This window comes from Bradyrhizobium sp. YCK136 (genome assembly GCF_044570075.1).
In the GTDB taxonomy this organism is placed as follows: Bacteria; Pseudomonadota; Alphaproteobacteria; order Rhizobiales; family Xanthobacteraceae; genus Bradyrhizobium; species Bradyrhizobium diazoefficiens.
The window spans coordinates 7,243,493-7,300,588 of record NZ_CP172424.1 but is presented as its reverse complement, the minus strand read 5'-3'; the positions used below and the strand labels follow the sequence as shown (position 1 = coordinate 7,300,588).

Annotated in this window: 48 protein-coding genes and 2 pseudogenes (1 of these 50 running past the window's edge); 23 read left to right on the top strand and 27 right to left on the bottom strand. The window is 65.8% G+C overall.

Going from position 1 to position 57,096, the window contains the following annotated elements; all coding sequences use genetic code 11:
- From ACFLEY_RS35285 to ACFLEY_RS35260, 6 genes are all read right to left on the bottom strand, one after another.
- Positions 1-704 carry the 5' portion of an IS630-like element ISRj1 family transposase gene (locus ACFLEY_RS35285; RefSeq protein WP_082756073.1) on the bottom strand. 373 nt of this gene lie to the left of the window's left edge, so 704 of the gene's 1,077 nt are visible here — the first part of the coding sequence; its start codon is at positions 702-704; its stop codon lies off the left edge, out of view.
- 357 nt (positions 705-1,061) lie between these two features.
- Entirely contained in the window at positions 1,062-1,808 is a 747-nt protein-coding gene (locus ACFLEY_RS35280; protein WP_082756074.1) for an HAD family hydrolase, read from the bottom strand.
- Positions 1,799-2,686 (bottom strand): oxygen-dependent coproporphyrinogen oxidase, encoded by an 888-nt coding sequence (gene hemF, locus ACFLEY_RS35275; RefSeq protein ID WP_060910837.1) that lies wholly within the window; start codon positions 2,684-2,686, stop codon positions 1,799-1,801. The genes ACFLEY_RS35280 and hemF overlap by 10 nt, the downstream gene beginning before the upstream one ends.
- Before the next feature lie 117 nt (positions 2,687-2,803).
- The gene (locus ACFLEY_RS35270; protein ID WP_060912954.1) at positions 2,804-3,169 is read right to left on the bottom strand and encodes a 6-carboxytetrahydropterin synthase; all 366 of its coding nucleotides are present in this window, start codon (positions 3,167-3,169) and stop codon (positions 2,804-2,806) included.
- 17 nt (positions 3,170-3,186) lie between these two features.
- Complete coding sequence (queE, locus tag ACFLEY_RS35265; RefSeq protein WP_011085270.1) at positions 3,187-3,819, bottom strand: 7-carboxy-7-deazaguanine synthase; 633 nt, start codon at positions 3,817-3,819, stop codon at positions 3,187-3,189.
- 18 nt (positions 3,820-3,837) lie between these two features.
- Positions 3,838-4,296: a tRNA (cytidine(34)-2'-O)-methyltransferase gene (locus tag ACFLEY_RS35260; RefSeq protein ID WP_011085271.1), complete on the bottom strand. Its 459-nt coding sequence runs from the start codon at positions 4,294-4,296 to the stop codon at positions 3,838-3,840.
- 279 nt (positions 4,297-4,575) lie between these two features.
- Between ACFLEY_RS35260 and petA the strand changes: the two genes are divergently transcribed.
- From petA to ACFLEY_RS35230, 6 genes are all read left to right on the top strand, one after another.
- Positions 4,576-5,106 (top strand): ubiquinol-cytochrome c reductase iron-sulfur subunit, encoded by a 531-nt coding sequence (gene petA, locus ACFLEY_RS35255; RefSeq protein WP_011085272.1) that lies wholly within the window; start codon positions 4,576-4,578, stop codon positions 5,104-5,106.
- Between the two features lie 62 nt (positions 5,107-5,168).
- On the top strand, positions 5,169-7,232 hold the full coding sequence (gene fbcH, locus ACFLEY_RS35250) for a cytochrome b/c1 (protein ID WP_011085273.1): 2,064 nt from the start codon (positions 5,169-5,171) through the stop codon (positions 7,230-7,232).
- 221 nt (positions 7,233-7,453) lie between these two features.
- A complete protein-coding gene (locus tag ACFLEY_RS35245) occupies positions 7,454-8,128 on the top strand; it encodes a dienelactone hydrolase family protein (RefSeq protein WP_060912955.1) in 675 nt (224 codons plus the stop codon).
- Positions 8,129-8,248: 120 nt separating this feature from the next.
- Positions 8,249-9,451, top strand: a complete 1,203-nt coding sequence (locus tag ACFLEY_RS35240; RefSeq protein WP_249163244.1) for a DUF4375 domain-containing protein — start codon at positions 8,249-8,251, stop codon at positions 9,449-9,451.
- Positions 9,452-9,700: 249 nt separating this feature from the next.
- Positions 9,701-11,866: an anthranilate synthase component I gene (locus ACFLEY_RS35235; RefSeq protein ID WP_211433974.1), complete on the top strand. Its 2,166-nt coding sequence runs from the start codon at positions 9,701-9,703 to the stop codon at positions 11,864-11,866.
- Positions 11,867-11,875: 9 nt separating this feature from the next.
- The gene (locus ACFLEY_RS35230; protein WP_011085277.1) at positions 11,876-12,415 is read left to right on the top strand and encodes an adenine phosphoribosyltransferase; all 540 of its coding nucleotides are present in this window, start codon (positions 11,876-11,878) and stop codon (positions 12,413-12,415) included.
- A 114-nt stretch (positions 12,416-12,529) separates the two neighbouring features.
- Here the strand turns inward: ACFLEY_RS35230 and ACFLEY_RS35225 are convergent, their stop codons facing one another.
- The 8 genes and pseudogenes from ACFLEY_RS35225 to ACFLEY_RS35190 form a co-directional block, all read right to left on the bottom strand.
- Positions 12,530-13,198, bottom strand: a complete 669-nt coding sequence (locus tag ACFLEY_RS35225; RefSeq protein WP_060910840.1) for a hypothetical protein — start codon at positions 13,196-13,198, stop codon at positions 12,530-12,532.
- Positions 13,199-13,260: 62 nt separating this feature from the next.
- Positions 13,261-14,013, bottom strand: a complete 753-nt coding sequence (locus ACFLEY_RS35220) for a hypothetical protein (RefSeq protein ID WP_011085279.1) — start codon at positions 14,011-14,013, stop codon at positions 13,261-13,263.
- Positions 14,014-14,198: 185 nt separating this feature from the next.
- Positions 14,199-15,409: pseudogene (locus ACFLEY_RS35215) on the bottom strand (M48 family metallopeptidase).
- 145 nt (positions 15,410-15,554) lie between these two features.
- Positions 15,555-16,115, bottom strand: a complete 561-nt coding sequence (locus ACFLEY_RS35210; RefSeq protein WP_011085281.1) for a LemA family protein — start codon at positions 16,113-16,115, stop codon at positions 15,555-15,557.
- 138 nt (positions 16,116-16,253) lie between these two features.
- Entirely contained in the window at positions 16,254-17,231 is a 978-nt protein-coding gene (locus ACFLEY_RS35205; RefSeq protein WP_060910842.1) for a small ribosomal subunit Rsm22 family protein, read from the bottom strand.
- A 113-nt stretch (positions 17,232-17,344) separates the two neighbouring features.
- Complete coding sequence (smc, locus tag ACFLEY_RS35200; RefSeq protein ID WP_060910843.1) at positions 17,345-20,809, bottom strand: chromosome segregation protein SMC; 3,465 nt, start codon at positions 20,807-20,809, stop codon at positions 17,345-17,347.
- Positions 20,810-21,027: 218 nt separating this feature from the next.
- Positions 21,028-21,699, bottom strand: coding sequence for a DsbA family protein (locus ACFLEY_RS35195; RefSeq protein ID WP_060912956.1), 672 nt, complete (start codon positions 21,697-21,699; stop codon positions 21,028-21,030).
- 127 nt (positions 21,700-21,826) lie between these two features.
- Entirely contained in the window at positions 21,827-22,318 is a 492-nt protein-coding gene (locus tag ACFLEY_RS35190) for a DUF721 domain-containing protein (RefSeq protein ID WP_011085285.1), read from the bottom strand.
- A 159-nt stretch (positions 22,319-22,477) separates the two neighbouring features.
- On the opposite strand from ACFLEY_RS35190, the gene mutY reads away from it, so the two are divergent.
- From mutY to ACFLEY_RS35175, 3 genes are all read left to right on the top strand, one after another.
- Positions 22,478-23,596, top strand: a complete 1,119-nt coding sequence (mutY, locus tag ACFLEY_RS35185; RefSeq protein ID WP_211433975.1) for an A/G-specific adenine glycosylase — start codon at positions 22,478-22,480, stop codon at positions 23,594-23,596.
- 53 nt (positions 23,597-23,649) lie between these two features.
- Positions 23,650-24,069: a PaaI family thioesterase gene (locus ACFLEY_RS35180; RefSeq protein ID WP_011085287.1), complete on the top strand. Its 420-nt coding sequence runs from the start codon at positions 23,650-23,652 to the stop codon at positions 24,067-24,069.
- 385 nt (positions 24,070-24,454) lie between these two features.
- Positions 24,455-24,892 (top strand): cupin domain-containing protein, encoded by a 438-nt coding sequence (locus ACFLEY_RS35175; RefSeq protein ID WP_060910844.1) that lies wholly within the window; start codon positions 24,455-24,457, stop codon positions 24,890-24,892.
- Positions 24,893-24,933: 41 nt separating this feature from the next.
- On the opposite strand, the gene ACFLEY_RS35170 is transcribed toward ACFLEY_RS35175, so the two are convergent.
- Positions 24,934-26,220, bottom strand: coding sequence for a flavin-dependent oxidoreductase (locus ACFLEY_RS35170; protein ID WP_060910845.1), 1,287 nt, complete (start codon positions 26,218-26,220; stop codon positions 24,934-24,936).
- A 128-nt stretch (positions 26,221-26,348) separates the two neighbouring features.
- On the opposite strand from ACFLEY_RS35170, the gene ACFLEY_RS35165 reads away from it, so the two are divergent.
- Positions 26,349-26,969, top strand: a complete 621-nt coding sequence (locus tag ACFLEY_RS35165) for a glutathione S-transferase family protein (RefSeq protein WP_011085290.1) — start codon at positions 26,349-26,351, stop codon at positions 26,967-26,969.
- Between the two features lie 92 nt (positions 26,970-27,061).
- Here the strand turns inward: ACFLEY_RS35165 and ACFLEY_RS35160 are convergent.
- Positions 27,062-27,978, bottom strand: a pseudogene (locus ACFLEY_RS35160) (LysR family transcriptional regulator).
- A 91-nt stretch (positions 27,979-28,069) separates the two neighbouring features.
- Between ACFLEY_RS35160 and ACFLEY_RS35155 the strand changes: the two are divergent.
- From ACFLEY_RS35155 to ACFLEY_RS35140, 4 genes are all read left to right on the top strand, one after another.
- Complete coding sequence (locus ACFLEY_RS35155; protein ID WP_028175016.1) at positions 28,070-28,513, top strand: nuclear transport factor 2 family protein; 444 nt, start codon at positions 28,070-28,072, stop codon at positions 28,511-28,513.
- Between the two features lie 53 nt (positions 28,514-28,566).
- Complete coding sequence (locus ACFLEY_RS35150) at positions 28,567-28,734, top strand: DUF1127 domain-containing protein (protein WP_082757218.1); 168 nt, start codon at positions 28,567-28,569, stop codon at positions 28,732-28,734.
- Between the two features lie 348 nt (positions 28,735-29,082).
- Positions 29,083-31,092, top strand: coding sequence for a methyl-accepting chemotaxis protein (locus ACFLEY_RS35145; RefSeq protein WP_396604344.1), 2,010 nt, complete (start codon positions 29,083-29,085; stop codon positions 31,090-31,092).
- 426 nt (positions 31,093-31,518) lie between these two features.
- Positions 31,519-33,528, top strand: coding sequence for a methyl-accepting chemotaxis protein (locus tag ACFLEY_RS35140; protein WP_060912957.1), 2,010 nt, complete (start codon positions 31,519-31,521; stop codon positions 33,526-33,528).
- A 70-nt stretch (positions 33,529-33,598) separates the two neighbouring features.
- On the opposite strand, the gene ACFLEY_RS35135 is transcribed toward ACFLEY_RS35140, so the two are convergent.
- The 3 genes from ACFLEY_RS35135 to ACFLEY_RS35125 form a co-directional block, all read right to left on the bottom strand.
- A complete protein-coding gene (locus ACFLEY_RS35135) occupies positions 33,599-34,285 on the bottom strand; it encodes a glutathione S-transferase family protein (protein ID WP_060910849.1) in 687 nt (228 codons plus the stop codon).
- Between the two features lie 132 nt (positions 34,286-34,417).
- Positions 34,418-34,744 (bottom strand): hypothetical protein, encoded by a 327-nt coding sequence (locus ACFLEY_RS35130; RefSeq protein WP_060910850.1) that lies wholly within the window; start codon positions 34,742-34,744, stop codon positions 34,418-34,420.
- Positions 34,745-34,956: 212 nt separating this feature from the next.
- Positions 34,957-36,087, bottom strand: coding sequence for a site-specific DNA-methyltransferase (locus ACFLEY_RS35125; protein WP_011085296.1), 1,131 nt, complete (start codon positions 36,085-36,087; stop codon positions 34,957-34,959).
- Between the two features lie 392 nt (positions 36,088-36,479).
- Between ACFLEY_RS35125 and ACFLEY_RS35120 the strand changes: the two genes are divergently transcribed.
- Positions 36,480-37,421, top strand: a complete 942-nt coding sequence (locus tag ACFLEY_RS35120; protein WP_011085297.1) for a neutral zinc metallopeptidase — start codon at positions 36,480-36,482, stop codon at positions 37,419-37,421.
- 258 nt (positions 37,422-37,679) lie between these two features.
- Positions 37,680-38,243 (top strand): molybdenum cofactor biosynthesis protein B, encoded by a 564-nt coding sequence (moaB, locus tag ACFLEY_RS35115; RefSeq protein WP_060910851.1) that lies wholly within the window; start codon positions 37,680-37,682, stop codon positions 38,241-38,243.
- 210 nt (positions 38,244-38,453) lie between these two features.
- Here moaB and ACFLEY_RS35110 read toward each other — a convergent pair whose 3' ends face one another.
- The 3 genes from ACFLEY_RS35110 to ACFLEY_RS35100 all read right to left on the bottom strand — a co-directional run bounded on the left by ACFLEY_RS35110 (position 38,454) and on the right by ACFLEY_RS35100 (position 40,219).
- Positions 38,454-38,594 (bottom strand): hypothetical protein, encoded by a 141-nt coding sequence (locus tag ACFLEY_RS35110; RefSeq protein ID WP_156149833.1) that lies wholly within the window; start codon positions 38,592-38,594, stop codon positions 38,454-38,456.
- On the bottom strand, positions 38,594-39,568 hold the full coding sequence (locus ACFLEY_RS35105; RefSeq protein ID WP_011085299.1) for a helix-turn-helix domain-containing GNAT family N-acetyltransferase: 975 nt from the start codon (positions 39,566-39,568) through the stop codon (positions 38,594-38,596). Before ACFLEY_RS35105 ends, ACFLEY_RS35110 begins: the two co-directional genes overlap by 1 nt.
- 75 nt (positions 39,569-39,643) lie before the next feature.
- A complete protein-coding gene (locus ACFLEY_RS35100) occupies positions 39,644-40,219 on the bottom strand; it encodes a glycosyl transferase (protein ID WP_011085300.1) in 576 nt (191 codons plus the stop codon).
- Between the two features lie 332 nt (positions 40,220-40,551).
- Here ACFLEY_RS35100 and ACFLEY_RS35095 point away from each other — a divergent pair, with 332 nt between their 5' ends.
- Positions 40,552-41,391 carry an RMD1 family protein gene (locus ACFLEY_RS35095; RefSeq protein WP_060910852.1) on the top strand — a complete coding sequence of 280 codons (840 nt, stop codon included), beginning with the start codon at positions 40,552-40,554 and terminating at the stop codon, positions 41,389-41,391.
- Here ACFLEY_RS35095 and ACFLEY_RS35090 read toward each other — a convergent pair.
- Complete coding sequence (locus ACFLEY_RS35090; protein WP_060910853.1) at positions 41,385-43,001, bottom strand: PEP/pyruvate-binding domain-containing protein; 1,617 nt, start codon at positions 42,999-43,001, stop codon at positions 41,385-41,387. The genes ACFLEY_RS35095 and ACFLEY_RS35090 overlap by 7 nt on opposite strands.
- Before the next feature lie 55 nt (positions 43,002-43,056).
- On the opposite strand from ACFLEY_RS35090, the gene ACFLEY_RS35085 reads away from it, so the two are divergent.
- Entirely contained in the window at positions 43,057-44,121 is a 1,065-nt protein-coding gene (locus ACFLEY_RS35085) for an IS630-like element ISRj1 family transposase (protein WP_026192128.1), read from the top strand.
- Positions 44,122-44,130: 9 nt separating this feature from the next.
- On the opposite strand, the gene ACFLEY_RS35080 is transcribed toward ACFLEY_RS35085, so the two are convergent.
- The 3 genes from ACFLEY_RS35080 to ACFLEY_RS35070 form a co-directional block, all read right to left on the bottom strand.
- The gene (locus ACFLEY_RS35080) at positions 44,131-46,059 is read right to left on the bottom strand and encodes a hypothetical protein (RefSeq protein WP_396604343.1); all 1,929 of its coding nucleotides are present in this window, start codon (positions 46,057-46,059) and stop codon (positions 44,131-44,133) included.
- Between the two features lie 82 nt (positions 46,060-46,141).
- The gene (locus tag ACFLEY_RS35075) at positions 46,142-47,338 is read right to left on the bottom strand and encodes an acetate/propionate family kinase (RefSeq protein WP_060910856.1); all 1,197 of its coding nucleotides are present in this window, start codon (positions 47,336-47,338) and stop codon (positions 46,142-46,144) included.
- Between the two features lie 4 nt (positions 47,339-47,342).
- Positions 47,343-49,730, bottom strand: a complete 2,388-nt coding sequence (locus ACFLEY_RS35070; protein WP_060912958.1) for a phosphoketolase — start codon at positions 49,728-49,730, stop codon at positions 47,343-47,345.
- Positions 49,731-49,940: 210 nt separating this feature from the next.
- Between ACFLEY_RS35070 and ACFLEY_RS35065 the strand changes: the two genes are divergently transcribed.
- The 4 genes from ACFLEY_RS35065 to ACFLEY_RS35050 all read left to right on the top strand — a co-directional run bounded on the left by ACFLEY_RS35065 (position 49,941) and on the right by ACFLEY_RS35050 (position 54,342).
- The gene (locus tag ACFLEY_RS35065; protein ID WP_060912959.1) at positions 49,941-51,104 is read left to right on the top strand and encodes a PA0069 family radical SAM protein; all 1,164 of its coding nucleotides are present in this window, start codon (positions 49,941-49,943) and stop codon (positions 51,102-51,104) included.
- Positions 51,105-51,128: 24 nt separating this feature from the next.
- Complete coding sequence (locus tag ACFLEY_RS35060; protein WP_060910857.1) at positions 51,129-51,581, top strand: VOC family protein; 453 nt, start codon at positions 51,129-51,131, stop codon at positions 51,579-51,581.
- Between the two features lie 76 nt (positions 51,582-51,657).
- Complete coding sequence (locus tag ACFLEY_RS35055) at positions 51,658-52,518, top strand: ribonuclease HII (RefSeq protein WP_060912960.1); 861 nt, start codon at positions 51,658-51,660, stop codon at positions 52,516-52,518.
- A 315-nt stretch (positions 52,519-52,833) separates the two neighbouring features.
- The gene (locus ACFLEY_RS35050; protein ID WP_211433789.1) at positions 52,834-54,342 is read left to right on the top strand and encodes a glycosyltransferase family 39 protein; all 1,509 of its coding nucleotides are present in this window, start codon (positions 52,834-52,836) and stop codon (positions 54,340-54,342) included.
- Positions 54,343-54,459: 117 nt separating this feature from the next.
- Here ACFLEY_RS35050 and ACFLEY_RS35045 read toward each other — a convergent pair whose 3' ends face one another.
- A complete protein-coding gene (locus ACFLEY_RS35045) occupies positions 54,460-55,275 on the bottom strand; it encodes a uracil-DNA glycosylase family protein (protein ID WP_396604342.1) in 816 nt (271 codons plus the stop codon).
- A 135-nt stretch (positions 55,276-55,410) separates the two neighbouring features.
- On the opposite strand from ACFLEY_RS35045, the gene ACFLEY_RS35040 reads away from it, so the two are divergent.
- Positions 55,411-57,072: an electron transfer flavoprotein-ubiquinone oxidoreductase gene (locus ACFLEY_RS35040; protein WP_060910860.1), complete on the top strand. Its 1,662-nt coding sequence runs from the start codon at positions 55,411-55,413 to the stop codon at positions 57,070-57,072.
- Positions 57,073-57,096 lie beyond the last annotated feature (24 nt).

Sequence of the window (57,096 nt, the reverse complement as noted above, 5' to 3'; positions counted from 1 at the left end):
CGCCGGCGTTTTGAATGGGTCGCGATGATCTTTCCGGTGGCGACTTCGAGCGCCGCAAACAATGTTGTGGTGCCATGCCGCTTGTAATCGTGGCTTTGGCCGGTCAAGGCGCGGCCATTGGGCAACTTCAGATAACCCTGCGCTCGCTCCAAAGCCTGGATCGAGGGCTTCTCGTCCACGCACAGCACAATGGCCTTCGCCGGCGGCGCGACATAGAGGCCGACAACATCGGCGGCTTTGGCCGTAAAGTTCGGGTCGTTGCTCTCGCACCAGGACTTGCGAGCCACCAGGTCAATCTTGTGGCTGCGCAGGAACCGCCAGACATATTGGACATCGACATCGCCCAGCGCCTCGGCCAGCAGGGGGCCGGTCCAGCGCGCAAACCCTTGCGGTGGCGGCTTATCCAGCAGCTTCAGAATCCGCTTGTCGGTCGTCTTCGTATAGATCGGCTGCTTGCCAGGCCGCGGCTTGTCTTGCAGCCCTTCAAGGCCATGGTCGGCATAGCGATGCCGCCAAAGGCTGACAATCCGCGGCTGGACCCCAACTTCCTTGGCGATCGACCGGGTGCTGCGCCCATCCGCCGCCAACAGAACTATCCGCGCCCGCTTCAAATCGCGCTGCAACGTCACCGGTGAGCGACAGCACGCCTCAAGCACCTTGCGATCTTTCCTCGAAAGGTGGACTTCTCTTGCTTCGGGTATCATCCCGACCTTGAATCACGACTCACGTTCCAAGAAAAGTGGGTACTAGCAAGCCGGCATGACACGCCGATCACGGACTGCGGGATCAGTGGATGTGCTGCGGCAGCGCGCATCCGCTGCCAAGGCTGCTGAAACGCCGACGACGGAGCTTCAGGCCGGGAGCGGGACCATGACGGAGGCAAGGGCGCCTGCGCGATGGGTTGCGCAGGGGCTTGTCTGTCCCATGCGCCGCGATGAGGCATCATGCGCCTGTTTCGCCCGACGGGTCAAACGGTTTCGTAAAATCCGTAAGCCGTTGATTTTGCTGCAGCCGGCTACTGTGCATGGGGTTGTTTTTCGAGTTTTTGTTTCGCGCCCTGGTTACGACCGGTCCGGCACCAGCTCGGTCAGCGAGCGGATGATGCGATCGGGCTTCACGGCCGAGCCTTCGGGCAGGCCGTCGCCATGCACGTCGATCCAGATCGAATAGATGCCGAGGCGCTGCGGCGTCACGACTTCCCATTCGAGGTTGTCGCCGATCATCCAGGTGTCCTCAGCGGTGACGCCAAGCGCGTCCGTCGCGTGCAGATAGGCGCGCTCCTCCGGCTTGCCGAAGCCGTGCTCGCCCTCGATCTGGATGTGGTGGAAGCGGTGCGCGAGCTCGAAGCGCTCGACCTTGGCGCGCTGGGTGTCGGCGGCGCCGTTGGTCACCAGTGCGAGCTTGATGCCGAGCGCCTTCAACTTGTCGATCGCCTCATGCGCGCCGGGGAAGACGAACATCTCCTCCTCGCGATAGGCGGTGAAGCGGTCGGCGAGGCGGACGGCGAGATCATCTGGCAGGGCGCGATGGCCGGCGGCCGCGAGCGCGGCGAAGCCGCCCTTGACCGTGAGGTGCCGGGCCTCGGCGAGCTTCATCCGCCAGGCGGCTTCCGCATTTGCCCAGAAGTTTCGCGCGAAAGCGAGGACTGCGGTCGCGACCTCTCGCGGCGGCAGCGGCGCAAGCTCCTCGGCGAACTCGTTCGCGATCGTGTTCCAGGCGATCTCGGGCCGGCCATAGGCCGACAGGATGGTGTCGTCCATGTCGATCAGCATGGCGCGGGGGAGGGGCCTCACGATGGTCATGGCCATTTCACCTCCGGCGGCAGCGACGACAGGATCGAATCCACATTGCCGCCGGTCTTGAGCCCGAAGATGGTGCCGCGGTCGTAGAGCAGGTTGAACTCGACATAGCGGCCGCGCCGGATCAGTTGCTCCTCGCGGTCGGCAGCGGTCCAGGCGCTCGCGAAATTGCGCCTGACGATATCAGGGTAGATCTTCAGGAAGGCGCGGCCGACGTCCTGGGTGAAGGCGAGGTCGGCGTCCCAGTCGCCGCTGTCGTGCCAGTCATAGAAGATGCCGCCGATGCCGCGCGCCTCTTTCCGGTGCGGCAGGTAGAAATACTCGTCGCACCATTTCTTGTACTTGTCGTAATCGGCAACGCCGTTCGGCTGCGCGCAGGCCTCTTTCATCGCGGCGTGGAAGGCGATGCTGTCGGCGTCGTCCTGCGTGCGCCGGCGATCCAGCACCGGCGTCAGATCGGCGCCGCCGCCGAACCACGCCTTGGTGGTGACGACGAAGCGCGTGTTCATGTGCACGGCGGGCACGTGCGGGTTGCGCAGATGCGCGATCAGCGAGATGCCGGAGGCCCAGAACCGCGGATCGTCCGCCGCGCCCGGAATCTGCGCGCGAAACTCGGGCGCGAACTCGCCGTGCACGGTCGAGCAATGCACGCCGACCTTCTCGAACAACCGGCCCGACATCATCGACATCACGCCGCCGCCGCCGGCCGCACCGCTATGATCGGTGCGCTGCCAGGGCGTCCGCGTGAAGCGGCCAGCCTCGCCCGGATAGAGGCCTTGCGGGGCGTCGTCCTCCAGCCGCTCGAAGCTCGCGCAGATGTCGTCGCGCAAAGCTTCGAACCAGGCGCGGGCGCGCGTCTTGCGGTCTTCGATTGTCGAAACGTCCATATCCAATTCCAAACCGGATCTCGTAGGGTGGGCAAAGGCGCCCTTGCGCCGTGCCCACCATCTATCACCATTTGTCTTGATTGGTGGGCACGCTACGCTTTGCCCACCCTACGAAATCTAACCTTGCGGACCGTAATAGGTGCAGCTCTCGTTGCAACTGTCACGGTGGATGCTGACGCGGGTCAGCTTGCCGATGTGCGCCAGCCGCTCCCAGACGAAGCGCGACAGGTTTTCCAGCGTCGGCTTGCCCAGCGCCTCGATCTTGTTGAGGAACTTGTGGTCCAGCATTAAGCGCACGTCCTCTATGGCGCGCTGGAGGAGGCCGAGATCGACCACCATGCCGGTCGCAGGGTCCGGGGTGCCGCGCACCGTCACCTCGGCGCGGAAGGAGTGGCCGTGGATCTCTTCGCTCGCCGCGCCGAACGTCGTTCCCGACAGTGAATGCGCCGCCTCGAAGCGGAACGATTTCGTCAATTCCCACATCTGTTCGAAAACCAATCCTATCTGATGCCGAGCGATTTGTGCGTCTGCACGCTGAGCCGCCATTGCGGATGGCGCAGGCAGTAGTCGATCGCGCGCGCGGTGTTCTCGGCAACCTCGGGCCCGTCCATCGGCTGCAGCGAGAAACGCTCGAAGGCGAGGCCCTCGAAGGTTTCCGGCGCGGCGAGGGCCTGCGGATAGACCAGCTTCAACTCGTGGCCGCGGCGCAGCACCAGCTCGCTGCCGCCCTTGGGGCTGACGCAGATCCAGTCGAGGCCATCCGGTGCGGCAATCGTGCCGTTGGTCTCGACGCCGATCTCGAAGCCTCGCGCATGCAGCGCATCGATCAGCGCGTCGTCGACCTGGAGCAGCGGCTCGCCGCCGGTGAGCACCACGTAGCGGTTGTCGTTGGAGGCGGTCCATTGCGCCGCGATGGTGTCGGCGAGCTCCACGGCCGACGCGTAGCGGCCGCCGAGCGTGCCGTCGGTGCCGACGAAATCGGTGTCGCAGAACTTGCAGGTCGCGTCCTGACGGTCGGCCTCGCGCCCGCTCCACAAATTGCAGCCGGCAAAGCGGCAGAACACGGACGCGCGCCCGGCATGGGCGCCTTCGCCTTGCAGGGTCAGGAAGATTTCCTTGACCGCGTAACTCAATGGTCTCTCCTCAACATATCAACCTTGCGGGTTCCGGATCTGCCGCAGCGCCTCGCCTGCGGCCATCGCCGCGGTCATGGCGACATTGAGCGACCGCAGTCCCGGGGCGATCGGGATCACCAGCCGCGCATCCGCGGCCTCGACCACCGCGTCGGTGACGCCGGCGCTCTCGCGCCCGAATAGCAGGATGTCCGACGTCTGGTAACGGAAATCGCGGTAGTCGGTGGCAGCCTTCGTGGTGAACAGCAGCAGCCGGCAGCCCTGTGCCGCGCGCCACTCCTCGAATTGCGGCCAGGAGACATGGCGGGTGATGCTGACTTGGTCGAGGTAATCCATTCCCGCCCGGCGGAAATGCCGGTCGGAGACCGGGAACCCTGCCGGTTCGATGATGTGGGCAGCCAGCCCCAGGCAGGCGCAGAGCCTGAGAATCGTGCCGGTGTTCTGGGGGATGTCGGGCTGGAAGAGCGCTATCTGCATGGGCGGCGTCCGGTTGGTTGTGGGCCGGAAATGTCTCAATAAAACATCGCTGGCCGCGGAATTCGTGCATTGCACGCTTCCCCGCCGTTAGCGGGCTTGCGCTCGCCCGGCAAGGGTGCCAATAGAACGATTCTGGACTGCTGTTTTCGCTTGTTTTGGCGGGGACAAGCGAAGTTCTGCCGCCGCGGGGGGGCGCGGGCGCCGGCAGCCAGTTCTGGGGACCTTGGGGGCCCCCGGAGCGGTTCCACCGGTAGCATAAGAAGAGAAAGGGTTGGAATCGTGACGACAGCGTCTTCGGCGGACCATCCGACACGCCGTGATTTCTTATTCGTTGCAACGGGGGCAGCTGCAGCAGTAGGGGGCGCAGCTGCGCTCTGGCCCTTCATCTCCCAAATGAATCCTGATGCCTCGACCATCGCGGCCGGTGCGCCGATCGAGGTCGATCTCAGCCCGATCGCCGAGGGCCAGGACATCAAGGTATTCTGGCGCGGCAAGCCGATCTACATCAGCCACCGCACCAAGAAGCAGATCGACGAGGCGCGCGCCGTCAACGTGGCGAGCCTGCCCGATCCGCAGAGCGACGAGGCCCGGGTCAAGTCGGGCCATGAGCAGTGGCTGGTCGTGATCGGTATCTGCACCCATCTCGGCTGCATCCCGATCGCTCATGAGGGCAACTACGACGGGTTCTTCTGCCCCTGCCATGGTTCGCAGTACGATTCGTCCGGCCGCATCCGTCAGGGGCCCGCGCCCGCGAACCTGCCGGTGCCGCCGTACCAGTTCGTTTCCGACACCAAAATCCAGATCGGCTGAGCTTCGGACCCTCGTCCGAAGCTTCGCGCCGTCTCGTCGTATTATTTCCTCAGGATCGCATCATGAGCGGACCATCCGACTACCAGCCGAGCAATCCGGCCCTGCAATGGATCGAGCGGCGCCTGCCGATCCTCGGCCTCATGCACTCCTCCTTCGTCGCCTACCCCACTCCGCGCAATCTGAACTACTGGTGGACGTTCGGCGCCATCCTCTCCTTCATGCTGGGGATGCAGATCCTGACCGGCGTGATCCTGGCGATGCACTACACGCCGCATGCCGATCTCGCCTTCAAGTCGGTCGAGCTGATCGTCCGCGACGTCAACTACGGCTGGCTGCTGCGCAACATGCATGCCTGTGGCGCGTCGATGTTCTTCTTCGCGGTCTACGTCCACATGCTGCGCGGCCTCTATTACGGTTCCTACAAGGAGCCGCGTGAGGTGCTGTGGATCCTCGGCGTCATCATCTACCTCCTGATGATGGCGACCGGCTTCATGGGCTACGTGCTCCCCTGGGGCCAGATGAGCTTCTGGGGGGCCACCGTCATCACCAACCTGTTCTCCGCCATTCCCTATTTCGGCGAGAGCATCGTGACGCTGCTGTGGGGCGGCTATTCGGTCGGCAATCCGACGCTGAACCGCTTCTTCTCGCTGCATTATCTGCTGCCGTTCCTGATCGCGGGCGTCGTCGTGCTCCACGTCTGGGCGCTGCATGTCGCTGGCCAGAACAATCCTGAGGGCGTCGAGCCGAAATCGGAAAAGGACACGGTGCCGTTCACGCCGCATGCCACCATCAAGGACATGTTCGGTGTCGCCTGCTTCCTGCTGCTCTACGCCTGGTTCATCTTCTACATGCCGAACTATCTCGGCGACGCCGACAACTACATTCCGGCGAACCCGGGCGTGACGCCGCCGCACATCGTGCCGGAATGGTATTACCTGCCGTTCTACGCGATCCTGCGCTCGATCCCGAACAAGCTCGCGGGCGTGATCGGGATGTTCTCGGCGATCATCATCCTGTGCTTCCTGCCCTGGCTCGATGCCGCGAAGACCAGGTCGTCGAAGTACCGTCCGCTGGCCAAGCAGTTCTTCTGGATCTTCGTCGCGGTCTGCATCCTGCTCGGCTATCTCGGTGCGCAGCCGCCGGAAGGCATCTACGTGATCGCCGGCCGGGTCCTGACGGTCTGCTACTTCGCCTATTTCCTGATCGTGCTGCCGCTGCTCTCGCGCATCGAGACGCCGCGGCCGGTGCCGAACTCGATCTCGGAGGCGATTCTCGCCAAGGGCGGCAAGGCGGTGGCCTCCGTCGCCATCGCGCTCGTCGCCGCCGGCGCGCTGTTCCTCGGCAGCTTGCAGGACGCGCGCGCCAACGAAGGCAGCGACAAGCCGCCGGGCAACAAATGGTCGTTCGCCGGTCCTTTCGGCAAGTTCGACCGCGGCGCGCTCCAGCGCGGCCTGAAGGTCTACAAGGAAGTCTGCGCCAGCTGCCACGGTCTGTCCTACATCGCCTTCCGCAACCTCGCGGAAGCCGGCGGCCCCAGCTATTCGGTGGCGCAGGTGGCGGCGTTCGCGTCGGATTACAAGATCAAGGACGGTCCGAACGATGCCGGTGACATGTTCGAGCGCCCGGGCCGGCCGGCCGACTACTTCCCCTCGCCATTTCCGAACGAGCAGGCAGCTCGTGCGGCGAACGGCGGTGCGGCGCCGCCCGACCTGTCGCTGATCACCAAGGCGCGCTCCTACGGCCGCGGCTTCCCCTGGTTCATCTTCGACTTCTTCACCCAGTACCAGGAGCAGGGCCCGGACTACGTCTCGGCGGTGCTCCAGGGTTTTGAGGAGAAGGTGCCGGAGGGTGTGACCATTCCGGAGGGCTCCTACTACAACAAGTACTTCCCGGGCCACGCCATCAAGATGCCGAAGCCGCTCAGCGACGGCCAGGTGACCTATGACGACGGCTCGCCGGCCACGGTCGCGCAATATTCCAAGGACGTCACCACGTTCCTGATGTGGACCGCCGAGCCGCACATGGAAGCGCGCAAGCGCCTGGGCTTCCAGGTGTTCGTGTTCCTGATCATCTTCGCCGGCCTGATGTACTTCACCAAGAAGAAGGTCTGGGCCGACTCGCACTGAGCGGCGCGAGACGAGAATGAAAAGGCCCCCGCAAGGGGGCTTTTTTTGTTGGCTCAATTCTCCGTCATTCCGGGGCGATGCGTAAGCATCGAGCCCGGAATCTCGAGATTCCGGGTTCGCACTTCGTGCGCCCCGGAATGACGGGACTGTGGATTGCGCCGCGCGCCCCCAGCGGCCAAAATGCCGCCAACCGCTCCCTCAGAAACTCACCGGAGGACACCATGGGAACCGCCATCACCTTCAAGCGCCCGGACGGCAAGGACGCATCGGGCTATCTCGCCAATGCCGCGCGCGGCAACGCGCCGGGCGTGGTCGTGATCCAGGAATGGTGGGGGCTGTCGGACCAGATCAAGGGCCTGTGCGACCGCTTTGCGCTGGCCGGCTTCGACGCGCTCGCGCCCGACCTCTACAAGGGCAAGGTGGTGCCGTATCACGACATGGAGAGCGCCAACAAGGAAATGAACTCGCTCGACTTCATGGACGCCACCACGCAGACCGTGCGCGGCGCCACGCAATATCTGTCGCGCAACGGCGCCAAGGTCGGGCTGACAGGCTTCTGCCTCGGCGGCGCCGTCACCATCATCGGCGCGACCAAGATCCCGGAGCTTGCGGCCGGCGTCGTGTTCTACGGCATTCCGCCGGAGCAAGCAACCAAGCCCGCCGACGTCAAGATTCCGCTCCAGGCCCATTTCGCCAACAAGGACGATTGGTGCACGCCGGAGCTGGTCAACGGCTTCGAAAAGGCCATGAAGGCCGCCGGCAAGTCGCTGGAGCTGTTCCGCTATGACGCCGAGCACGCCTTCGTCAACGAGCAGCGCCAGGCCGTGCACGACCGCGAAGCCGCCGAGCTCGCCTGGGGCAGGGCGACGGAGTTCTTCCGGAAGCATCTGGGGTAACGGGGGCGGCCTGCGGCGCGAGCCAACTAACGTCTCTTGCTGGACCACGACTGCAATTGCCTTTTGCAACTATAAGCCGTAGTTGCATGGCGTTTCGCCATGGTGAACGTGGGAGGCGTAATGATCGAAGGAAGCCGGTTAACAACAGTTGTCGTGTCTCTCGATGCGCTGGAGGCGGCTCAAGCACCTGAGAAGGCTGACTACCTGACCGAGGCGGTGGTCTACTACGTCAATGAAATTCAACGCGTCGGCGTCTACAAGGGACGTGAACTGCCGGCTGTGGCCATGCAGGCCTATCACGCCGACTACTATCTCGCTCAGGTCAACAACGGCGGTCACAGTCAGTTTATCGGTAACACGGGCGTTGCGATGCTGCCGACGACATCTGGCGATGCGCTCGCTGGACTGAAGGCTATGGGAGCGGCCGCGCAACACCAGATCCTGCATGAAATGATGGACTGGGTGAAAGCCAATCCCGGCGAGGCTGCACTGCAAAACGGCTTCGGGGAGCGCGCCGCGCCGCTCGATGCGCTTGACCGTCGCTTCTATGAGGCCGAACGACAGCAACCAATGACGCAGCTGGCAGCCCGGTGGATCGCGAGCTGGCCCGAATTGCGCGCCGTAGCCAAGCAGCAATACGCATCCGAAATCCAGCGGCTTGCGCAACTTAATCCGCATCTGTCGCAGCGACGGATCTGGCGAGGCGTTCGCCAGATCCGCTTCCAGATGACTGACCGCTTGCAAATCACGGTCGCCGCCGCATGCGGGGCGGTGGCGCCCGAGCCAGAGCTCAAGCTCATGGTTCTTGCAGGAAGCAGTATGGAGGTGGAAGGGCAGCAATGCATGGCCTTCGGCGTTAAGACAGATAAGGGCGCGCGACTCTGCGTTTATGAGGATGCGGGTGGACAACTTTATGAGTACGGCCCGGGCAGCCAGAGCCCGAAGCCTGCGGAAATGCATGAAATTTTGAAGAGCTTTCCGCCATCACTGGTGGGCGGGCGGCTATCTGTTGTGGGGGCTGACGCGATCCGGAATTTCTCGAGGATCGCCGAGCAAAACCTTGCAGCCGAAGCCATCGACCTGCTGTTGCGGAAGTCGGGTCTGGATCCGACCGCGATGATCACGGCGTTGGACGTGAGCGACGACCGGGCGGCATGGTATGCGGTCACAGGAAAGACCTGCGTTTTGATTGAAACCTTGGGCGACCGTGCCAACGTGATCGGACCTGGCGGCAAGCCCGCGCTCACGGTCACGCGGGCGGAAATCGAACGACATGCCGCGGAGGCGGCTGTGGGGCGCGACAGCCTGGAGATCCAGGCATAAGCCGCAACGCGATCCGCGCCATTTTGGTGATCGAGGCCGCCCGACCGCCCTTGACGCCGTCCCCGCGCCATGGTGAGTATCCGCCCATGAGCACCGCCGTCCGCCCAGCCCGTCTTTGGTGGCGCACCTCCTAAGAGGTGGCCGGTGCGATTTCTTTTCCCAAAATCGTCGAAGGTCGCCCACGCAGTGCGGCGGCCTGATCGTTTGTCCTGTGTGGCGTTCCCTCGGCAAGTTTCGTAAGAGGACGACATGAACAGGACAGTCTTTGCCCTCCCGGCCAGAAGCGATTACGTGACCCGCGGCGGTCTCGCGATCACGCGCGTGGCGGAGCAGTTTACCGGCGGCGCGAGCCGGCTCGACGATCTCGTCAACCTGCTCGACCGCCGCCGCGGCGTGGTGCTGTCGTCGGGCACGACCGTGCCGGGCCGCTACGAGAGTTTTGACCTCGGCTTCTCCGATCCGCCGCTCAAGCTCGAGACCACGGGCGTCAATTTCAAGCTGGAAGCCCTGAACGAGCGCGGCCAGGTCCTGATCGCCTTCCTTGCCGACGTCCTGCGCGAGCCCTGCGTGGTGATCTCGGAGAAGACCGCTTCGCGCCTCGCCGGCCACATCATCCGCGGCGATGCCCCGGTCGAGGAAGACCAACGCACCCGGCGCGCCAGCGTGGTGTCGCTGGTGCGCGACCTCGTCGCCGCCTTCTCCGCCAATGACGACGGGCTGCTCGGCCTGTTCGGCGCCTTCGCCTACGATCTCGTGTTCCAGATCGAGGATCTCGTGCAGAAGCGCGCGCGCGAGAGCGACCAGCGCGACATCGTGCTCTACGTTCCCGATCGCCTGCTGGCCTATGACCGCGCCACCGGCCGCGGCGTCGTGCTCAGCTACGACTTCACGTGGAAGGGCAGATCCACCGAGGGCCTGCCGCGCGAGACCGCCGACAGCCCGTACATGAAGACACCGCGCCAGGGCTTTGCCGATCATGCGCCCGGCGAATACCAGGCCACCGTCGAGACCGCGCGCGCGGCCTTTGCCCGCGGCGATCTGTTCGAGGCCGTGCCGGGCCAGCTGTTCGCCGAGCCCTGCGATCGTTCTCCGGCGGAAGTGTTCCAGCGCCTCTGTGTCATCAACCCGTCGCCCTACGGCGCGCTGATGAATCTCGGCGACGGCGAGTTTCTCGTCTCCGCCTCGCCCGAGATGTTCGTGCGTTCGGACGGCCGCCGCGTCGAGACCTGCCCGATCTCGGGCACCATCGCGCGCGGCACCGATGCGATCGGCGATGCCGAGCAGATCCGCCAGCTCCTGAATTCGGAGAAGGACGAGTTCGAGCTCAACATGTGCACCGACGTCGATCGCAACGACAAGGCGCGCGTCTGCGTCCCCGGCACCATCAAGGTGCTGGCGCGCCGGCAGATCGAGACCTACTCAAAACTGTTCCACACCGTCGACCACGTCGAGGGCATGCTGCGTCCCGGCTTCGACGCGCTCGATGCCTTCCTCACCCACGCCTGGGCCGTCACCGTGACAGGTGCGCCGAAGCTCTGGGCGATGCAGTTCGTCGAGGATCACGAGCGGTCGCCGCGGCGCTGGTATGCGGGTGCGATCGGCGCGGTGAATTTCGACGGCAGCATCAATACCGGCCTCACCATCCGCACCATCCGCATGAAGGATGGTCTGGCCGAGGTGCGCGTCGGCGCCACCTGCCTGTTCGATTCCGATCCCGCTGCCGAGGACCGCGAATGCCAGGTCAAGGCTGCGGCGCTGTTCCAGGCGCTGCGCGGCGATCCGCCAAAACCGCTCTCGACCTTTGCGCCCGATGCGACCGGAAGCGGCAAGCGGGTGCTGCTGATCGACCACGACGACAGCTTCGTGCACATGCTCGCCGACTATTTCCGCCAGGTCGGCGCCAGCGTCACCGTGGTCCGCTATGTGCATGCGCTCGACATGCTCAAGCAGAAGAGGTGGGATTTGCTGGTGCTGTCGCCCGGCCCGGGCAGGCCCGAAGATTTCGGGATCAGGAAGACGATCGATGCGGCGCTGGAGAACAAGCTGCCGGTGTTCGGCGTCTGCCTCGGCGTGCAGGCGATCGGCGAATATTTCGGCGGCGAGCTCGGCCAGCTCACGCATCCCGCCCACGGCCGGCCCTCGCGGGTGCAGGTGCGCGGCGGCCGCCTGATGCGCAATCTGCCGAACGAGATCGTGATCGGCCGCTATCACTCGCTCTATGTCGAGCGCGACAGCATGCCGGAGGTTTTGTCCGTCACCGCCAGCACCGAGGACGGCGTCGCCATGGCGCTGGAGCACAAGACCCTGCCGGTCGCGGGCGTGCAATTCCACCCGGAGTCGCTGATGTCGCTCGGCGGCGAGGTGGGCTTGAGGATTGTCGAGAACGCGTTCCGGCTGGATGCGCGTGTTGATTGAGAGGCACCAATGACCTTTGACCACGACCTGAAGGCGAGCGTTCGCACCATTCCCGACTATCCCAAGCCGGGGATCATGTTCCGCGACATCACGACCCTGCTCGCGGATGCGCGCGCATTCCGCCGCGCCGTGGACGAGCTCGTGAACCCCTGGGCCGGCAACAAGATCGACAAGGTCGCCGGCATGGAGGCGCGGGGCTTCATCATCGGCGGCGCGGTGGCGCACCAGCTCTCCGCCGGCTTCGTGCCGATCCGCAAGAAAGGCAAGCTGCCGCACACCACTGTGCGCATCGCCTATTCGCTGGAATACGGCATCGACGAGATGGAGATGCATGTCGACGCCATCCAGCCCGGCGAGCGTGTCATCCTGGTCGACGACCTCATCGCCACCGGCGGCACCGCGGAAGGCGCGGTGAAGCTGCTGCGCCAGATCGGCGCCAACGTGGTCGCAGCCTGCTTCATCATCGACCTGCCCGAGCTCGGCGGCGCCGCCAAGCTGCGCGCCATGGACGTGCCGGTGCGCACGCTGATGACGTTCGAGGGGCATTGAGCGACGGCGGGCGCAAGATATCGCCCGGGTAAATTCTGGTCGGTGCAGGCCGAGGACGGGCTTCACCTCTCCCCGCTGGGGAGAGGTGAACACCGAGTTCGCCGGCCGAGTGCTCTACGACCGCTGCAGGATCAGGCTGAGCTCGAGCTCGCGAAAGGCGAGGTAGTTGCGCCGGGTCCACTGGTGCAGCTCGGTGGAGGCGTCCTTCTCCTGGCGCAGATAGCCGGTGAAGGAGAAGTTCAGCCGGTCGATATAGGTCTTCAGGAAGCCGGGCAGCGCGGGCAGGCGGAACAGCCGGCCGCCTGCCATTGCGGCCGGCAACTCGCCGCGCACGACGTGCTCATTGTCCACCGTGATCAGGTTCATCCGCGGGATCTGTTCGCGCAGCATCTCATGGGCGCGGGCCGAGACGCGGTCGGTGTCGGCGACGAACAGGATCTGTGGTGCGACATGGCGGCGGGCCGCCTCCTTCAAGAGGCCGATCTCGTCGGCCATCTTGAAGAACTCGTCGAAGGCGTGGAAGCCGAGGTCGATCACCTTGGCAACCCCGTCATCGACGATGACGCGGTCCATCAGCTGCATCTTGCCGTAGGTGTCGATCACGTCGGCCGTCTCGGTGATCTTCGGCAGATAGTCGAGCAGCGACGGCTCCTTCAGGTTGACGTCGAAGGCCGCGACGTTGCCGTTCTTGAGCAGCAGGAACTCGCTCAACAGCCGCGCCAGCAGCGTCTTGCCGACCTGCGGGCGGGGCGAGCAGATGATGTAGACGGGTGTCGCGGGCATCACGAACTATTATCTGAGCGAACTCACCGCCCAATCCAGCCGTATCAGCCCGGGCTCCGCAACTATTTTTCGCTGCTGCGGGCGCCGGGCTTCGAACCGACGATGTCGGTCAGGCGGATGCGGTCGAACTCGCTCCAGACATTGGCCAGCCAGTGCCGGACATAGCCGCGCAGCACGAAGGAGTAGTTGGCGGCCTCGTCGTTGATGCCCTTGTTGGCGACGAATTTCAGGAACGGGACGGAGGAGACCTCGACCTGCTCATAGGCCATTTCGTTGAGCTTGGGGATGGTCAGCTCGGTGGCGTCCTTGATGCGGTGGAAGTAGGAATTATAGGTCGCCTGGTCCCACTGGAAGAACTGGGTGTCGTTGATGAAGTTCTTGACCAGGAAATATTTTGCGCCGGTCATGAAATTCGCGGTCTCGGCGATTTCGTCCAGCGAGGCGATCGAGGGGCCGAGGATGTGGAACACCGCGAAGGTGATCTGCCCGGCCTTGGCGGCGTCGAGGAAACCGATGTCGCGCAGCGAGGCGAGCGCCGGGGAGAGCAGGCCGGCGCGGACGTCGATCACTGTGACCGACGGGCTGGTCGCGTTGAGCGTATCGAAGATCTTCATCTGATCGGCCGTCGTCGTCATGTCGACGATCTCGGTGATGCCAGGATGGAAGCGCTTCAGCGTTCCGCGCGGGGATTCCGTGTCGAAGGCGCGGGTCGGCACGTTGTTGGCGGAAAAATAATCGAGCAGGGTGCGCGATACCGTGGTCTTGCCGACCCCGCCCTTGTCCGCGCCCACCACAACCACTGCCGGCTTTGCCATTGCTGTCCCCTAACGCGCGCCCCCGATCGCGAGGTCGCAATCGGCCGGGCCCCAAATCGATGTCCCGAGTCTGCTGTTGGGCGCGAACATGGCAGAAACAAGGGAGAATTCAATTCCGCAGGCCCCGGTTGCGGCAATTCCCGAGGTTTTTCCAGATTGCCGTGAAACTGGCCATGGGCGCGCGCTTAGTGGCGGCCCCAGGGCCCCATGGGATTCCCGATCGGGTTGCCGGCCGAGGTTCCGGAGGGGCTGGGCGCTGGTACGGGCGGCGGATTGGCCGGGTCGGCTGCGTCGCCCCATGGTCGCTGCGACAGCGGCGGCGGGGCGTCCTGCGGGTCTCCCTGCGCCTCGGGCTGTTCCGTCTCGTCGGTGGGATCCGGTAGCGGACCTGGATCATGGCCGCCAGCGAACTTGACCAGCGCGTCGACCCGGGACTGCACCGACGGGTGGGTCGCGAACAGATCGGCAAAACCCTCGCGCGGTCGACGCAGAGCTCCATCACCGCCGAGGTCGCGCCCGGCAGCTCGCCGCGGTTCTCGATCTTGCGCAGCGCCGAGATCATGGCATCAGGGTCTTTCGTCAGCTCGACGGAGCCGGCGTCGGCGAGATATTCGCGCGAGCGCGACAGCGCCAGCTTCACCACCTGCGACATCAGCCAGGCCACCACGATCAGCACGACCGCGATGATGATGACGATCACGGCGCCGCCCCCCGAGTTCTTGCTGTCGCTCGACGACGAGGACGACCGCGACGACGACGAACCCGAGGACCATGAGCCGCCGGAGTTCCAGCTCAAATTCGTGAACAAGCGGAAGAACAACTCGCCGAAGAAGCCGACCACGCCGGCGATGATGACGGCGACCACCATGAGCTGCACGTCGCCGTTCTTGATGTGGGTCAGCTCGTGGCCCAGTACCGCCTCGATCTCCTTGTCGTTCAGGGCGTTGAGGAGGCCGGTGGTGACGGTGATCGAATATTGCCGCGGGTTGAGGCCGGTCGCGAACGCGTTCAGCGCCGGGCTTTCCATGATCTTCAGCTTCGGCATGGTGATGCCGCGCGAGATGCAGAGGTTTTCGAGCAGATTGTAGAGCCGCGGCTCCTCCTTCCGGGTGACGTCGTGTCCGCCGGTCACGGCATCGATCATCGACTGGTGGAAGAAATAGGCGATCACGACCCAGACCGCCGTCACGACCGTCGCAACCGGCGCGGCGACTTTCAGGTCTAGGAAGGCGTGGCTCAGGTAGAAGGCGACGGTCTCATTGCCGTTGATGACGACTTCGGCGACCAGCGCGCCGGCATAGACCAGCACATAGACCAGCGCGAACAGGCCGGCGAGCAGCAGCATCGAACGAAACTTGTTCGAGGCGATGTGCGTGTAGAGACCATACGCGGCCATGGCTGCTTCCGTTAGCTCCCGTCATTCCGGGGCAGGCCGCAGGCCTGAACCCGGAATCCAGAGCTTAGTGTCTCAGGCGAGGTTCCGGGTTCGCGTCTTCGACGCGCCCCGGAACGACAAAGATGAGAAACCGGTCACGCGACAATCAGAACTTCACCTGCGGCGCGGCCTCGACCTCGGTGCGGCTGGCGCCGAGATCGAAGAAGTCCTTCTTGGTGAAGCCGAACATGCCGGCGAACAACGCTGCGGGCATCTGCTGGATGCCGGTGTTGTATTCCTGGACCGCGCTGTTGAAGAAGCGGCGGCTCGCCGCGATCTTGTTCTCGAGGTCGGAGAGCTCGCTGGCGAGCTGCTGGAAGTTGGCGTTGGCCTTGAGGTCGGGATAGGCCTCCGACAGCGCGATCAGCCGGCCGAGCGCGCCGGAGAGCTGGTTCTCGGCGGCGGACACCTGCGCCGGGCCTTGCGCCGACATCGCCGAATTGCGCGCCTTGATGACGTCGTCGAGCGTGCCGCGCTCATGCGAGGCGTAGCCCTTCACCGTCTCGACCAGGTTCGGGACCAGGTCGTGGCGCTGCTTGAGCTGCACGTCGATATCGGCAAAGGCCTGGCCCACGCGCTGGCCCAGCGCCACTAGGCGGTTGTAGGCGCTGAAGGCCAAGAACACGAGGACGACGATGACGCCGAGAACGATCCAGCCGGTCGACATGGAGAACTCCTGAAGGGGATTTAAGGCGGGCGCAGCCTAGACCAAAATGGCGCACGGCGAGAGCCCCGGCGCAGAGGGGAGGTAAGACTTGGTCGGATCAGGAACCATCCGAGTTCAAGGCAAAACCGCCGATCGAGGTTAACTTTCGGCAATGACGGCGTCGCCCCAGCGCCAGCGTCGGGCGCTTGTGTAGGCGGTCTTGTCGCGGCGGGGGATCTTGGCGAGTTCAACGCTTTGCTCGGTGCAAAGCTTTGCCGTTATCTCGGCCTTGCCGACATCCGGCGGCGCCAGCACGCGCGCGGCGCGGCTCGCGGGCGGCGTGCGGGTCAGGGCGACGTAGATGAAGCGCTCGTCCTCGAACGGCACGTCGGCGCCCTTGATCTGGCGGTGGGCCTGGGAGCGCGGCAGGCGTTGGGAGAAATGGCACCAGTCGGGCGCAATCAGCGGGCAGGGCCTTTCGTGCGGGCAGGGCGCGGCGACGTAAGCGCCGGCTGCGATCACCTGCTGGCGCAGCGCGAGGATGCGCGCGTAGCCGGCCGGCGTGCCGGGCTCGATCACGACCAGCGCATGGCGCGCTTTCGCCCACATCGTTTCCGCGAGTTTGCGTTGATCGGCCTCACCGAGCTCGCCGATGATGTAGCTTGCGACGACGAGATCGGCTGGCGAGACCTCGGCAAGGTTGCCGCCGGCATCGCCGGGCAAATAGCGGCAGCCCGCCAGACGCGTGCTGTCATGCGCGAGCTCGAGGGCAAGCCGGCTCAGGGTGGCGTTGGCGTCGAGCAGGGTGAAGTCCTGCAGCGAGGGAAACGCCTCTGCGGCGGCCCAGCTTGCGGTGCCTGGACCTGCGCCGACGTCGAGCAGCGTCTCCGGGGCGAAGTCCGGCGCGATCTCGGTCAGCGCATTCAGGCTCGCCGCCACCGCCGCGTAGGTGGCCGGCATGCGCGCGAGCGCGTAGGCGAGCGCATCGGCCTCCGACTTGATCGTGCCGGAGCCGCCGCCGGCGCGATAGGTGTTCGAGATTTTCTGGGATCGCTGCGCGGCGTCGCTGCGGGAAAAGCCCTGGAGCTTGCCGTCGAGGGCGGCCTTTAGCTCAGCGGGAAGCGTGGGCGAGACCATTTTCATTCGCCGTCATTCCGGGGCGCGCGTAGCGCGAACCCGGAATCTAGATATGGTGGCGTCAGATTCCGAGTTCGATGCTGCGCAGCGCCCCGGAATGACGGCCAAAAACGTCACGCCACGTTCTGGTCGAGAATGTCCACCGCCTCTGAGAGGCTCACCGACACGAGTTGCGAGACGCCGCGCTCGGCCATGGTGACGCCGAACAGGCGGTTCATCCGCGCCATCGTGATCGGGTTGTGCGTGATGATGATGAAGCGCGTGTCGGTCGAGCCGGTCATCTCGTGCAGCAGGTTGCAGTACCGTTCGACGTTGTGGTCGTCGAGCGGTGCGTCGACTTCGTCCAGCACGCAGATCGGCGAAGGATTGGTGAGGAACACGGCGAAGATCAGCGCCATCGCGGTCAGTGCCTGCTCGCCGCCCGAGAGCAGCGACAGTGTCTGCGGCTTCTTGCCCGGGGGCTTGGCGATGATTTCGAGGCCGGCCTCCAGCGGGTCGTCGCTCTCGATCAGGTGCAGTGCGGCCTCGCCGCCGCCGAACAGCTCGACGAACAGGCGCTTGAAGTGGTTGTTGACGACCTCGAACGAGGTCAGGAGGCGCTCGCGCGCTTCCTTGTTGAGGCTCTGGATGCCCTGGCGCAGCCGCTTGATGGCTTCGACGAGGTCGTCGCGCTCGGTGACGAGGCCGGTGTGCTGGGTCTCGACCTCGCGCAGCTCTTCCTCGGCGCGCAGGTTGACTGCGCCGAGGCGCTCGCGGTCGCGGCGCATCTTTTCGAGGTCTTCCTCGATGTCGTGCAGCGGCGGCAGCTCCGCGCCGGGCTCGATCTCGGCAAGGCCGGCGACGGCCTGCGGCTCGACCTCCAGCATGTCGCGGATCTCGCGCTCGATGTCCTCGAGCCGGCGCCGCGCGCCTTCCATGCGCTCCTCGGCGCGGGCGGTGGCCTCGCGGGAGCTGGAGAGCGCCTCGAGCGTCAGCTTCGCGACGCGGTCGGTCTCCGCCATCGCGCTTTCCGCGGTGGCGAGCGCGTCGGCGGCCATGCGGCGGTCGTTTTCCGCGTATTCGATCTCGGTGATCAGCGCGCTGCGCTTCTCTGCGAACACGGCGGGGGCGTTTTCGAACTCGCTGCGCTCGATCGTGAGTTCGGCGATGCGGGCCTGGATGGTGTCGATGTGGGAGGCCGCGCTCTCCTTGCGGTTCTGCCACTCGGTGCGCTCGGCGAGGATTGCCTGCACGCGGCGGTCGGCCAGCTCGGCCTCGCGCGCCAGCGCCTGCGCCTCGGCGCGGACCTGGGCGGCCATGCGGCGATGGGCTTCGATGTCGCTGCGGACGGCGGCGAGACGGGTCTCGGTGTCTTCGCTCGACGGCAGCTCGCTGATGCCGGCCTCGGCGTATTCGTAGGCGGCTTCGGCCTCGGCGCGGTCGGCGGCGAGACGGCTGTGCGCTTCCGACAGCGTCGCCTTGCGCGCGGCGTGGCGGCTGATCTCGCGCTCGGCCGTGGCATGGCGCTCGCGCGCGACGTTCAGCTCGCGCTGCGCGGCGCGCCAGGCTTCGCGGCTCGCGCCTTCGGTGCTGGCCGCCATCTGCAGTTCGGACTCGGCATTCTCCAGCGCCTGGCGCTTGATCTGCGCGTCGATGCGGGCCTGCTCCAGCTCGTTCTCGATGTCGACGAGGCGGGCGCGCTCGGCAAGGCGGCGTGCGGCGCCGGTCGGGGCATGGGCCGCCGCGACGAAGCCGTCCCAGCGCCAGACGTCGCCCTCGGGCGAGACCAGCCGCTGGCCGGTCTTGAGCTGCGAGACCAGCTCGGCGCCGCGCTCGCGCGGCACCACGCCGATCTGCGCCAGGCGGCGGGCCAGCTCGGCCGGGGCCTGCACATGGTTCGCGAGCGGCACGACGCCTTCGGGCAGCTCCGGATCGCCGTCGGTCTCGCCGACATTGGTCCAGCGCATCGGCGCCGACGGGTCGATCGGCGCATCGAGATCGTCGCCGAGCGCGGCGCCGATGGCCTTTTCAAACCCCTTGTCGACGGTGATGCCGTCGATGATCGGCGGCCACAGGTTCTTGGTTTCGCCGTTGACGATCTTGGAGATCGTGCGCGCCTCGGTCTCGAGCCGCTGCACGCGCTTGTCGGCTTCGTTCAGCGGCGAGCGCGAGGATTCCAGCGTCTGGCGCGCGGCGACGTGCGCGGCTTCGCTCGCCTGCGCCGCGGCCTCCGAGGCCGCCAGCGTCTGCTCGGCGGTCTCGACCGTCGCGGTCAGCTCGTCGAGGTCGCCGAAGCCGCCCGTTTCATCGGCAAGCTTCTGCTCCTCGGCGGTGACGTTCGCGATCTCCTGGTCGAGCCGGGCAAGCTTGTCGCGGTGGGTGCGGACATTGGCTTCGAGCTGGTTGCGCTTGGCGGTGAGGTCGGCGAGCGCCGTGGTGAGCTCGGCGAACTGCTGCTCAGTTTTGGTCAGCACCGCCTCGGCTTCGCCGACGCGCTCGTCGACGCCGGAGCGCTTCTCGACGCGCGACTTGATCTCTTCCTTCAGCTCGGCGTCTTCGCTGTCGAGGCGCTGGAGCGCGACGTCGGCGTCCATGGTTTGTTGCTGAGCACGGGAAATGTCGCCTTCGAACTGGGCGAGGCGGCGTTCGAGCTCGGCGACGCGCTCCTTGGCGCGCTCTTCCTCGCGGTCGAGCAGTTCGCGGGCATTGGTCAGGCGCTGGAGCCCGGCCGCGGCGCGCGCCTCGGCATCGCGCAGCGCCGGCATCTCGGCGGCGCGGATCGCCTGGATGCGGGCGGCTTCGGCCTGGTGCTGGGTGCGCTCGGCCATCTCGCGCACGGCGAGATCGTGGGTCTGGCCGGATTCGTTGACGTCGGCATGGGCGCCGATCCAGCGCAGATGGAACAGGGTGGCTTCGGCCTTGCGGACCTTGGCGGCGACCTCGCGATAGCGCACGGCCTGGCGGGCCTGCTTCTTCAGGCCTTCCATCTGGCCGGAGAGCTGGCCGATCACGTCCTCGACGCGGGTGAGGTTGGTTTCGGCGGCTTTCAGCCGGAGCTCGGCTTCGTGGCGGCGGGCATGGAGACCTGCGACACCGGCGGCGTCTTCCAGCACGCGGCGGCGCTGCTCCGGCTTGGCCTGGATGATCTCGCCGATCTTGCCCTGGTGGACGAGGGCGGGCGAGCGCGCGCCGGTGGCGGCGTCGGCGAACAGGATCTGCACGTCGCGGGCGCGCACGTCGCGGCCGTTGATGCGATAGACCGAGCCGGCCTCGCGCTCGATGCGGCGGGAGATCTCCAGAAGCTGGCTGTCGTTCATCGCCGCCGGCGCGGTGCGATCGGCGTTGTCGATCGTCATCGTCACTTCGGCGTGGTTGCGCGCCGGACGGTTGCCGGATCCGGCGAAGATCACCGCGTCCATGTCGGCGGCGCGCAGCGATTTGTACGAGGTCTCACCCATCGCCCAGCGCAGCGCTTCGACGAGATTCGACTTGCCGCAACCGTTGGGTCCGACCACGCCGGTCAGGCCGGGCTCGATGACGAAGTCCGTGGGCTCAACGAAGGACTTGAAGCCGTGAAGGCGCAGGCGGGTGATTTTCATAAGCACGCATCTCTGTTGGCAGGCGCGAATCCCCCTGCCGGGACAATACCATGGAAGGCAATGTCGCTATCCGGGCGAGTCGCGCGAGGCGCCTCATGCGGCTGGACAATGGCCGCGGTGCGCCGCGAGGGCAACCGGCGAAAGCCGCTTTTCCCAAGGGATTTATCCCGGGAATGATACGGCTTTCGAGATGCGAATCAGGCGTTGCGGGCGAAGAATCAGCTCTTCAGCAGCGGATTGATCTTCTTGGCGAATTCCTCGAACGAGGCCTCGCCCTTGATCTTCTCGCCGTTGATAAAGAACGTCGGCGTCGAATCCACCTTCAAAACGTCGCTGGCGTATTTCTGGTCGGCGGCGATCTTGTCGAGCAGCGCCTGGTCCTTCAGGCAGGCTTCGACCTGCTGCTGGGTGAGGCCGGCCTGCTTGCCGATCCGCGTCAGGGTCTCGGTGGTGTTCTTCATCACCCAGTCGTTCTGCTGCCGGAACAGCATGTCGGTGACAGCGAAGTATTTCGGCGCATCGCCATTGGCGATGCAGCGCGACAGCATCGAGCCGGCGGCGGCTTTGATGTCGAGCGGGAACTCGCGGAAGACGTAACGCACCTTGCCGGTGTCGATGTATTCCGCCTTGATCTTGGGGAACACCTGCTCGTTGAAGGCCGCGCAATGCGGGCAGGTCATCGAGGCGAATTCGGTGATGGTGACGGCGGCGTCCTTCGGGCCGAGCGCCATGTCGGGCAGCGACACGGGCTTGGCCACGTCACCGGCGGCCTGCGCCATTGCTTCGGGGATCATGGCCTCGGAGATGAACCGCAATGGGGAGAACCCGGCGACCGCGGCAAGCCCGGTCAGCGACAGCATCGTGGTGAAGGCGCGGCGGGTGATGATCAAGGTCGGCTCCCGGATTGGCGTGGTCTTGCCCGAAGTTCCCATTTGGGCGGCCTGTCGCTAGCTTGAAACGTCGTTTGAGGCAATGGCGGGCCGCGGGAACGGGTCCAGATTGACCGCGAAATGAGGCTCAATTTCGCTTGATGGCCGCCCCGAGCCGCGCCAGCGCCGACTTGAGCTGTTCATCTTCGATGTCCCCGAGGGTCTCCTCCACCTTGGCGACACTCTTGGGGTCCGGCGGGCCCGGCCGGACCGGCCGCTTGGCGCGCGACAGGGGGGCCTGGCGGAAGGCGAGCTTGCCGACCGCGCTCCAGCCGAAGAAGCGGTTGACCCGCTCCAGGATCACATCCGCGGAATGCTGGATCTCCAGCGCCATCGGCCCCTCGACCCGCAGCACCAGCGTGGCCGGCTCCTGCGGCTGGCCCTCGACCGGTCGCGGCCATTGCATCTTGAGGGGCTCGGCATGCGCCGCGATCTCTGCTCCGGCAATCTGCGCCCAGCGCGTCACCAACTCGCGCGCGGCAAAGCCCTGTTTGGCGTACGCCTCGGCAAAGACGTCGTTGAGCAGCAGCGAGAGCGGCTTGGCGCTGATGGGGCCCGGCTTGGGTGGGAATTTGGACATGGACCCTTATAGCATTGCGGCGTGAGAGCCACAGGCTCTTCGCCGTCATGGCGGGCTCGTCCCGGCCATCCACGTTCTCTTGCGAAGAAAGACGTGGATGCCCGCGACAAGCGCGGGCGTGACGTGGAGAGGTCGGGGCGTTGTCGTTACAGTGGGAGCATGAGCCCCAAATCCGCCCTGAAGGCGAAATCGGAACCCAGTCAGCCGGAGACCGCATCGCGCCCCTTGGCGCTGCTCGCCTGGTATGACCGCCACCGCCGCCACCTGCCGTGGCGGGCGGCGTCTGGTGAGGCATCGGACCCTTACCGCGTGTGGTTGTCCGAGATCATGCTCCAGCAGACCACGGTAAAGGCGGTCGGCCCTTACTTCGAAAAATTCGTCGCGCGCTGGCCTGATGTCACCGCGCTGGGGCGGGCTTCGCAGGACGACGTGCTGCGGATGTGGGCGGGGCTCGGCTATTACTCCCGTGCGCGCAATCTCCATGCCTGCGCGGTCGCGGTGACGCGCGAGCATGGCGGCGTCTTTCCCGACACGGAGGAGGGGCTGCGCGCGCTGCCGGGCATCGGGCCTTACACCGCGGCTGCGATCGCCGCGATCGCCTTCGATCGGCGCACCATGCCGGTCGACGGCAATATCGAGCGGGTGGTGTCGCGCTTGTTCGCGGTCGAGGAGGAACTGCCGCAATCAAAACCGCTGATCCAGCAACTGGCGGCGACGCTCCTTGCCGACGCCCGCGCCGGTGATAGCGCACAGGCATTGATGGATCTCGGCTCTTCGATTTGCACGCCGAAGAAGCCGGCCTGCTCGCTGTGTCCGCTGAACGATGATTGCATCGCACGCGCGCAAGGCACGCAGGAGAGTTTTCCGCGCAAGGCGCCGAAGAAGAGCGGGACGCTGCGGCGCGGCGCTGCCTTCGTCGTGACGCGCGGCGACGAACTGCTGGTCCGCAGCCGGCCCGAAAAGGGCCTGCTCGGGGGCATGACGGAGGTGCCGGGCTCGGACTGGCTCGCCGGTCAGGAGGACGCGACGGCGAAGCAGCAGGCGCCCGCGCTGAAGGGCCTGTCGCGCTGGCAGCGCAGGGTGGGCGTCGTCACCCACGTCTTCACGCATTTTCCGCTGGAACTGGTGGTCTATACCGCCAAGGCAGAAGCTCGCACGCGGGCACCCGCGGGCATGCGCTGGGTGCCGATCGCGACGCTGGCCGGCGAAGCGCTGCCCAACGTCATGCGCAAGGTGATCGCGCACGGATTGCGCCTCCCGCCGGCCCCATCCTCCTGACACCACGCTGGCAGCAGGGCCGCGTTAACAGGGGGCGACACGGAGGCTCCCCAATGGTCAAGACCGCGCTCGACAACTTTCCCAGGCCGCCCTGTGCCGAGCTGCTGGGATGGCGCCTGCTCGATGCCCGTCCGGAGGACGGCTGGATCAAGCTCGGCTTCGAGGGCAAGCCCGAATTCTGCAATCCGGCCGGCTTCATCCAGGGCGGCATGCTCTCGGCCATGCTCGACGACACCATGGGCCCGGCCGTGCTGGTGATGAGCGAGGGCCGGCTCTACACCACCACCATCAGCATGACCGTGAACTTCCTGAGCCCCGCAAAGCCCGGCCCGATCATCGGCGAGGCGACGGTGACGCAACTCGGCAAGACCATTGCCTTCGTCGAGGCTAGGCTGATGACCGAGGACGGCACCGTGCTTGCCACCGCGACCGCGAGCGAGCGGCTGCTGGAAGCGGCGAGAGTGGTTCGCTGATCCAGGTGCGGCGGGCCCATTCTGCTCGAATAGGAGGGGATGCCTCGCGCAGCGCGGAAGCGGACCGAGATCTACCCGCGCGTGCAATCGCAGAATTTGCTCGCGAATTCCTTGCGCACGCAATGAGCGTGCGGATTGTTGTCGGCTCTAGTAACGCGAGCATTTGACTCGCGCATATTGTCGCAGCCCGCAGAGAAAACAGGTGGATACGCGCAATCCGCAGGCGAATCGCGACGGTCGAGGCGTCATCGACGTGACTTGCGGCAAATTGACCAATTCATATTTTTGGCGGAAACTTTGAATGTTGCTGCCCCCGATAAAAATTTCACAAACCTGAACGGGATGATTGTCAAGCTGCGCGTTATTTGAGGCCTTGAGGTGAGTCATGGCGCTTGCGCTTATTGAGACCGGTCACACCAACGTCGATCTTAAACCGTCCCCGATTGAGCCATCCTGGATCATTGAAGGAAACCCGGAAGCGCGCTCGCACCTGCTGTCAACCAGCGCGTGCGGCACCGCCACGACCCTGATCTGGTCCTGCACCACGGGCAAGTTCAACTGGTACTACGATCTCGACGAGACGATCATGATCCTTGAAGGATCAACGGTGATCGAGAGCGATGGCATGCCACCGAAGCGCTACGGTGTCGGCGACGTTGTCTTTTTCCGCGAGGGCGCGCACGCCAAATGGCACATCGAAGACTATGTGAAAAAGGTCGCCTTCCTGCGCCAGACCAATCCCGTCGGGCTCGGTTACGCTATCCGTGCCATCAACAAGCTTAAGCGCATGTCGTCAACCTTGGGCGGTCGTCGCTCCACCTAACCCGCGCCCGTCAACGGCATTGCGGGGTGTGAAGCAACGACCTAGGTGCTCGCGCCTCTCGCATCGGCGCGCCGCGGCACGATCGGCGGCTTGGCATTCAGCGCCTCGACCTGGAACCCCGCGACGCGCTTGTAGTTCGCGGCGATGTCTTCCAGCTCGTGCTGCGACAGCACGTCGGTGACGACCTCAAAGCCGTCGGGCGCGCGCTTTTCGACCAGTTGCATCACCTGCTCGGGTCCGTTCTTGCGGTTGAGCAGGACGAGGTCGGTGGTCGCCGGCCTCCGCTCGGCCTCGTAGGCGAGCAGCGCTGCCTGCGTCGGGCCATGCGCCAGGATCTCGCGGGTGATGACGCGGGCATCGAGGATCGCCTGCGAGGCGCCGTTCGATCCGATCGGGTACATCGGATGCGCGGCATCCCCCATCAGCGTGACGCGGCCGAACGTCCACTGCGACACCGGATCGCGGTCCACCAGCGGATATTCGTAGGCGTGCGGGCAGTTCCGGATCAGACCGGGCACGTCGAGCCAGTCGAACTGCCAGCTCTCGAACCACGGCAAGAACTCCTCCAGCCGCGCGGTGCGGTTATAGTCCTCGCGTCGCCACTGGTAGGTCGGCGGCATGTGGCGCTCGGCGACCCAGTTGATCAGATGGTTGCCCGCCGCATCCGGCACCTTGCTGATCGGGTAGCAGACGAATTTCAGGATCTCGTGCCCGGCCATGATCATGGTGCGGCCGGTGAGGAATGCCTTTGCCGGCGTCACGCCGCGCCAGAGGATGCGGCCGTTCCAGATCGGCGGGCCTTCATCGGGATAGAGCTTTTCTCGTGCGGCGGAATGGATGCCGTCGGCGGCGATCATGATCGCGCCTTCGTAGGTGCCTGCGGCCTTGCCGGTCGCCTTGTCGATGAAATCGGCGCGGACGCCGTCCGCTGTCTCGGTCCAGCCGGTCAGATGATGGCTGGTGAGGATGCTGTCGCGGCCGAGCCGCTCGATTGCGGTGTCGAGCAGGAGCTGCTGCAGCGTGCCGCGATGGATCGAGAATTGCGGCCATTTGTAGCCGGCCTCCAGCCCGCGCGGCTCACTCCAGATCGGCTTGCCGTGCTTGGAGAAGTAGGCGAGCTCGCTTGTGCGCACGCCGCTGGCATCGAGCTTGTCGATCAGCCCGAGCTCGGTCAGCTCGCGCACGGCATGCGGCAGCACGTTGATGCCGACGCCGAGTGGTTTCAGCTCCGCGACGCTCTCGAACACTTTTACGGGAACGCCGATTCCGTGCAGGCTGAGCGCAAGCGTCAGCCCGCCGATGCCGCCGCCGGCGATGAGTACCGTCATGACAAAGCCCCTCCGATTGCGGGCGTCTTGGCACAGGCGGGCGGATGTGGGCAACTGCGAAGAGGATGTCGTGCTATGGACCTCGGAGCCGACAGTCGTTAATTTCCAATTTTCCCATGAGGTCCGACATGCTCAAGCTCTACTACGCCACCGGCACCTGCGCGCTCGCCACCTACATCACCCTGGAGGAGGCCGGCGCCGACTACACGGCTGAACGGCTGAGCTTCAAGGACAATCAGCAGAACAGCCCGGACTATCTCGCCATCAACCCGAAGGGCCGCGTGCCCGCGCTGGTGACCGACCGCGGCGTCCTGACCGAGACGCCGGCGATGCTGGCCTATATCGCGCAGACCTTTCCCAAGGCGAAGCTCGCGCCGCTCGACGATCCCTTCGACTTCGCCCAGGTGCAGTCGTTCAATTCCTATCTCTGCTCGACCGTGCACATCAACCATGCGCACAAGATGCGCGGCGCGCGCTGGGCGACACAGGAGAGCTCGTTCGCCGACATGAAGGCGATGGTGCCGAAGACCATGGGCGCCTGCTTCGCCCTGATCGAGCAGAAGATGTTTAGGGGGCCGTGGGTGATGGGCGATCAGTTCACGATCTGCGATCCCTATCTTTACACCCTGTCGACCTGGCTCGAAGGCGACAGCGTCGACATCAACGCCACGCCGAAGATCGCCGATCATTTCAAGCGGATGTCGGAACGGCCTGCCGTGCGCAAGGTGATGGACGCGCAGAAGGCGTAAGAGCGTAGCCGTATATTCCCCTGTCGTCCCGGATCGGCGCGCGCTTGGGGCGCGCTTGTCCGGGACGACACCGTGCTTGTTGAAGCTGCATCCTATTCGGCCCTCCGCTTCTCCAACTCCCGTCCCGTCTCCAGCATCAGCCGCCGCAGCCAGATCGAGCCGGATCCATCTGCGCGCGGGTCGGATAGAACATGAACTGCTCGTCGATGCCGGGGTCGAGCGGTGGGGTCACGGTGACGAGGCCGAGCTGCCTCGACAGCGCCGCGATCAGCCGGCGCGGCACGAAGGCGACAAGGTCGGTGCGGGCGGCGACGTGCAGCGCTTCGAGATAGCCTGACACGACGAGTGTAATGTGCCGCTCGATGCCCTTGGCTCGCAGCCAGGTGTCGATCAGATCCTCACTATTGCCCCGGATGATCACGCCGACATGGCGCGCGGCGAGGAACGTCTCGCGCCGCTTCAGCTTGGCTCCCATGGGATGGCCGCGCCGCACCGCCAGCGCGTCGCTGTCGGTGTAGAGCAGCTGGCGGTGAAAGCCCTTGAAGGCGTTGCCGATCGAGATCACGAGGTCGATGGTGCGGGCGAACTCGGCGTGGAAGATCGCAGGCCCCCGCCACGGCACGACATCGATGCGGACGTTGGGCGCGGCCCGCGTCACTTTCTCCATCAAGGGCGGCATCAACAGCTCGACCGCGAGATCCGGCATCATCAGGCGGAATTGCCGTTCGCTGCGCGCGGCGTCGAATTCATCCGGCACGAACAGCCCGCGCACCTGATCGAGCGCCTGTGCCAACGGCGCGCGCAGGGCCTGTGCCCGCGGCGTCAGCTCCATGCGCGCGCCGGTGCGCACCAGCAGCGGGTCGCCGAAGATGTCGCGCAGGCGTTGCAACGCGTGGCTCGTCGCCGGCTGTGACAGGCCGATCCTCATGGCCGCGCGGCTGACATTGGCTTCGCGCAGCAGCGCGTCGAGTGCGGTCAAGAGGTTCAGGTCAAGCGAATTCAAATTCATGAGGCGAATAGATATCATATTGGCTATCGATTTGAAGAATGCTGATCGGCGGACGATGATCTCCCCGACGCCACCACACGGAGATGCCGCCATGAGCGCTGCCGCCAACAAGAAACTGATGCAGGATATTTTCGCCGCCGCCGCCAACCCCGATCCGGGCGCGCGCGACCGCGCCCTGTTCGCCGCAAGCCTCGCCGACGATGCCAGATGGGTCGTGACCGGCCAGTATTCCTGGTCGCGCACCTTCACCGGCAAGGAAGCGATCCTCAACGATCTGCACGGCTATGTGCGCACCCGCCTGCGCGACCGGACGCGCACCGTTGCCCACCGCTTTATCGCCGATGGCGACATCGTCGTGGTCGAAGCCAAGGGCGACAACGTCACGCCGGAAGGCGTGCGCTACGACAACGATTACTGCCTGGTGTTTCGCCTGGAGGGCGGCAGGATCAAGGAGATCCGGGAATATTGCGACTCGGTCCTGACCGAGAAGGCGCTCGGCCCGTTTCCGCAAACACCCGCGAGGGCCGCGAGCTGACCGGATTGATCGACGTCGCGCCGACCGACCGACCCGGTCCGTTACGGCCGTCAATGGTCGTGCGGGCCTGGCGGACGCTGGTGGAGATCATGCGGATCCGGCGGGAGCGGTCCCGGGCCCGGTGCCAGCTCGCTGCCATGACCGAGCGGGAGCTGCAGGACTGCGGGATGACCCGGTCGGAGATTGCGTACGAGCTGCATAAGCCCCGCCGGCGAAGTTAAGATCGGAAGGCGTTGCCTCGCCCCCGCTGGAAGCGGTCGAGAATGCGCTTGGCAAAATGACGCAGGGGCGGCCTGACGAATGTCCATCGGGACGCTCCATGCAGCGATCTGCATGCGCCTGCGGGCCTTGCGCCAAAACCTTGCGCAACTGCCGATAAAATCAGCAGTTCTGCTGCGATCCTTCGCGCGCACGCGCGAAGGATTAGAAGGTTCAATTAACGAGTGTCCCCCATTGTGTCGCGGTGCAGCGTGGGTCGCCGAGCAACGACCCACGGCTGCCAGGTGGCCGGTGACGATCGCCGGACGTTCGGCCGCTCGAATTCACATGCATCTGGGTGGACAGTGGGAATGCCGAAATTTCGTTTGCGGATCAGGGGACGCCTGTACGCAGGCTTCATGGCCTTGGTGGCGGTCGGTCTCGTGATGGCGGTGGTCGCCATCTGGAACTTGCGGGCCGTGCAGGATCAGGTCGCAAAACTCTCGGCGTTCTCGGACAGCACGGCGCGGGTTCTGGAGATCTCGACCCATCTCCAGGCGATCCAGCGGGCCAATCTGCGCTACATCTACGACGCCAGCGAACCTGCGATGAAGGAAGCTTCTGAACGGGAAGCCGCGGCGACCGAGCTGTTGAAGGTCGGAGCGCAGGGGACGGCCTCCGAGGAGCGGCGTAAGCTCTACGAAGATCTCATCACCGACATCGCCAGGATGCGGAGCCTGCGTGACAATCTCGGCGACGCCGTCAACGAGGCGCGAACCGGCAAGGCGACGCTGTTGCCGAGCGGCGACGAACTGACCGTCAAGATGGGCAAGCTGGTCGATACGGCGCGCGCAGCCGTTGACGAAGACACCGCGGCCCTCGTTGCGGACCTCGAATCCAGGCTCCTTCTCGTCCAGATCGCGAACTGGCGTTTCTTGGCCTTGCGCGACACCAAGGGGCCGGCCAACTTCAGGACGAATGTCGACAGGGCCATGCAGCGGCTCACGGCGCTCGAAAAGAGCCCGCAGGCGACGGAATTGCGCGCCACGCTCGCGCCGGTGAAGACCTCGCTCGGAATCTACAAATCCGCGTTCGAGACGACGTCGGCCGCGATGCTCCAAGCCGACGAGATCTATCACAAGAACCTCGCCCCGCTCATCGTCGAGAGCATCGGCAAGCTCAAGGTCGCCGAAACCACCCTGAAGAAGGACTACAAGGATTCGCGTACCACCGCCGAAGCCGTGATCGAGGGCACGACGTCCGTGCAGGCGATCGCGGGCGGCCTCGCCGTTCTGTTCGGGTTGATCGTCGCCTTCCTGATCGCCCGCAGCATCGTCGGTCCCCTGACCTCGATGACGCGCGCGATGGGGCTGCTCGCCGGTGGCAATCTCGAGGTCGAGATTCCCGGCCGCGGCAAGGCCGACGAGATCGGCGACATGGCCAAGGCGATCGAGGTGTTCAAGAACAACATGGTCGACACCGAGCGCATGCGCGCGGAGCAGGTGGAGGTCGAGGCGCGGCAGGCCGAGGGCCGCAAGAAAGACATGGTCCGGCTCGCCGACCAGTTCGAGCAGGCGGTCGGCGAGATCGTCGACACCGTGTCGTCGGCATCGAACGAGTTGGAGGCCTCGGCCGGCACGTTGGCCACGACCGCCTCGCGGGCCCAGGACCTGTCCACGGAAGTCGCCAGCGCCTCACAAGAGGCCTCGGCCAACGTACAGGCGGTTGCCTCCGCGACCGAGGAGCTGTCCTCCTCGGTTTCGGAGATCGCCCGCCAGGTGCAGGAATCCGCCCGCATCGCCAGCGAGGCCGTGGGGCAGGCGAGCAGGACCAACGACCGGGTCGGCGAGCTCTCCAAGGCCGCCGCCCGCATCGGCGACGTGGTCGAGCTGATCAGCACCATCGCCGGCCAGACCAATCTGCTGGCGCTGAACGCCACCATCGAGGCGGCGCGCGCGGGCGAGGCCGGCCGCGGCTTTGCCGTGGTCGCCTCCGAGGTCAAGGCGCTGGCTGAGCAGACCGCGAAGGCCACCGGTGAGATCGGCCAGCAGATTTCCAACATCCAGGCCGCTACCGAGCAATCCGTCGGCGCCATCAGGGAGATCAGCGGCACCATCGAGCGGCTGTCGGAAATCTCCTCGACGGTTGCCGCGGCCGTCGAACAGCAGGGCGCGGCGACGCAGGAAATCTCCCGCAACGTCCAGCAGGCGGCTCACGGCACCCAGCGCGTCTCGACCAATATCGGCGACGTGCAGCGCGGCGCCTCCGAGACCGGTTCGGCCTCCTCGCAGGTGCTCTCGGCGGCGCGCTCGCTGTCGGCCGACAGCAACCGGCTGAAGCAGGAGGTCGCCAGGTTCCTGAACTCGGTCCACGCCGCCTGATCGGCGCGGGCGTCTCAAGAGCAAAGGTCCACGCGCATGCGCGTGGACCTGCGCGGCGCGGGTGGATCCTTCAGCTCGATCGCGCGGGCAGCTGCTCGATGCCCGGATAAATTCGTCGATACAATTTTGCTGGGCGTGCGACTCGCACTGCGCCCTGGCGCAAACCGCGTCGGACAGTTTCGATTGCCACATTCCTGTTTAGATGATTGCAGACCTGGCGGTGCCCGCCATCTCCGCGGGCATTCTTTCGTGCGATCCTCCGTAGTCGACGCGTGGCAAATGCAGCATTGAATTAAGAAGTATTCTTCATGGTGTCGCGGTGCAGCGCGAATCTCCGAAAGGTGATTGCGGCTGGGCGGGGGGCCGCTGCGACGTCGGGGAGTCGTTCGGTTGCTCCATCTCTCTTGCTATGGATGGACGGTGAAGATGCCGAGCTTGCGTTTCAGAATCCGGGGGCGTCTCTACGCCGGATTTTCGGTTCTCGTTGTCGTTGGCTTGATCATGGCCGCGGTCGCGATCTGGAATTTGTGGGCGGTCCAGGGCCAGATGGCGCGGCTATCCGCACTCTCGGACAACACGGCCCGCGTCCAGGAAATCTCGATCAACCTCCAGGCGCTGCGGCGCGCCAATCTCCGCTACATCTATGACGCCAACGAGCCGGCCTTCAAGGAGGCTGCGGAGCGGGAGGGGGCGACGGTGGAGCTGCTGAAGGACGCGGCCAAGTCGACGGTCTCCGAGGAGCGGCTCAAGATCTACAATGGCCTGATCGGTGACGTCGAAAAGATGAAGTCCCTGCGCGAGCGCATGGGCGCTGCGGTCAACGAGACGGCGAAAGGCAAGGCTGTTCTGCTCGCCGGCGGCGATGAGCTGACCGCCAACACCGGCAAGCTCGTCGACGCCGCGCGTGAAACCGGCGATACCAGCGTGACCGCCCCCGTCGCCGATCTCGAATCCAAGATCCTGCTGGTTCGTGTCGCAAACTGGCGCTTCCTCGCCGTCCGGGACGCAAAGGGGCCGGCGACCTTCAGGACCAATGTCGATCGGGCGCAGCAAGCGCTCAAGTCACTGGAGGGGGCCGGTCTGCCGAACGAGGTCAAGGCCGCGTTCGGACCGATCAAGAGCTCGCTTTCGGCCTACAAGGCGGCGTTCGAGACGACCTCCGCCGCAATCCTCCAGGCCGATGAAATCTACCGCAACAGTATCGCTCCCCTGATCGGCGAAAGCGTCGACAAGCTCAAGGTGGCGGAGACCGGATTGAAGGCCGACTACCAGAAGTCGCGCGCGGCCGCCGATGGCGTCATTGCCAATACGACCTGGATCCAGGAAGTCGCCGGCGGCCTTGCGATCCTGTTCGGCAGCCTCGTCGCCTTCCTGATCGCGCGCAGCATCGTCGGACCGCTGACCACGATGACCCGGGCGATGGGAGCCCTCGCCGGTGGCAATCTCGAGGTCGAGATTCCGGGCCGTGGCAATCGCGACGAGATCGGCGACATGGCCAAGGCGATCCAGGTGTTCAAGGAGAGCATGGTCGAGACCGAGCGCCTGCGTCACGAGCAGGTCGAGGTCGAGGCGCGGCAGGCGGAGGGCCGCAAGGCCGACATGAGAAATCTGGCCAACCAGTTCGAACGTGCGGTCGGCGAGATCGTCGACACCGTGTCGTCGGCGTCGAACGAATTGGAGGCCTCGGCCGGCACGTTGACCACGACCGCCTCGCGGGCCCAGGACCTGTCCACGGAGGTCGCCAGCGCCTCTCAAGAGGCCTCGGCCAACGTACAGGCGGTTGCCTCCGCGACCGAAGAGCTCTCCTCCTCTGTCGGCGAGATCGCCCGCCAGGTGCAGGAATCCGCCCGCATCGCCAGCGAGGCGGTCGGGCAGGCGAGCAGGACCAACGATCGGGTCGGCGAGCTCTCCAAGGCGGCCGCCCGCATCGGCGACGTGGTCGAGCTGATCAGCACCATCGCCGGCCAGACCAATCTGCTGGCGCTGAACGCCACCATCGAGGCGGCGCGCGCGGGCGAGGCCGGCCGCGGCTTTGCCGTGGTCGCCTCCGAGGTCAAGGCGCTGGCTGAGCAGACCGCGAAGGCGACCGGTGAGATCGGCCAGCAGATTTCCAACATCCAGGCCGCTACCGAGCAATCCGTCGGCGCCATCAGGGAGATCAGCGGCACCATCGAGCGGCTGTCGGAAATCTCCTCGACGGTTGCCGCGGCCGTCGAACAGCAGGGCGCGGCGACGCAGGAAATCTCCCGCAACGTCCAGCAGGCGGCTCACGGCACCCAGCGCGTCTCGACCAATATCGGCGACGTGCAGCGCGGCGCTTCCGAGACTGGCTCGGCCTCCTCGCAGGTGCTCTCGGCGGCGCGCTCGCTGTCAGCCGACAGCAATCGGCTGAAGCAGGAGGTCGCCAGGTTCCTGAACTCGGTCCACGCCGCCTGATCGGCGCGGGCGTTTCAAAAGCAAAGGTCCACGCGCATGCGCGTGGACCCGGGTTGAAGGCGTGGCGCGATCAGGCGACCTTGGTCATCATGTGCTTGAACATGTTGGCGCGCGCTTCGTCGTCCATCTCGGCCTTGAAGGTGAACTTGTCCTTGAGCCCGATCGCGCGCACAGCCGCAGGGCGCGCCGAGATCTCGTCGACCAGGCGCTTTACGTTCGGATATCGTGCAAAGGCGTCGTCGCCGAGCTTGAATGGCACCATCCGCGCCCAGCCCCACAGCGCCATGTCGACGATCGAATAGCTGTCGCCGACCATGTAGCGGTGGTCTTTGAGGTGGCCGTCGAGAATCTTGTAGTGGCGATCGGTCTCGTACTGATAGCGGTTATGGGCGTAGTCGTGGTTCTGATCCTTCGGCGCGAAATGCTTGAAGTGCACGGCCTGGCCCGAATACGGGCCGACGCCGGTGGCGATGAACATCAGCCATGACAGCGTCTCGCCGCGCAACGACGCGGCGGGCAGGAATTTTCCGGTTTTCTCGGCGAGATAGAGCAGGATGGCGTTCGAGTCGAACACGATCGTGCCGCCGTCGTCGATCGCCGGCACCTTGCCGTTCGGATTGATCTTGAGGAACTCCGGCGTGAACTGCTCGCCCTTGCGGGTGTCGATCTTCACCGGCTCGAAAGGAAGGCCGGACTCTTCGAGATAAAGCGCGACCTTGGTCGGGTTCGGCGAACCGTTGAAATAGAATTTGAGCATCACACATCTCCCCAGTGTTTCTTGCCGAGAGTGAACGCAGCGTCATTGCCGCGGGGCCGGCCTGTCTTGCCTGAAGCTCGTCGGGGAGGGCAACCGGCGAGTTTGCCGGGCGGTACCTGCGCGCCGCGCAGATCAGCCGACGTAACAAAGGCCGATCGCCGCCGTAATAATCATCCCGGCGCCGACGGCTTCCAGCCGCAGCCCGAGCCGCGCGGCAAGATGCATGTCGGAGGCCCGTGCCGATCGCTCCGATCCGCGCGAGTAGCCGTGCACGATGACGTCGTGATTGAAATCGTCGTGCGCCTCGTTGCTGCTGGCGAGTCCGACGCAGACCACGAGCACGCCGAACAGAGCGAGGCCGAAAAATCCCAGCAGCGCGATCAGGAACATCGGAAACATGCCGAGCAGGAAGATCGGCAGCAGCGGCACCAGCAGCAAGGTCTCGGACTGTCGTCGCATGAGAGCCAACCGGTCAGGACGGGGCTGATCGGTCGAATCTAGTCCTGGTTCCGCTGGCTTTCAACCACCGCTGTCACTCCGGGGCGCGCCTCTTGGCGCGAGCTATGATGCGCAATTGCGCATCTGAGAGTCCATTGGGCGGCGTGTGCTTCGGTTCGATGGATTCCGGGTTCTCGCTTCGCGAGCCCCGGAATGACGGAGGAGAGGGAGGACTACTCCGCCGCCATGCCGGAGCGGATCTCGGCGCGGAGCTCGTCGATCAGCTTGAGACCCTTCTTGGTCTCGACATGCCAGAAGGTCCAGCCGTTGCAGGCCTGCGCGCCCTGCGCCACCGCGCCGATGCGGTGGATCGAGCCGACCTTGTCGCCGAACATGATGGCGCCGTCGGCGCGGACCAGGGCGCCGAGCTTCTTCTTGGCGTCGAACAGCTTCGTGCCGGGCATGATCATGCCGCGCTCGATCAGCTCGGAGAACGCGACCCGCGGCGCCTCGCGCGCGGTCATGAACGGGGCAAGGCTTGCCTCCGGCAGCGGCTCGACCGCGGCGATGCGGGCCTCGGCGGCCTTGGCGTAGGTCTTGTCGCGCTCGAAGCCGATATAGGAGCGGCCGAGACGTTTGGCGACGGCGCCGGTGGTGCCGGTGCCGTTGAAGGGGTCGATCACGAGATCGCCGGGCTTCGATGACGACAGCAGCACGCGCGCGAGCAGGCCTTCCGGCTTCTGCGTCGGATGCACTTTCTTGCCGTCGGCGCCCTTGAGGCGCTCCTCGCCGGTGCAGAGCGGGATCAGCCAGTCGGAACGTGCCTGCACGTCCTCGTTGGCGGCCTTCAGCGCTTCGTAGTTGAAGGTGTAGCCCTTGGCCTTCTCGTCGCGCGCGGCCCAGATCATGGTCTCGTGCGCGTTGGTGAAGCGGCGGCCGCGGAAGTTCGGCATCGGGTTGGTCTTGCGCCAGACGATGTCGTTCAGGAGCCAGAAACCGAGGTCCTGCATGATCGCGCCGACGCGGAAGATGTTGTGATAGGAGCCGATCACCCAGATCGTCGCCGACGGCTTCATCGCGCGGCGGGCGGCAAGCAGCCAGGCGCGGGTGAAATCGTCATAGGCGGAGAATGAATCGAACTTGTCCCAGTCGTCGTTGACGGCATCGACATGGGATTCGTCGGGGCGCTTCAGATCGCCCTTGAGCTGGAGATTGTACGGCGGATCTGCGAACACCAGATCGACCGAACCAGCCTGAAGCTTCGACATCTCGGCGACGCAATCACCGAGGATGATGCGATGCGACGAAGACTCAAAATTTGTGCGGGGCGCCCTTGCAGACGCCCCGCGACGCGACTCTACCATGACTCAAGAACTCTGACTCAGGCGACGCTGTCGGCGACGCGGGACCAAACAACCGACTGACCGTTACATTGAAGGGGCAAAGTAAAAATCGACTTAATCCGCCGCTTTCGTGTGCAGGCCTCGCATCGCGTGTCGTGCGTGGTTCGCTGTTCGCATTCGCCGAGTTTTACAGTGTATTTCTCGTTTCTTCGCGCTGCGGGAGCAGCTGGAGCTGCGAAACGACTCCAAATTTCTCTCGGAAAAAATTGCTGGCATCGGCATGCTGCCGCACTAGGCAATAATTGCCGAGCGGGATATTGATAAAGGCAACGGAAATTTTACGTATGTGGCGCGTTGAGCTTTGTCGCATTTGCGCCCAATTGACGCCATCAAGGACTTAAGGGAAGCCCGCCATGCGCTACGATGATTTCCGCCGCAGCGACGACATCGAGGATCGTCGCGACGAAGGCGGCGGCGGGTTTGGCGGCGGCGGAGGCGGCGGGTTCGGCCTGCCCATGGGCGGCGGCGGGCTCGGCATCGGCACCATCATCGTGCTCGGCCTGATCGGCTACGCCTTCGGCATCGATCCGCGCATCCTGATCGGCGGCGCCGAGATCCTCACCGGCGGCGGCCAGGCGCCGAGCTACCAGACCGATCGCCAGTCGACGTCGGCCAAGCGCGGCGCGCCGACCGACGAGATGGGCAGCATGATCTCCGGCATCCTCGGCGAGATCGACGACCGCTGGAGCGAGATCTTCCAGGCCAGCGGCCAGTCCTACACCGGTCCGAAGATCGTGCTGTTCCGCAACGCCACCAATGGCGGCCGCTGCGGCATGGCGCAGTCGGCGATGGGCCCGTTCTACTGTCCGCCGGATCGCACCATCTTCCTCGACACCGGCTTCTTCCGCGAGGTCGAGACGCGCTTCCGCGGCTGCTCCGGCAAGTCGGCTTGCAATTTCACCACCGCCTACATCATCGCGCATGAAGCCGGCCACCACATCCAGAACCTGCTCGGCATCATTCCGCGCGTGACGCGGCTTCAGCAGCAGGCCGGCAGCAAGGCCGAGGCCAACGCGCTCCAGGTCAAGGTGGAGTTGCAGGCGGACTGTCTGTCCGGCGTCTGGGTCAACCGCGAGGCGAAGAAGCGTCCGAACTTCCTGGAAGCCGGCGACATCGACGCCGCGCTGACCACGGCCAGTGCGATCGGCGACGACACGCTCCAGCGTCAGGCCACCGGACGCGTCGTGCCCGATTCCTTCACCCATGGCTCGGCCGCGCAGCGCAAGCAATGGTTCATGACCGGCTACCAGCAGGGCACGGTCCAGGCCTGCAACACGTTCGGCGGCGGGTCGTAGTACACTGGACTTCGTGCCCCGGACGTAGCGCAGCACGAACTATGATGCCCAATTGCGCATCCGGGAATGCAGGAGTAGTGGCGTCATCCTGAGGTGCTCGCCTCTTCGGCGAGCCTCGAAGGATGGCGAGCTCCCGGCCCATCCTTCGAGGTGCGCCCTTGCGGTGCCCTTGCGCCGCACGAGCGCGCACCTCCCGAGCGAACGCAAATGCGTTCGTCCGGGGATGACGGCGGTGGCCGGGGAAACAGGAGTGAAGTCGTGGCCTCGATCGACGAAGCAAAACAGTTCATCCCGCTCAACATCGCGGTGCTGACCGTCTCCGACACGCGCGCGCTCGCCGACGACAAGTCCGGCCAGACGCTGGCCGACCGCCTCACCGGCGCGGGCCATCATCTTGCCGCGCGCGAGATCGTCACCGACGACGTCGAGGCGATCCGCGCCGTCATCCGCCGCTGGATTGCAGATCGCGGCGTCGACGTCGTCATCACCACCGGCGGCACCGGCTTCACCGGGCGCGACGTCACGCCGGAGGCGATCGAGCCCTTGTTCGAGAAACGCATGGACGGTTTCTCGATCGCATTCCACATGCTGAGCCACGCCAAGATCGGCACCTCGACGATCCAGAGCCGCGCCACCGCGGGCGTTGCCGGGGCAACCTACATCTTCTGCCTGCCCGGCTCTCCCGGCGCCTGCCGCGACGGCTGGGACGGCATTCTCGCCGCTCAGCTCGACTACCGCACGCGCCCCTGCAATTTCGTCGAGATCATGCCGCGCCTCGACGAGCATCTGCGCCGGCCGAAGGCGCAAGGCGCGACGGTGTAGTTGCCGGCGTTGACGCTTTCTTCCCTTCTCCCCCTTGTGGGAGAAGGTGGCGCGAAGCGCCGGATGAGGGGTTCCCTCCGCGGAGACCTGTGCTCGCGGAGACATACCCCTCACCCATCTGAGCCCGCGTCTACCGGCGTCGCTGCCCTCTCCCACAAGGGGCGAGGGCATAGCGATGCGCATCTCGCTCTTTGCGACACTCGTTCTCGACTAGAATTTGCTGGTCAGCGAACTCCACACCATCAGCCACATCTGCCGGCACGCCTCCGCGTGCAGGCGTCGCGCCCGGCGCTTGTAGAGATCGACGAGCTCTCCGGTGATGCGGTGCGCGGATTGGTGCCGCTGGTGCATCAGAGATCGCGCTCCCAGGTTTCGCCGACGAGGTTCTGGCCGAAGCTGCGGTGCGGCTCGGTGGCGACCAGCTTGAAGCCGGCATCCTGATAGATTTTTCGCGCGGCTGTGAGATTGCTCTGCGTCCACAGTGTCATCCGCCGATAGCCGCAGGCCCGTGCGAACGACACGCATTCGGCGACCAGCCGCTGGCCGAGACCCTGTCCGCGTGCGGCGGGGTCGAGCAGCAGCAGCCGCAGCTTGGCGACGTCGTCGCTGGCCTTCACCAGGAACACCGAGCCGACCGGGCGGCCCTCGATGTCGGCGATCCAGCAGCGCTCGCGCGAGGCATCGTAGGAGGTCATGTATTTGGCGACGATCTCGGCCACCAGCGCCTCGAAGCCGGAATCGAAGCCGTATTCGCCGGCATAGAGCGCGCCGTGGCTCTGCACCACCCAGCCCATGTCGCCGGGGCGGGGATCGCGCAGGATCGCGCGCGGCGCCGGCGCGCGCGGCAAAGCGAGCAGCCGCTCGATCGTCTCCATCGCTCCGGTGAGCCGCCTGCGCTCCTCGTCCGGCAGCGGCCGCAGCATCGCGGCGACGTCTTCCTGGGACGAGCGCTCCAGCTTGGCGAAGGCCTGGCGGCCCTTTGCGGTCAGGCTGAGCTGAACCTGCCGGCGGTCGCTGGCAAGCGGCTTGCGCGCGATCAGGCCGCTCTCGTCGAAATTCTGCACGATGCGGCTGAGATAGCCGGCGTCGAGCCCGAGCGCGATGCCGATCTCCTTGGCCGATTGCTCGCCTCCATGGGCGAGCTCGTAGAGCACGCGCGCCTCGCTCAGCGAGAACGGGCTCTTCAGGAGCTGCTGGTCGAGAACGCCGAGCTTGTGGGTGTAGAAGCGGTTGAAGGCGCGGACCGCCTGAACCTGGTCGTCGGCGACCTGTCCGGCCGCAGCGCTTGATGACGACGAGCTTGATGGCAGAGGGCTTGATGGCATGGGTCACCTCAACACTTGCCATTGTCAAGCAATTATTTGACTTTGGCAAGTATCAAGAGTGAGTACGAAGTGGCTTCAGCCGACCATGACGATCCGGCTGCGCAGCATGGTCCGGGACGAGCGGCCGAGCCGGCGCAGCAGCCGCGCCTCGGAGCGGCGGGCCTGGGGCGGGTAGCCGCCGATCCGGTCGTAATGGTCACGCGCGATCAAAAGTCCCTGATCGCCGAGCGGGCCGACCAGCTTGCGGGCCACGGCGCGGAGCATGTCGCGAAATCCGGTGTCGGCGTAGGGCGAGCGGGCGTAGCGGAACACCGCCGCGCGGTCCCGGCCGCTGCTCGCGACGGCCTGGATGAATTGGGTGGTCTCCTCGATCCAGCCGGTTTCCAGCACCGCGCCTGCGGGCAGGAACATCAGCCAGGCCGACCGGGCCTGGAGCGCACCGGCGGCCAGCGCCGCGCCCTGCGAGGATCCCTCGAAGCCGATGAAACGGCAGCCGGCGACGTCGGCCACGCGCTCGATGACGCCGTTGCGGGTGCCGTCGACCAGGAGCACTTCCCGGACGATGCCCGCGGCGGCGCCGGGGACCAGCGCGGCCAGAGTTGCGACCGCCGTCTGCTCGACGCCCTCGGTCGGAATGATGACGCTCAGCATGGTTGAGGCTTCGATGTCCGCACTTCGGGAGAAGCGTAACTTGTTATGATGTTGTCATAAACACGCGGCAATGCCGAGTGCAACTTTTCGGCGGGGGCTCCGCCGTTCGATGGTAAACTGCCAGAGCCATCGCATCCAAAGATGTCCCGCGCGGGATGGCAATGTTGCTGAATATTTCGGCGCAGCTTTGTCTTGACCGTATTAACCCGGAGTTTCGTTCCGATATTGCGCGCCACGCAGGCGGATCGCAATCCTACGAGAGGAGGATGCGAGTGGAACGACGCCCGGGAACGGGAAAAGCAGGCAATCCATTGTGCTGAAGAGGGCTTCGTATGACTGCCGATCAACTTGCTGTTAGCGCGCCGTCGACATCTCCCAGGCCGGCCGCCGCGCCGACCTTGCGGGTCCGGGCGCTGATGCTGGGCGACCGCATCAATGCTTCGGGCCTCGAGCTCGGCGCGCTGGTGTCGTCGACGCCGGCCGCCTTCCGCGTCCATGCCGGCCTTGCCGTGATCTTCCGCTACGGCGTCGTGGTGCTGATCGGCCTGTTGCCTTCGGAGGAGAAGGTGCTGATCGACAGCCTGAAGCCGCGCGTGATCGGCGAGCTCAGCCCCTATGAGGAAGAGACCGCGCAGGCGCAGCTCTGCAACGACGAGAACGCCGAGGTGATCCAGCCGGGCGGGCCGATCTGCCTCGCCAAATTCTCCGACGACCGGTTGCTTCTGGTTGCCGACGCGCTCGCCAAGAGCACGTCGCTGGCGCGCGACGAACGGCGTGTCGCGGCCGTGTTCGACGTCATCGAGCCGTTCGCGCGCGAGCTCGCCGAGCGCGGCCGCACGCCGCGCCGGCGCAGGGCCATTCTGCAACTGATCGGCAACGCGCTGCTGGTGCAGCAGCGCGTCGCCGGCCGCGTCGCCGTCGCCGAGAAGCCCGACGTGCTCTGGGAGAAGCCCGAGCTCGACCGGCTCTATGCCCGCCTCGAAGACGAGTACGAATTGAAGGAGCGCCTCGACACGCTCGAGCGCAAGCTCACCGCCGTGTCCGAGACGGCCAATGCGCTGACAGACATCATCGACACCGAGCGCTCGTTGCGTCTCGAGATCGCCGTGGTGGTGCTGATCCTGATCGAGGTCGCGATCGGGTGTATCCAGATCTTCGCCGGCATTCACTGAGCCGCGGCGGCGCGTGCCGGCGGATCGAGGTCGCCGGCCTGCGATTGCCATTTCGCGATCTCGGCGAGTTCGGCGTCGGGGCGCGTCTCCACCGTGCGGCAGCGTCCGAGATAGAGTTGTCCCGCATCGCCCTCGATCGTGATCCAGTCGCCCTCCGACAATGTCGCGTCGGCAAGCTGGGCCTGCCGCGCGACAGGATCGATCTTCAGCGCGTGACAGCCGACCACGCAGGGCTTGCCCATCTGCCGCGCCACCAGCGCCGCATGCGAGGTCCGCGCGCCGACCGCCGTGACGATGCCGGCCGCCACCGCGAAGCCTGCGACGTCCGCGGTGCTGGTATCGGGACGCAGCAGGATGACCGGATCGCCTGTGGCCGACAGGCGCTGGGCGCTTTCGGCGTCGAAGACCGCGCGGCCGACGCCGATGCCCCCGGACGCGCCGATGCCGATCGCCGCCGGCTCGCCCGCGCAGACCAGTGCGGTCGCGGCGAGCGAGGCGAGGTCGATCCCGGCGATCCGCTCCAGCGCCTCGTCCTGCGTGATCAGCCCCTCATGCACGAGGTCGATCGCGATCCTGACCGCCGCACGCGGCGTTCGCTTGGCCGCGCGCGTCTGGAGGATCCACAGCCTGCCATCCTCGACGGTGAACTCGACGTCCTGCACGTCGCAAAATTCACGCTCGAGCCGCTTCAGGATATCGCCAAGCTCGGCCTCGGTCCGCGGCAGTGCGCGCACGATCGCATCCTCGGCGTCGGGGGAGCGGCGCCCGGACACGACGTCCTCGCCCTGCGCATCGAGCACGAGATCGATCATCGGGCGCGGTGCGCCGGTCGAAGGATCGCGCGAGAAGGCCACGCCGGCACCCGATGCCAGCCCGCCATTGCCGAACACCATCGCCTGCACCGTGACGGCGGTGCCCTGGAGCCCTTCGAGTTGCTGGAGTTTCCGATAGGTCTTCGCCCGCTCGCTCGTCCAGGACCGGTAGACGGCTTGCGCCGCGGCCTCGAGCTGCGCGACCGCATCCTCGAGCCACCCATCGGCGTGATCCTCGACCAGCGACTGTTCGTCGCCGGCAAGCCGCTCCAGCGCTTCGCTGTCGAGCGCGCGATCGTTCTCGGCACCTTCGGCCTCGACCAGTTCCGAGATGCGGGCCGCGAATGCGGCGGCATCCAGCCCGAGTACCGTCTCGCCAAAGCTCTCCAGGAAGCGCCGCCGGCAGTCCCAGGCGAGCCGCGGCCGGCCGGTCGCACGGATCAGGCCGTGCACGGCATCCGACGTGCAGCCGACATTGAGCACGGTGTCGAGCATGCCCGGCATCGATCGGGCGGCGCCCGAGCGCACCGAGACCAGCAGCGGCAGCCGCCGGTCGCCGAACCGCCTTCCGGTCGCGCTCTCCAGGAAGGCAATTCCTTCCTTGAGCCCGTCGCTCAGATGACGCTCCGCATGCGCGTGCCCCGCGATGATGTCGGCGCAGAGCTTGACCGGCAGCACGAAAGCCGGCGGCACCGGCAGGCCCAGCGCCGCCATCCGGGCTAGGTTGGCGGCCTTGGCGCCGATCTCCTCGGCGGGACGCAGTTCGGTCGCCTCGGCGCCGATACGCACGATATGCATGGTGCTTCCCCCTAACCCACTTTTCTTGGAACGTGAGTCGTGATTCAAGGTCGGGATGATACCCGAAGCAAGAGAAGTCCACCTTTCGAGGAAAGATCGCAAGGTGCTTGAGGCGTGCTGTCGCTCACCGGTGACGTTGCAGCGCGATTTGAAGCGGGCGCGGATAGTTCTGTTGGCGGCGGATGGGCGCAGCACCCGGTCGATCGCCAAGGAAGTTGGGGTCCAGCCGCGGATTGTCAGCCTTTGGCGGCATCGCTATGCCGACCATGGCCTTGAAGGGCTGCAAGACAAGCCGCGGCCTGGCAAGCAGCCGATCTATACGAAGACGACCGACAAGCGGATTCTGAAGCTGCTGGATAAGCCGCCACCGCAAGGGTTTGCGCGCTGGACCGGCCCCCTGCTGGCCGAGGCGCTGGGCGATGTCGATGTCCAATATGTCTGGCGGTTCCTGCGCAGCCACAAGATTGACCTGGTGGCTCGCAAGTCCTGGTGCGAGAGCAACGACCCGAACTTTACGGCCAAAGCCGCCGATGTTGTCGGCCTCTATGTCGCGCCGCCGGCGAAGGCCATTGTGCTGTGCGTGGACGAGAAGCCCTCGATCCAGGCTTTGGAGCGAGCGCAGGGTTATCTGAAGTTGCCCAATGGCCGCGCCTTGACCGGCCAAAGCCACGATTACAAGCGGCATGGCACCACAACATTGTTTGCGGCGCTCGAAGTCGCCACCGGAAAGATCATCGCGACCCATTCAAAACGCCGGCGCCGCGTCGAGTTTCTCGATTTCATGAACAGCGTCACCGCGGCTTTTCCGAACCGCAAGCTTCACGTCATCCTCGACAACCTCAACACCCATAAAAAGAACGAGGACTGGCTCAAGGCCCACCCCAACGTGCAATTTCATTTCACGCCGACAAGTGCGTCATGGCTCAATCAGGTCGAAGTATGGTTTTCCATCTTGCAGGGGCAGTCGCTCAGCGGCACCTCCTTCACGAGCCTCAAGCAGCTTCAGGAACACATCGATGCCTACGTCAACGCATACAACGACAGAGCCGAGCCCTTCGTCTGGACCAAGAAAAAGGTCCGTCAACGCCGTTTCAAAGGCCGCCGTATCACTCAGCTCTGATTCCGGGTACTAGGCTGCGAGATCAATCATGATGTGCCGGCGCAACAGATGCCCGAAGCCGGCGAAACGGTCGGTGGCGCGCTCGATGGCGCGGGCAAGCTCGAGCACCGAGAGCGAGGTCGCGACGTCGAAGCCGCCGCCGAAGACCAGCGCGGTCGTCGCACGCTCGTGGCCGTCCGCGGCATGTTCGGCATCGATCAGGCGGCTCACGGCGGACAGCGCATCCTCGGAATCGGCGCGCCGCCCTTCCGGCACGTCGGTGGCCGCGGCGACGCCGCTGGCCGCGACCTCGGTCGCGGTCATCGCCACCACACAGAGTTCGGCGAGTGCGGCCAGCAGCGACGGATCAGTTCGCTCCGGCATCAGCGAGGCGATGAAGGCCGCCTGCTCCAGTTCGTCGACGGCCTCTTCGGCGCGATCGATCAACTGGGCGATCGTTGGCCGGGCGTTGAGCCGGTCGACTTCCTTGCGCGTTTCGAGCGCAATGCGATCGGCCTTCTGTTCGATCGCGCCGCAGCGTACTGCCAGCAGCTTGCGATCGGCCGGCTGGCCGGCCCGAAGCGTCGCAATATGGCGGGAGATCGCCGCAACAAGATCATGGGCAAGTCCGATCTGGCGCAGCACCGCGGCGAGCAGGGTGCCGTCAACGCGCTCCAGATGCCGCACCAGGTCGGCTTCGATCTGGTCGCGGACCGTCCTGACGGAGCGACCTGCGAGCAGCGCCTCGGTGGAGGCGCGCAGTGCCGCCTTCAGAAAATCGATCGCGGCGGCGCGGCCGAGCGCCTGGTCGAGCCGCTCGCCGAAGCCGATGCGCGCGGGGGCGGCGTTGCGCACCGCCGACCCCAACAGCTCGTTGCCGCCGAGCTCGAGAAAGCCGCGATGGCCGATCCGCTGTCGCGCCGCCCATTCCAGGATTCGTGTGGCGTCGTCCTTGGCAACCCAGGTCCGCAGCAGCTTGCGCGCCTTGTTCCAGTCGATCAGGAACACCAGCGCGGCGCCCACGGCCGCGAGGAATTCGTTGCGATCCGCGGCGTGAGCCGGCTGATACTGGCCGGTGACGAGATAGAATGAATTGTCTTCGCCGAGGCCCGCGGCGGTGTGGCGGTCGAGCCCGCTCCAACTCGCCTCGAACTTGTCGAACAGCGAGATGAAGAATTTTGCCCGCGCCAGATGTACGTCGGTGTAGGTGACAGTGACCGCGTTCTTCTTGACCGCGATCACCACCACATGGGCGTCCGTGGTGCCGATGTCGTTCTGGATCAGCAGCCGGCCGCCCGAGCGGGTCGCCATGGTGTCGAGACCGGGGTGGTTGAACTTCAGCCTTCGCGTCTGGTTCAGGCCTTTCATGAAGACCTCCACCGCGCCGCGATCTTCGCCGTGCAGTCCGAACACATGGGCACCGTCGAGCGTTTCCTCCGAACAGTTCGCCGCAAGCTTGTTCAGCGCCTTGTGCAGATCCATCACCAGCCGATGGAGGCTGGCGCCGGCCGTCTCGGCAACGCCGGTCAGGCGGGCAATGCGGGAAAGATCGATTTCATTGGTGGCATCGAGCAGACCCGCGCTTCGGATCGCCGTCAGCCGCGCGTTCGCCTTGTCGCCGTCCGACGGCGCGCCGGCGCTGACGGCGCGGATCATGGCCGCAGCGTCGTCCTGGATCTCCTTCATCAGCTTGGCGAGGTTCGGCGCCGCGAGCCGGGACGGTCCGACCAGATGGGCGCCGCCGATCAGCGTTGCGATCGCGGCTGGTGCAATGCCGGCGGCGTGACTCTCGACCGCAAGCTCGCTGGCGGGACGATCGGGATCTTGCGCATTCCGAGCCGCCGCCTGGAGCGCACTCATCCGCACTTTGATTCGGTCATTGGCGGCAAGCCCTTCCGCCACCAGCGCGGGCAACAGGATGTCGCCCTGTCCGAGTTCTTCGATGATCTGGGTTTTCATGGTCTGTCCGCGCAACGGTTGATGCCGTCCTTATGCCGCGAAGTTGCGACGGCCTCATTGCGACAGATCATTCATAAAACCGTCACGCAGCGTGTCGTTCGCGCAGCAGCGCGGCGCAATGGCGCGCGATCGTGATCTCTTCGTTGGTGGGAATGATGAAAATATCGACCGCACTGTCGCCGGTGCCGATCCGCTCGCGTCCCTCGCTATTCGCCGCTGCATCGATGCGCACGCCGAGCCAGGCGAGACGCTCGCCGATCGCGCTGCGGATCTCGCTGGCATGCTCGCCGATGCCGCCGGTGAAGGCCAGACAGTCCAGCCCCTGAAGCGTGGTCGCCATCATCGCGATCTCCTGCGCTGCACGGAAGGTGAAGAGATCGATCGCGTCCCGTGCCGCAGCCTCGCGGCTCGCAAGCAGCGTGCGCATGTCCGCCGACATGCCGGAGACGCCGAGCAGGCCCGACTCGTGATAGAGCAGGTGCTGGACGTCTTCGACCGACATCCCCTCGTGCTGTTGCAGATAGAGCAGCACGCCGGGGTCGATCGTGCCGCTTCGCGTGCCCATCACGAGGCCGTCGAGCGGCGTCAGTCCCATCGTGGTGTCGATACTGCGGCCGTTGCGGAGTGCGCAGAGACTTGCGCCATTGCCGAGATGCGCGATGACGGTGCGCTTCGCAACGAGCTGCGGCGCGATTCCCGCGAGGCGGCCCGCGACATATTCGAACGACAGTCCGTGAAAGCCGTAGCGCCGGACGCCGCGTCCTTCATAGCGCCTCGGAATCGCGAAACGGCTCGCAGGCGGTGCAAGTCCGTGATGGAAGGCGGTGTCGAAGCAGGCGATCTGTGGCAGCGCGGGACGGATCGCGGAGAGGGTGCGGACCGGCGCGAGGCAGCGCGGCTGGTGCAGCGGCGCCAGCGGCGTCAGGGCCTCCAGCTTCGCGGTGATATCGTCCGTCAATTCGACCGGGCCTGAATGATCCGGCCCGCCGTGGACGATACGGTGGCCGACTGCGCGCAAGCTGTCTTGGCCGAACCGGTCGTCGATGAAGGCGAGCGCGTCGGCGAACAGGTGGCCGCCGTCGGCATCGGCCTCGTCCCGCCGCTTCTCGAACAGGTCTTCGCCCGCGGGGCCTTTCACGACGAGCCGGGGCCTGGCCTCGTGCTCGTCGAGCAGGCCCTTGCAGAGCAGCGCGGGCTCTGCTGTCGAGATCTCGAACAGGCCGAACTTGATGCTCGACGAGCCCGAGTTGAGGACGAGAACCGCCTCTGGCACCGGCATGGCGTCAGCCCGGCTTGCCCGGCCAGACCCAGTCGCGGATATCGGGCATGTCCTCGCCGTGCTCGCGCACGTAACGTGAGTGCTCGATCAGCTTGTCGCGGAGCTGCTGCTTCACCTGCGCGGCCCTGGTCGCAAGACCCGGCACGCGTTCGATCGCCTCGATCGCAAGGTGGTAGCGGTCGAGCTCGTTGAGCACGACCATGTCGAACGGCGTCGTCGTGGTGCCTTCCTCGGCGAAGCCGCGCACATGCAGGCCGGCATGGTTGGTGCGGTTATAGGTCAGCCGGTGGATCAGATGGGGATAGCCGTGATAGGCGAAGATCACCGGCTTGTCGCGCGTGAACAGGCTGTCGAAGTCGCGGTCGGACAGGCCGTGCGGATGCTGGTCCTGCGGCTGCAGCGTCATCAGGTCGACGACGTTGACGACGCGGATCTTCAGATCCGGCAGCGCCTTGCGCAGCAGGTCGACGGCGGCAAGCGTCTCCAATGTCGGCACGTCGCCGGCACAGGCCATCACCACATCGGGCTCGCCACCCGCGTCTTCCGTGCCCGCCCAGGTCCAGATGCCGATGCCGACATCGCAATGCGTGGCGGCGTCCTGCATCGACAGCCATTGCGGCGCCGGCTGCTTGCCGGCGACGATCACGTTGATGCGGTTGTACGTCCGCAGGCAATGATCGGCGATCCACAGCAGCGTGTTGGCATCGGGCGGGAAGTAGATGCGAACGATGTCGGCCTTCTTGTTGGCGACGAGGTCGACGAAGCCGGGGTCCTGATGGCTGAAGCCGTTATGGTCCTGGCGCCAGACATGCGAGGTCAACAGATAATTGAGCGAGGCGATCGGACGCCGCCACGGCAGGTGCCGCGTCACCTTCAGCCATTTGGCGTGCTGGTTGAACATGGAATCCACGATGTGGATGAAGGCCTCGTAGCAGGAGAAGAAGCCGTGGCGACCGGTGAGCAGATAGCCCTCCAACCAGCCCTGGCAGAGATGCTCGCTCAACACCTCCATCACGCGGCCGTCCTGCGCGAGATGCACGTCGTAAGGCTCGATCGGCTCCATCCAGACACGTTCGGTCGTCTCGAACACCGCATCTAGCCGGTTTGACGCCGTCTCGTCCGGACCCATGATGCGAAAGTTGCGCTCTTGCGCATTGAGGCGGATGACGTCGCGCAAAAATTTGCCGAGCTCGCGCGTCGCTTCTCCCGTGACGGCGCCGGGCTGCGGCACTTCGACGGCAAAGCTGCGGAAGTCCGGCAGCTTCAGCTCCTTCTTCAGCACCCCGCCATTGGCATGCGGATTGGCGCCCATGCGGCGATTGCCCTCGGGTGCCAGCGCCTGGAGCTCGGGGACGAGCGCGCCGCTCGCGTCGAACAGTTTCTCCGGCTCGTAGCTGCGCATCCAGTCTTCGAGCACCTTCAGATGCGCAGGGTTCTCGCGGCAGCTTGCGACCGGCACCTGATGCGCGCGCCAAAAGCCTTCGACCTTCTTGCCGTCGACTTCCTTCGGACCGGTCCAGCCCTTCGGGCTGCGCAGCACGATCATCGGCCAGCGTGGCCGCTCGACGTTTTTGCGCCCGTCGCGGGCGTGCTGCTGGATCGAGCGGATGCTGGCGAATGCGACGTCGAGCGCATCCGCCATGATCCGGTGCATCAATTTGGGATCGTCGCCCTCGACGAACAGGGGCTCGTGGCCGAACCCGCGGAAGAGATCGCGGATCTCGCTGTCAGGCATCCGCCCGAGCACGGTCGGGTTGGCAATCTTGTAGCCGTTGAGGTGCAGGATCGGCAGCACCGCGCCGTCATGCGCCGGGTTCAGGAACTTGTTGGAGTGCCAGGACGCCGCGAGCGGGCCGGTCTCGGCCTCGCCGTCGCCGACGACGCAGGCGACGACCAGGTCGGGATTGTCGAGCGCCGCGCCATAGGCGTGCACCAGCGCGTAGCCGAGCTCGCCGCCTTCGTGGATCGAGCCGGGCGTCTCCGGCGCGGCGTGGCTCGGGATGCCGCCGGGGAAGGAGAACTGCCGGAACAGCTTGCGCAATCCGTCCGCATCGCGCGCGATGTTAGGATAGATCTCGCTGTAGCTGCCTTCGAGATAAGTGTTGGCGACCATGCCCGGCCCGCCATGGCCGGGACCGCAGACATAGAGCACGTTGAGGTCCAGCGCGCGGATGACGCGGTTGAGATGGGCATAGATGAAGTTCAAGCCGGGCGTCGTGCCCCAATGGCCGAGCAAACGCGGCTTGATGTGCTCGGCCCGCAGCGGTTCGCGCAGCAGGGGGTTGTCGAGCAGGTAGATCTGCCCGACGGAGAGGTAGTTGGCGGCGCGCCAGTAGCGATCAAGGAGATCGAGGTCGCTGCTCGCGGCGGCCGATTGTTGTTGATTTGTCATGTTCCTGCCGACCTTCACCCGGGATCGTCACCAACCGAGTTCCGGCGCGATCGATCCTTCGCGGCATCAAACGAGATCGTGGTGACGGCGATGTTGCGTGAGGTCAAAGGCAGGCGCCCGAAGTTTGGGCGCCTCTACTGTGCATGGGGTTGTTTTCACGTTTTTTGTTCTTGTTCTTGATTTGTTCCTTTGACGTGCTATCTTGGCTTCATGAGTCCAGCATCCTCTCATGCTCTCAAGCACCCGCCGGTCACGGCGCCCTCCGAGCCGGCGGGTGCGCCTTCTGATTTCCCCGAGCTCGCTGTCGCCATCGACAAGCAGCGCAGGCGGGGGCGGGGCGCGCAGTCCAACGCCAGCGGCCGCTATGAGGCCGAGGCGCGCGTCGCCTTCGACGACGGCTGGCAGAGCCTGGAAGAGCTGCCGCCATTCAAGACCACGGTCGCGGTCGACACCTCGCGCAAGGTGATCACCCGCAACGATTCGCCCGATATCGGCTTCGACCGCTCGATCAACCCCTATCGCGGCTGCGAGCACGGCTGCGTCTACTGCTTCGCGCGGCCGACCCATGCCTATCTCGGCCTGTCGCCCGGGCTCGACTTCGAGTCAAAACTGTTCGTCAAGCCGGAGGCCCCGGCGCTGCTCGAGAAGGAGCTCGCAGCAGCAGGCTATGAGCCGCGGATGATCGCGATCGGCACCAACACCGATCCCTATCAGCCGATCGAGCGCGAGCGCAAAATCATGCGCGGCATCCTGGAGGTGCTGGAGCGCGCTGGTCATCCCGTCGGCATCGTCACCAAATCGGCGCTGGTGGTGCGTGACATCGACATTCTCTCGCGCATGGCGAAGCGCAACCTCGCCAAGGTCGCGATCTCGGTTACTTCGCTCGATCCAAAGCTGGCGCGCACCATGGAGCCGCGGGCCTCGACGCCGCCGAAGCGGCTGGAGGCGCTGAAGCAGCTCTCCGACGCCGGCATTCCCACCACCGTGATGGTCGCGCCAGTGATTCCCGCGCTGAACGATTCCGAGATCGAGCGAATTCTCGATGCGGCCGCCCATGCCGGCGTCAAGGAAGCCTCCTACGTGCTGCTGCGGCTGCCGCTGGAGGTGCGCGACCTCTTCCGCGAATGGCTGGTGGCGAACTATCCGGACCGCTATCGTCACGTCTTCACGCTGATCCGCGACATGCGCGGCGGCCGCGACTACGACGCGAAATGGGGCGAGCGCATGAAGGGCACCGGCCCGATGGCCTGGACCATCGGCCGCCGCTTCGAGATCGCCTGCGACAGGCTGGGGCTCAACAAGCGTCGCGCAAAACTGACGATGGATCACTTCGCGCGGCCGAAGCGGAACGGCGATCAGCTCAGCCTGTTCTAGGAGCCGAGGCGAACGAGGTGTGTCATGAGTAAGGAACTGCCGCCCCCGGTGCCGCGGCTCACGGTCATCACGGGTGTGAGCGACATTCGCGCCAGCATCGCGTTCTATGATGCGCTGGGCTTTTCGCGCCGGCTGAAGGCGACCGGCGAGGCCGTCGCCTTCTACGATACCGGCGGTCCGGTGCTTGCCCTGTTTCACTGGGACCAGCTCGCGGCCGACGCGGCCTTGCCGGATAAGCCCAGGCCGACGACCTTCCGCGGCATCACGCTCGCCTGGAACTGCGCCACGCGCGAGGAGGTCGATGCGGTGCTGGCCTTCGCTGTCGACAAGGGCGCCGCGCTGCTGAAAGCGGCGCATGAGACCGACTATGGCGGTTATTCCGGCTATTTCGCCGACCCCGACGGCCATCCCTGGGAAGTCGTGGTCGCGCCGGGCATCGAGGTCGGTGAGGACCGGCGGGTGCATCTGGCCGAGTAGGCGGCTCGCCTGAATAACGGGAATTGCGAGGGGTTCCCGGTTGCGCAAGCAGGGCCGCTTGCGCACGATCCCCGCCATGATTCGGGATAAATCCGCCAAGACGTCGGCCAAAGCTGCGCCCAGGAAGGACGCTGCGAGGAAGGCTGCACCTGCAAAGGCTGGAAAGGCCTCGGCGGCCAAGCCTTCGACCGGCAAGAGCGCGGGCCCGAAAGGCGTCATTGCCGTCGCGCCGCCGAGCTTCCGCCGCGAGCGCGCGCTGATCAAGCGCGGCATCTGGCCGGTTGCGGGCTGCGACGAGGCCGGCCGCGGGCCGCTCGCAGGTCCCGTGGTGGCGGCCGCAGTGATTCTCGACCCCGACCGCATTCCCCGTGGCATCGACGATTCCAAGCGCCTGACGGCGGAGCAGCGCGAAAAGCTGTTCGACAAGATCTGCGCCACCGCGCAGGTCTCGGTCGCGGTTGCCTCGCCCGCGCGGATCGACCGCGACAACATCCTGCGCGCCTCGCTGTGGGCGCTGAAGCGCGCCGTGGTGGCGCTGCCCGAGGCGCCCCGCCACGTCTTCGTCGACGGCCGCGACCGGCTCGATACGGAATGCGACTGCGAGGCCGTGATCGGCGGCGACGGCATCGTCCTGTCGATCGCGGCGGCGTCCATTGTCGCCAAGGTGACGCGCGACCGGCTGATGTGCGCGCTGGCGCAGGACTGCCCGGGCTACGGCTTCGAGCAGCACAAGGGCTACGGCGTCCCCGAGCATCTCGACGCGCTGAACCGCCTCGGCCCGACCGTCCACCACCGCAGCTTCTTCGCTCCCGTCGCCGCCGCCCGCGCCAAGCACATGCCCTGGACAGTCGAGCCGGTGCGCGACTTGTTCGCGGCGACCGAGGTCGAGGTGCGGGTGGAAGCAAGCGTGCAGGTCGATACGTCGGCGGGCCTCTAATACTCATCTCTCGCGACGGGCTCTTCGCCTCTCCCCGTGCGCGGGGAGAGGCCGCAGCCCATCGAAGATGGGATGCGGGTGAGGGGAAGCCTCCGCGAGTCAATCTGTCACTATCCTTGCGGACGCTCCCCCTCACCCCAACCCTCCCAGCGCGAGCGAAGCTCGTCGCGCGCCTGCAAGCGGGGAGAGGGAGAAGACACACGGTCGGGGAGAGGGAGCAGACGGTCGTTGCCACAACGCGTAGCGCCCTTTATCAAAACACTCGTGAGCGAATAGGGCCGGCTGGACGGGTTGGCTGCATCTTTCGGGCGTTGCATGCGGTTTACCTCCCTGGTCATCGAGCTCATTCGCGCCCGGCCGCGGCTGATCGTGTGGATCGTCGTGCTGCTCCAGGCCGCGATGTGGCTGTTCGTGGCGCTGGCGTTCTATCGCAGCCCGCCCGGCACCCTTGCGACCCTCCTGGCCTTCGGCAGGGAATACCAGGTCGGCACCGATCTCGGCCCGCCGCTGCCGGTCTGGCTCGCCGACATCGCCTATCGCGCCGCGGGCGGTCACATGTTTGGCGTCTATGTGCTGGCCGAGGTCTGCGAGATCGCGACCTTCATCGCGCTCTACCATCTCTCCCGCGCCGTGGTCGGCTCGCAGCAGGCGGTGCTGGCCGTGCTGCTGACGATGACGGTGCTGGCCTTCTCCTCGCCCGCGCTCGATTTCGGCCCGCCGGTGCTGGCGCGACCGCTGTGGGCGCTGCTGCTGCTGCATTCCTGGCAGATCATCGGCCAGCGCCGCGGCAACGCCTGGTTCGCCTGGTCGATCGAGGCCGGGCTCTTGCTGCTGACGACGCCCGCGGCGGTCTTCCTGCTCCTGCTGCTCGTCGTCTTCGCGTTTGCGACCGCCGGCGGCCGCCGCACGCTGCTCGCGCTCGATCCGCTGTTCGCGCTGATCGTTGTCGCCGTGCTCGCGCTGCCCTATGCCGTCTGGCTGATGCGCGCCGAGACGCTGGTCCTGCCGGCCCTGCCTGCGGTCGCCGAGCTGAGCACCCGCGCGATCCACGCGGCCTGGCTGCTCGGCGGGCTCGTGCTTGGCGCGGCGGCGATCCCGGCGCTGACTTTCCTCAACACCGGCCTGTTCCTCGCCAAGGGCGAGGAGGCGCCGATCATCTACCGCCCGCCGGTCGAGCCGCTGGCGCGCAACTTCGTCTATTTCTTCGCGCTGGCGCCGGCGCTCGGTGCGGTGCTGATCTCCGGCCTGTTCGGGCTCGAGTCCGTCGTCGGCGGTGCCGGCGTGGTATTGGTGATGTCGGGGCTCGCCGTGGTGGTGGGTGCCGGCGATCTCATCGCGATGCGCCGCGCGCGGATGCTGCGGACGGTGTGGGCCGCCGCCGTCGTGGCGCCCGCCGCCGGCGTCGTGCTCGCCGTCCTGTTCCTGCCCTGGACCGGCGCCAATGAGATCGCGACCTCGATGCCGGCGCGTGCGATCTCGGATTTTTTCGATGACAGCTTTGCCCGCCGCACCAACCATCGCCTGCGTGCGGTGGCCGGCGAGACCCAGCTTGCGAGCCTCATCGCGCTGCATTCAGGCCGCCCGCATCTGTTCATCGATGCCGAGCCCGCGCGCACGCCGTGGATCAATCAGGCCAAGTTCAGCGAGACCGGCGGCGTCGTGGTCTGGCGCGCCGCCGACACCGCGGGCACGCCGCCGCCGGACATCCTCAAGCGCTTTCCCGGCATCGTGCCGGAAGTGCCGCGCGCCTTCGAATGGCTGGTGACCGGCCGCCAGCAGCTGCTGCGCATCGGCTGGGCCATCGTGCGGCCGAAGGGGGCGTAACCCGTCATTCCGGGGCGCGGCAAAGCCGCGAACCCGGAATCCATTCATCCACCAACTCTGCCGCTCGATGGATTCCGGGCTCTCGCTTCGCGAGCCCCGGAATGACGGTGTGTGTGGTTACACCGTGCCTTGCCCCAGCACCTTCGCGATCGCCCGCAGATCCTGCCAGGCCAGCCGCTTGTAGGACAGCGAGCGGAGCAGATAGGCCGGGTGGAAGGTCGGCAGCGCGCGGATGGTGCGCCCACCGGTCTCGTAGTCGAACCAGCGGCCGCGGGTGCGCATGATGCCTTCGCGCGTTCCGAGCAGCGTCTGCGTCGAGGGATTGCCGAGCGTCACCAGCACGTCGGGGTTCACCAGCTCGATCTGGCGCTGGATGAAGGGCAGGCACACTTGCGTTTCCTGCGGCGTCGGCGTGCGGTTGCCGGGCGGCCGCCACGGAATCACGTTGGCGATGTAGGCCGTGGTGCGGTTGAGGCCTATGGCCCCTATCATCAGATCGAGCAGCTTGCCGCTGCGCCCGACGAAGGGCAGTCCCTCGATGTCCTCGTCGCGGCCCGGCGCCTCGCCGACGAACATGATGCGCGCCTGCGGATTGCCGTCGGCGAACACCAGCCTTGTTGCGGTGTGCTTCAGCGCGCAGCCCTCGAAGCCCTGCATCAGCTCGCGTAGCGCCTCGAGCGTCGGCGCGGTGCGCGCAGCCTCGCGTGCCGAGGCGATCGCGACGTCGGGCGCGGGTGCGGCCTCGCCGCGGATCACCGCGGGCGCGGCGACCGGCCGCGGCGCCTCGACCGGCGCTGCTGCGCGCGGGACCGGCGGCGGGGCGTCCATTTCCGCCAGGCGGTCTATCGGCTCCTCCGCGAGCGCGCAGTCGACACCGGCCTCCAGATAGAAGGCGAGAAGCTCTCGGACGGTGGGGGCGGGTTCGGGGATCATGCGAAAGTCAGACTTTTATATCAGTTTGGGGCGCCATGCATCCCACCGGAACGCATTTCCGTGGTTGTCCTATCCGGAAAAATCGGAAACAAGAGGGCGCAAACGACCGAGGACCGTCTCAAGGGCTGAGATCAGATGAGCACCGAAGAACTTCCCCCGCGCGAATCCATGGAATTCGACGTCGTCATCGTCGGCGCCGGCCCCTCGGGCCTGTCGGCCGCGATCCGGCTGAAGCAGCTCAACGCCGATCTCAACGTCGTCGTGGTGGAGAAGGGCTCCGAGGTCGGCGCGCATATTCTCTCCGGCGCCGTGATCGATCCGGCCGGGCTCGACAAGCTTGTTCCCGACTGGCGCGAGGATTCCGACTGTCCGCTGAAGACGCAGGTGAAGGACGACCGCTTCTACTGGATGACGGGCGGCGGCGCGATCAAGCTGCCGAACTTCATGATGCCGCCCCTGATGGACAACCATCACTGCTACATCGGTTCGCTCGGCAATGTCTGCCGCTGGCTGGCGCGCAAGGCCGAGGCGCTCGGCGTCGAGATCTATCCGGGCTTCGCCGCGGCCGAGGTGCTCTATGACGAGGAGGGCAAGGTCAGGGGTATCGCCACCGGCGACATGGGCATCGGCCGCGACGGCAAGCCGAAGGACTCCTTTACCCGCGGCATGGAATTGCTCGGCAAATACACGCTGTTCGCCGAAGGCGCCCGAGGCAGCCTGACCAAGCAGCTGATTGCGAAGTTCGCGCTCGACGCCAAGAGCGAGCCGGCGAAGTTCGGTATCGGGTTGAAGGAAGTCTGGCAGATCGATCCCGCCAAGCACCAGAAGGGTATGATCCAGCATTCATTCGGCTGGCCGCTCGACCTGAAGACCGGCGGTGGTTCGTTCCTCTATCATTACGACGACAATCTCGTCGCCGTCGGCTTCGTCGTGCATCTGAACTACGACGATCCCTATTTGTCGCCGTTCGACGAGTTCCAGCGCTTCAAGACCCATCCGTCGATCCGCGGCACCTTCGAAGGCGGCAAGCGGCTCGCCTATGGCGCGCGCGCCATCACCGAGGGCGGCTATCAGTCAGTACCGAAACTGAGCTTCCCCGGCGGCGCGCTGATCGGCTGCGCGGCCGGCTTCGTCAACGTCCCGCGCATCAAGGGCGTCCACAATGCGATGGGCACCGGCATGCTGGCGGCCGAGCATGTCGCAGTAGCGCTTGCGGCCGATCGCGCCAATGACGAGATCGTCGAGTACGAGAACGCGTGGCGTTCCTCCTCCGTGGGCAAGGACCTCTTTCTGGCCCGCAACGTCAAACCGCTGTGGTCGAAGTTTGGCACCGTGCTCGGCGTCGCGCTCGGCGGACTCGACATGTGGTGCAACACGCTGTTCGGCGCCTCGCTGTTCGGTACCCAGTCGCATTCCAAGCCCGATCGCGCGACGCTCGATCCGGCCAAGAGCCACGCGCCGAGGAACTACCCGAAGCCGGACGGCAAGATCTCGTTCGACAAGCTGTCGTCGGTATTCCTGTCCAACACCAATCACGAGGAGGACCAGCCGGTCCATCTCCGGGTTGCCGACATGAACCTCCAGAAGACCTCCGAGCACGACGTGTTCGCCGGTCCCTCGAATCGGTATTGCCCGGCCGGCGTCTACGAGTGGGTGGAGGAGGGGGCGAGCCCGCGCTACCAGATCAACGCCCAGAACTGCGTCCACTGCAAAACCTGCGACGTGAAGGACCCCAACGGCAACATCACCTGGGTTCCGCCGGAGGGCGGCGGCGGTCCGAACTACGAGGCGATGTAAGGGCGGGCCAATCAGCGCGGATCT

Coding starts and splice junctions, on each gene's coding strand:
- ACFLEY_RS35055 (WP_060912960.1), top strand. CDS start 51,658: ATGATTCGGGATAAATCCGCCAAGACGTCGGCCAAAGCTGCGCCCAGG.
- ACFLEY_RS35145 (WP_396604344.1), top strand. CDS start 29,083: ATGCCGAAATTTCGTTTGCGGATCAGGGGACGCCTGTACGCAGGCTTC.
- ACFLEY_RS35060 (WP_060910857.1), top strand. CDS start 51,129: ATGAGTAAGGAACTGCCGCCCCCGGTGCCGCGGCTCACGGTCATCACG.
- smc (WP_060910843.1), bottom strand. CDS start 20,809: ATGAAAATCACCCGCCTGCGCCTTCACGGCTTCAAGTCCTTCGTTGAG.
- ACFLEY_RS35260 (WP_011085271.1), bottom strand. CDS start 4,296: ATGCAGATAGCGCTCTTCCAGCCCGACATCCCCCAGAACACCGGCACG.
- ACFLEY_RS35220 (WP_011085279.1), bottom strand. CDS start 14,013: ATGGCAAAGCCGGCAGTGGTTGTGGTGGGCGCGGACAAGGGCGGGGTC.
- ACFLEY_RS35225 (WP_060910840.1), bottom strand. CDS start 13,198: ATGCCCGCGACACCCGTCTACATCATCTGCTCGCCCCGCCCGCAGGTC.
- ACFLEY_RS35140 (WP_060912957.1), top strand. CDS start 31,519: ATGCCGAGCTTGCGTTTCAGAATCCGGGGGCGTCTCTACGCCGGATTT.
- ACFLEY_RS35045 (WP_396604342.1), bottom strand. CDS start 55,275: ATGATCCCCGAACCCGCCCCCACCGTCCGAGAGCTTCTCGCCTTCTAT.
- mutY (WP_211433975.1), top strand. CDS start 22,478: ATGAGCCCCAAATCCGCCCTGAAGGCGAAATCGGAACCCAGTCAGCCG.
- ACFLEY_RS35270 (WP_060912954.1), bottom strand. CDS start 3,169: ATGTGGGAATTGACGAAATCGTTCCGCTTCGAGGCGGCGCATTCACTG.
- ACFLEY_RS35070 (WP_060912958.1), bottom strand. CDS start 49,730: ATGACAAATCAACAACAATCGGCCGCCGCGAGCAGCGACCTCGATCTC.
- ACFLEY_RS35080 (WP_396604343.1), bottom strand. CDS start 46,059: ATGAAAACCCAGATCATCGAAGAACTCGGACAGGGCGACATCCTGTTG.
- ACFLEY_RS35135 (WP_060910849.1), bottom strand. CDS start 34,285: ATGCTCAAATTCTATTTCAACGGTTCGCCGAACCCGACCAAGGTCGCG.
- ACFLEY_RS35235 (WP_211433974.1), top strand. CDS start 9,701: ATGAACAGGACAGTCTTTGCCCTCCCGGCCAGAAGCGATTACGTGACC.
- ACFLEY_RS35230 (WP_011085277.1), top strand. CDS start 11,876: ATGACCTTTGACCACGACCTGAAGGCGAGCGTTCGCACCATTCCCGAC.
- ACFLEY_RS35170 (WP_060910845.1), bottom strand. CDS start 26,220: ATGACGGTACTCATCGCCGGCGGCGGCATCGGCGGGCTGACGCTTGCG.
- hemF (WP_060910837.1), bottom strand. CDS start 2,686: ATGGACGTTTCGACAATCGAAGACCGCAAGACGCGCGCCCGCGCCTGG.
- ACFLEY_RS35075 (WP_060910856.1), bottom strand. CDS start 47,338: ATGCCGGTGCCAGAGGCGGTTCTCGTCCTCAACTCGGGCTCGTCGAGC.
- ACFLEY_RS35280 (WP_082756074.1), bottom strand. CDS start 1,808: ATGGCCATGACCATCGTGAGGCCCCTCCCCCGCGCCATGCTGATCGAC.
- ACFLEY_RS35120 (WP_011085297.1), top strand. CDS start 36,480: ATGCGCTACGATGATTTCCGCCGCAGCGACGACATCGAGGATCGTCGC.
- ACFLEY_RS35095 (WP_060910852.1), top strand. CDS start 40,552: ATGACTGCCGATCAACTTGCTGTTAGCGCGCCGTCGACATCTCCCAGG.
- ACFLEY_RS35205 (WP_060910842.1), bottom strand. CDS start 17,231: ATGGTCTCGCCCACGCTTCCCGCTGAGCTAAAGGCCGCCCTCGACGGC.
- ACFLEY_RS35245 (WP_060912955.1), top strand. CDS start 7,454: ATGGGAACCGCCATCACCTTCAAGCGCCCGGACGGCAAGGACGCATCG.
- ACFLEY_RS35210 (WP_011085281.1), bottom strand. CDS start 16,115: ATGTCGACCGGCTGGATCGTTCTCGGCGTCATCGTCGTCCTCGTGTTC.
- ACFLEY_RS35240 (WP_249163244.1), top strand. CDS start 8,249: ATGATCGAAGGAAGCCGGTTAACAACAGTTGTCGTGTCTCTCGATGCG.
- ACFLEY_RS35040 (WP_060910860.1), top strand. CDS start 55,411: ATGAGCACCGAAGAACTTCCCCCGCGCGAATCCATGGAATTCGACGTC.
- ACFLEY_RS35165 (WP_011085290.1), top strand. CDS start 26,349: ATGCTCAAGCTCTACTACGCCACCGGCACCTGCGCGCTCGCCACCTAC.
- ACFLEY_RS35175 (WP_060910844.1), top strand. CDS start 24,455: ATGGCGCTTGCGCTTATTGAGACCGGTCACACCAACGTCGATCTTAAA.
- ACFLEY_RS35085 (WP_026192128.1), top strand. CDS start 43,057: ATGATACCCGAAGCAAGAGAAGTCCACCTTTCGAGGAAAGATCGCAAG.
- ACFLEY_RS35155 (WP_028175016.1), top strand. CDS start 28,070: ATGAGCGCTGCCGCCAACAAGAAACTGATGCAGGATATTTTCGCCGCC.
- ACFLEY_RS35110 (WP_156149833.1), bottom strand. CDS start 38,594: ATGCACCAGCGGCACCAATCCGCGCACCGCATCACCGGAGAGCTCGTC.
- ACFLEY_RS35100 (WP_011085300.1), bottom strand. CDS start 40,219: ATGCTGAGCGTCATCATTCCGACCGAGGGCGTCGAGCAGACGGCGGTC.
- ACFLEY_RS35190 (WP_011085285.1), bottom strand. CDS start 22,318: ATGTCCAAATTCCCACCCAAGCCGGGCCCCATCAGCGCCAAGCCGCTC.
- ACFLEY_RS35130 (WP_060910850.1), bottom strand. CDS start 34,744: ATGCGACGACAGTCCGAGACCTTGCTGCTGGTGCCGCTGCTGCCGATC.
- ACFLEY_RS35090 (WP_060910853.1), bottom strand. CDS start 43,001: ATGCATATCGTGCGTATCGGCGCCGAGGCGACCGAACTGCGTCCCGCC.
- ACFLEY_RS35065 (WP_060912959.1), top strand. CDS start 49,941: ATGAGTCCAGCATCCTCTCATGCTCTCAAGCACCCGCCGGTCACGGCG.
- ACFLEY_RS35180 (WP_011085287.1), top strand. CDS start 23,650: ATGGTCAAGACCGCGCTCGACAACTTTCCCAGGCCGCCCTGTGCCGAG.
- ACFLEY_RS35105 (WP_011085299.1), bottom strand. CDS start 39,568: ATGCCATCAAGCCCTCTGCCATCAAGCTCGTCGTCATCAAGCGCTGCG.
- ACFLEY_RS35050 (WP_211433789.1), top strand. CDS start 52,834: ATGCGGTTTACCTCCCTGGTCATCGAGCTCATTCGCGCCCGGCCGCGG.
- ACFLEY_RS35150 (WP_082757218.1), top strand. CDS start 28,567: ATGGTCGTGCGGGCCTGGCGGACGCTGGTGGAGATCATGCGGATCCGG.
- fbcH (WP_011085273.1), top strand. CDS start 5,169: ATGAGCGGACCATCCGACTACCAGCCGAGCAATCCGGCCCTGCAATGG.
- ACFLEY_RS35125 (WP_011085296.1), bottom strand. CDS start 36,087: ATGGTAGAGTCGCGTCGCGGGGCGTCTGCAAGGGCGCCCCGCACAAAT.